Genomic DNA, 57,671 nt, shown 5'->3' on the forward strand with positions numbered 1-57,671 from the left:
CCAGCACGGCGCCGCCACGGCGCGGCACATGCTCGGTGCCGCTGATATCGAACCGCAGGTCGAGCGCCTTGAACATGGTCCGGGCGGCGCCGATCACCGGTGGGTAGACGAGATCTGCCATGGCGGGTTCCTTGGGTCCGGTGGTGCGCGGGGCGGGCGGGCCCGCCGGGAGAACCCTAACCTACGGTGGGGTAACTTCGAGGATGCCGAGTGATCCGCCTCGCATCGCCCCACGCGCCCTTGACGTTCCCTTCCGGCCCGCTGGGATCATGAACAAAGCCCTTGTGCCCGGCGACATCCGCCACCGCCGGACGGGTAGGCAAGGTCACAACGCGCGTTCCTTGAAGCCGTGGGAAAGCGTAGGGTGTACTGGCGAGTAACAAGCTGGGCGGAATCCGGGTGACCCCGCCCGCGCCCGCCCGGAATGAGAACTGTGGGCGCATATGCTGCCTGGAGCGGCAGCCGTGAATGACCGATAGCAGGTAGGAGAGCCGGCGTGAGCTTGAGGATCGTTGTCTGTGTGAAGTACGTGCCCGACGCCACCGGCGACCGGCGCTTCACCGAGGACCTGGTCACCGACCGCGAATCGGTGGACGGCCTGCTGTCGGAGCTGGACGAGTACGCGGTCGAGCAGGCGCTGCAGATCGCCGGGAGCGCGGACGACGCCGAGGTCACCGTGGTCACCATGGGGCCGGCGGACGCCACCGACGCGCTGCGCAAGGCCCTGTCCATGGGCGCCGACAAGGCGGTCCATGTGGAGGACGACGACCTGGTCGGCACCGATGCGCCGGGCACCTCCCTGGTGCTGGCCAGGGCCATCGAGAAGACCGGCTACGACCTGGTGGTCTGCGGCATGGCCTCCACCGACGGCACCATGGGCGTGCTGCCCGCGATGCTGGCCGAGCGGCTGGGCGTCCCCCAGGTGACCCTGCTCTCCGAGGTTTCCGTGGCCGACGGCCTGGTCACCGGCCGCCGCGACGGCGACACCGCCTCCGAGCAGCTCCAGGCCGCGCTGCCGGCGGTGGTCTCGGTCACCGACCAGTCCGGCGAGGCGCGCTACCCGTCCTTCAAGGGGATCATGGCCGCCAAGAAGAAGCCGGTGGAGACCCTGGACCTGGAGGACCTGGAGATCGACGCGGCCGAGGCCGGCCTGGAGGGCGCCTGGACCACGGTCGAGGAGGCCGTCGAGCGGCCGGCCCGTACCAAGGGCGAAGTGGTCGAGGACGAGGGCGAGGGCGAGGGCGCCAAGCAGCTCGCCGGCTTCCTCGCGGACCGCAAGTTCATCTGATCCGCCCGCGGGTGTCCGCCCGGCCCGTCGTCCCGCAGTCCCCTCGTCCTCCCTCAACTCCCGCAGGAGCGCATTCCCATGGCTGAAGTTCTGGTCCACGTCGACCACGTGGACGGCGCCGTCCGCAAGCCCACCCTCGAACTGCTGACCCTCGCCCGCCGGCTGGGCGACCCGGTCGCGGTCTTCCTGGGCGCCGGTGCCGACACGGCCGCCCCGGTGCTGGCCGAGTACGGCGCGGTGCGGGTGCTCACCGCCGACGCGCCGGAGTTCGCCGACTATCTGGTGGTGCCCAAGGTCGACGCCCTGCAGGCCGCCGTCTCCCTGGTCTCCCCGGCCGCCGTGCTGGTGCCCTCCTCCGCCGAGGGCAAGGAGATCGCCGCCCGGCTGGCGGTGCGCCTGGGCTCCGGCATCATCACCGACGCCGTCGACGTCACCGCCGGTGACGAGGGCCCGGTGGCCACCCAGTCCGCCTTCGCGGCCTCCTTCACCACCCGGTCCCGGGTCACCCGCGGGACCCCGGTGATCACCGTCAAGCCCAACTCCGCCGCCCCCGAGGCCGCGCCGGCCGCGGGCACCGTGGAGCCGCTGGCCGTCACCTTCGGCGCGCTCGCCACCGGCACCCGGGTCACCGCCCGCACCGCCCGGGAGTCCACCGGGCGCCCGGAGCTGACCGAGGCCGCGATCGTGGTCTCCGGCGGCCGCGGACTGAACGGCGCGGAGAACTTCCCGCTGATCGAGGCGCTGGCGGACTCCCTGGGCGCGGCGGTGGGCGCCTCCCGGGCTGCGGTGGACGCCGGCTGGTACCCGCACTCGGCACAGGTCGGCCAGACCGGCAAGACGGTCTCCCCGCAGCTCTACATCGCCGTGGGCATCTCCGGGGCGATCCAGCACCGGGCCGGAATGCAGACCTCCAAGACCATCGTGGCGGTCAACAAGGACGAAGAGGCGCCCATCTTCGAACTGGTCGACTTCGGTGTGGTCGGCGACCTGTTCGAGGTCGTGCCCGCCCTCACCGAGGAGATCAAGGCCCGCAAGGCCTGAACCCGTCCGGCGGCGGCCGGCCGCCGCGGGCAGTGCGCGGGGCGCCGGGCGGCCAGGGCCGCCCGGCGCCGCTGTGTGCTGTGCGGTGCTGCCTGTTCTTCCGTTGTTCCTGGTTGGTGTCGCCCGCCGCCGGTTCAGGTGGCGGGCGCGGTCCGTCGCAGCCGGAGCCTGCGGCCCCGGGCGGGCGGTTCCGCGTCGCGGCGCGCCTCGGCGGGCTCCGCGGCGGCGCCGCGCGCCTCGCTGCGGGCGAGGCTGGCCAGCCGGTCCGCCTCGTGGCCCGGGACCGCCGGCGGGGCCCCGATGCCCCGGTCCGTCTCGGTGGGCGCCCCGGCCAGATAACGGGCGAGCACCAGGTGCTGATCGATCATCATGTCCTCCGCGTCGTCGCGTGATCCACTGCATCCACCGCTCCGTCCTGCGGCGCGGTGCGATGGCAGGTGCCATCGGTACTCAGTTTCCGCACTGCGGATGACGTCCCCTTTGCCCGGTCGTCAATCCTCCATGGCGATTTGGCACGGTCCCGTGAACGGTGCATGACGCGGCGGCCGTTGTGTTTCCGGGGTCTCCCCGCTACGGTTTTCAACGAAATGTTGATTCCATTTCATGGAATTTCCGGTGAACGAGCGGGACGGGAGCGGCCGGATGAGGCAGCGCGAGCCGATCGCCACCAGCCTGGCGGATTCCGTGCGGCAGGAGGTCTCGGACCTGCTGGCACCGGCCGACGCCCTGCTCGCCGCCCGCTACCCCGGCGACCCCGGCACCCGCCAGCCGGTGCACACCGTCTATGTGCCGGCCGGCGACTTCGGCCCCGGCACCGTGGCCGACTGGGGCCGGCGGGCCCTTGCCCTGCTCGACGAGCACGCCCCGGGCCCGGCCGCGCTGGCCGCCGTGCTGGGCCTCGACCCCGCCCTGGCCGCCGCCGTGTACCCGAGGCTGCGCGCCAAGCTCTCCGCCGAGCCGGTGGAGGACCTGCGGATCGATTTCGAGGACGGCTACGGCCGCCATCCCGGCGTGCAGGAGGACGCCGACGCCGCCCGCGCCGCCCGGCTGGCCGCCCGCGCCCTGGCCGACGGCACCGCCCCGCCGTACCTCGGCATCCGGTTCAAGTGCCTGGAGGCCGCTGTCCGTGACCGCGCCGTCCGCACCCTGGACATCTTCCTCACCACCCTGCTGGACGCCTCCGGCGGTCTGCCGGAGGGCCTGCGGCTCACCCTGCCCAAGGTCGGCCACCCGGACCAGGTGACCGCCATGGCCCGGATCTGCGACGCCTTCGAGCGCGCCCGCGGCCTGCCGGCCGGCCGGCTCGGCTTCGAGATCCAGATCGAGACCGCGCCCGCCGTGCTGGGGCCGGACGGCACCGCCACCGTGGCCCGGATGATCGGCGCGGGCGGCGGCCGGGTCACCGGGCTGCACTACGGCACCTTCGACTACAGCGCCGGCCTGGGCATCGCCGCCGCCCACCAGGCGCCGGACCATCCGGCCGCGGACCACGCCAAGGCGGTGATGCAGGTCGCCGCGGCCGGCACCGGGGTCCGGCTCTCCGACGGCTCGGTCAATGTGCTGCCGGCCGGCCCGGCCGTGCTGGACGAGCCGGCCACGGTGCGGGCGCTGGCCGGCTTCCTGCTGCGCGGCGCGGACTGCGGCGCACTGGACCGGGCGGAGATCACCCGGCTCAGCGGTCTCAGCGGCCACGACCTGCACAGCCTCACCCGGCGCCGGTGATCCGCCGTGCCCCAAACCGGCCCGCGCCGGACGTTTCCCGCACCGGGTGCAGCGGGCAACTGACATCAGGGTGATGAGGAGGGGTGGAGCGTGATTGTCTGGCTGAACGGTGCCCATGGCGCCGGGAAGAGCACGGCCGGCTGGGAGCTGGCGGGGCTGCTTCCGGACGGGATCCTCTTCGAGCCGGAACGGATCGGCGATCTGCTGCGGGCCACCCTGCCCCGCAAGCTCCTGGAGGAGGTCACGCACTACCAGGAACTGCCGTCCTGGCGCTGGCTGGTGGTGGAGACCGCCGCCGCCCTGTACCGGGAGACCAAGGGCACCATCGTGGTGCCGATGACGGTGCTCCGGCAGGATCACCGGGACGAACTCTTCGGCGGACTGGCCTCCCGGGGGCTGACCGTCCGGCATTTCCTGCTGCACACCGAAGAAACGATCCTGCGAGAACGGATACTGCGACGCCAGGACTTTCCGGCGGACCCGGCGGGCAACGGCCGGGTCCGTTCCTGGTACCTGGCACAGTTGCCGCACTACCGCAAGGCGCTCGACTGGCTGGGCGAGGACGCGCACACCCTGGACATCTCCGCACTGCCGCCGCGGCCGGCCGCGGAGCGGACCGCGCGGGCCATCGGCGCGGGCGCCGGACGCTGCGAGATCGTACGGAGCCCCCGGCCCACCGGCGCCACCGTGGCGGCCGGCATGCTGCTGTTCGACGACAGCGACCGGATACTGCTGGTCGATCCCACCTACAAGCCCGGCTGGGAGTTCCCGGGCGGGGTGGTGGAACCGGGCGAGGCCCCGGCCCGGGCGGCGGTCCGGGAGGTGGCCGAGGAACTGGGGCTGCGGCTGCCGGACGGGCCCCCGCTGCTGGTGGTCGACTGGGAACCGCCCTGCCCGCCCGCCTTCGGCGGCCTGCGGATGCTCTTCGACGGCGGCCTGCTCGCCGACGAGCGGCAGGCCGAAGTGCTGCTGCCCGGAGCCGAGTTGCGCGGCTGGCGCTTTGTCACCGAGGACGAGGCCCGGGAACTGCTCTCCCCGGGCCGTTTCAACCGGCTGCACTGGGCGCTGCGCGCCCGCCGGCTCGGCCGCGCGCTCAACCTGGAGGCGGGCACCCCGGTCGGCCTCTGAATCCGCCGGCCGGCCCGGCGCGGCCGGACGCGGAAAGGGGCGTCCCCTGTTCGGCCCGTTCGCGTGGTGACGCGCAGTGCGGTTGTGGTTACGTCGGACTGTCACATTCCGATGTGAGGAGTTCTCCGATGTCCCCGCTGAAAACCGCCGCCTCCGCCGGGGCGGCGCCGCACCCCATAGTCCGGGGGGTGGGCGTACCGGCGGCGCTCCCCCCGGACCCAGGGCCGCTCCGGTTCCGGCCGGCCGCCCCAGCCGGACCGGCCCGCCGCTGAGCGGGCCCGCCCCGCACCCCTCGGTGCGGGGCCTTTGCGCGCCCGGCCGCTCAGGCCGCCCCGGCGCGCTGCGCCGCGTAGTTGCGCAGGAACAGCGCTTCGGCCACGGCCATGCGCTCCAGCTCGTCCGGGGACACGCTCTCGTCCACCGCGTGGATGCGGGCGGCCGGCTCGCTCAGCCCGATGAGCAGGATCTCCGCCTCCGGGTACAGCGCGGCCAGAGTGCCGGTCAGCGGGATGGAGCCGCCCTGCCCGGTGATCTCCATCTCCGCGCCGTCGTACGCCTCCCGCATGGCCGCCGCCATCGCCGCGTACGCCGGACTGCCGGTGTCCGCCCGGAACGGCCGGCCCTCGCCGGCCGCCTCCACCGACACCCGCGCGCCCCACGGCGCCCGCGACTCAAGATGCGCGGCCAGCAGCTTGGCCGCCTCCCCGGAGTCCGTCCCCGGCGGCACCCGCAGCGAGACCAGGGCACCGGCGCTCGCCTGCACCGAGGGCGTGGCGCCCAGCACCGGCGGGCAGTCCACGCCCAGCACGGTCACCGAGGGCCGCGCCCACAGCCGGTCCGCCACCGTGCCGGAACCGGTCAGTTCCACCCCCGCCAGCACCCCGGCGTCCGCCCGGAACTGCTCCTCCGGATACTGGGTGCCGGTCCACACCCCGTCCGCCGGCAGGCCGTCCACCACCGTGGAGCCGTCCGCGGCGCGCAGCGAGTCGAGGATCCGGATCAGCGCGGCCAGCGCGTCCGGCGCGGCCCCGCCGAAGGCGCCGGAGTGCAGATTGCCCTCCAGGGTGTCCACCCGCACCCGCACCATGGCCATGCCGCGCAGCACCGCGGTCACGGTGGGCCGCCCGGCCTGGAAGTTGCCGCTGTCGCCGATCACCACGGCGTCCGCCCGCAGCAGCTCCGGATGCGCCTCGGCATACCGCTCCAGGCCGCCGGTGCCGCGTTCCTCGGAACCCTCGGCTATCACCTTGATCCCGACCGGCAGGCCCCCGTCGCGGCGCAGCGCGCGCAGCGCCAGCAGATGCATCAGCACACCGCCCTTGCAGTCCGCGGCGCCGCGGCCGTACCAGCGGCCGTCCCGCTCGGTCAGCTCGAACGGCGGCGAGGTCCACAGCTCCTCGCCCAGCGGCGGCTGCACGTCGTAGTGGGCGTACAGCAGCACCGTGGGGGCGCCCTGCGGCCCCGGCAGATGGCCGTAGACGGACTGGGTGCCGTCCGGGGTGTCCAGCAGCGCGACCTCGGGGAAGCCCTCGGCGCGCAGCGCGGCGGCGATCCACTCCGCGGCGGCCCGGCACTCCTCGGGCGGGAACAGCTGAGGATCCGCCACCGAGCGGAACGCCACCAGCTCGGCGAGTTCGCGCCGCGCCGTGGGCATCATGGCGCGCACGGCGGCGGCGAGCGGGGCCTGCTGCGGACTGCTGACCATGGGCGGATCGCTCCTTCTGGGCGCGGGGCCGGTGCGGTGCCGGCACCCGGCGGAGAGGATGTGCCCGCCGGGACGGGACCGACGACGTGCCGGCCCGGCTGACTCGGCTGACTCGGTGCGGCCGATCATCCCACAGCCCTGACCCGCGCCGACCGGGCCGTAGGATGCCAGGGGGCGAAGGCCGTTACGGGACGTTTGGCGGGAGCGACAACACACGTGAGCAGCGACAGCGCAGCCGGGAACCGGGTGGTGTGGGACGTCATCGTGGTGGGCGCGGGGCCCGCCGGGGCATCGGCGGCACGCGCCGCGGCGGAGACCGGGCGCCGGGTCCTGCTGCTGGAGAAGGCCGAGCTGCCCCGGTACAAGACCTGCGGCGGCGGCATCATCGGGCCGTCCCGGGACGCCCTGCCGCCCGGCTTCGAACTGCCGCTGAAGGACCGGGTGTTCGCGGTGACGTTCGCGCTGAACGGCCGCCTGGCGCGCACCCGCCGCTCGCGGCGCATGCTGTTCGGCCTGGTCAACCGGCCGGAGTTCGACCAGCGGCTGGTGGAGTACGCGGTCAAGGCCGGCGCCGAACTGCGCACCGGCGCCGCGGTGCAGCGGGTGGAGCAGCACGGTCCCGCGGTGCCGGACCGGCGCACGGTCGCGGTGGTGCTGGCCGGCGGGGAGACCCTGCTGGCCCGGGCGGTGGTCGGCGCGGACGGCAGCGCCAGCCGGATAGGGGCCCATGTGGGGGTCCGGCTGGACCAGGTGGACCTGGGGCTGGAGGCGGAGATCCCGGTGCCGCCGGAGGTCGCCGAGGACTGGTCGGGCCGGGTGCTGATCGACTGGGGCCCGCTGCCCGGCTCCTACGGCTGGGTGTTCCCCAAGGGCGACACGCTGACGGTCGGGGTGATCTCGGCGCGCGGCGAGGGCGCGGCCACCAAGAAGTACCTGGAGGACTTCACCGCCCGGCTCGGGCTGTCCGGCTTCTCGCCGGCCGTCTCCTCGGGGCATCTGACCCGCTGCCGCACCGACGACTCGCCGCTCTCCCGGGGGCGGGTGCTGGTCTGCGGGGACGCCGCGGGGCTGCTGGAGCCGTGGACCCGGGAGGGCATCTCCTACGCGCTGCGCTCCGGCCGGCTGGCGGGGGAGTGGGCGGTGCGGATCGCCGAGGCCTCCGACGCGGTGGACGCCCGGCGGCAGGCGCTCAACTACACCTTCGCCATCAAGTCGGGGCTGGGCATGGAGATGGGGGTGGGCCGCCGGATGCTGACGGTGTTCTCGCACCGGCCGCGGATGCTGCACGCCGCGATGATCGGTTTCCGCCCGGCCTGGCTGGTCTTCACCCAGATCACCCGGGGCTCGGCGACCCTGGGGGGCATAGTGCGCAGCAGCCCGGTGGCCCGCCGGGTGCTGGCCGCGCTGGACCGCACCTGACCCGCGGCCCGCGCCCGCGGCGGGCGGTGAGCGTCACACCGCGGGGGCGGCGGCCGGGAGCAGCGACGGATCCTGCCGCAGGATGCGCTGGTGCAGGGCGCGCAGCGCCGGTCCCGGATCGCAGCCCAGCTCCTCGGCACAGCGCCGCCGGGCGTCCTGGTAGGCGCGCAGCGCGCCGGCCGGCTGGCCGCTGCGGTAGAGCGCCAGCATCAGCAGCTCCACCATGCGCTCCCGCAGCGGATGCGCCGCCACCTGCCGTACCAGCTCATGCACGCACTCGTGGTAGCGGCCCAGCTCCAGCTCGCCCTCCAGCCGGCGCTCCAGCACCATCAGCCGCTTCTCCGCCCAGCGCCGCCGCTCGGCCGCCAGATACGGACCGGCCAGGCCCTCGGCGAACTCGCCCCGCCACATCGACTCCGCCCGCGCCGCCAGCTCCGCCGCGGCGCGCAGCTCCCCGGCGTGCTGGGCGGCCAGCGCCCGGTGCAGCAGCGCCCGGCGCTCGTGCAGATCGTCCGGGGCCAGGCCGGTGAGCCGGTAGCCGCTGCCGGTCCAGGACAGCACCGGCGCCGCCCCGGCCCCGGAGGCCGCGGTGAGCACGCGCCGCAGTCCGGAGACGTACTTCTGCACCAGATTGCGCACCTGGCCCGGCGGCGCGGTGCCCCAGACCGCGTCCACCAGGGCGTCGTAGGTCATCGGGCGGCCCTCCTGGAGGAGCAGCACGGCCAGCACCGCGCGCTGCCGGGGCGCGCCCAGCCCGATCTCCGGCCCGATCTCCGGCCCGGCCTCCGGCCCGGGGTCCGTTCCGCCGCCCGTCCGCAGCACCCGCAGCGGGCCCAGCACCTCGCACCGCAGTCCGTCAGCCATGCCCCGAGCGTAGGCCACCGGCGGGGCCCGCCCCCAGGTCCGCGGCCGGCCCGGGCGGCGGGCCCGGCCGGCGCGTTCCCGCGCGCGTTCCAGCGGTCGTTCCAGCGCCCGGTCAGCGGTCTGCCGCACGGTGGGGGACGAGACCCGACCCCGGCCCGGAACAGGGCCGACGACCAAGGCGAGGACGATGACCCCGCACCACAAGGGCGCGCCCCGGCCGCCGGCGGCACGCCGGGCCGGAGCCGTGCTGCTGACCGCGCTGATCCTGCTGCTGGGCCTGGCGGTCTACGGCGCCGGCGCCCAGGACGACCTGGAGCTGTCCCGCTGGGACTCGCCCGGCACCGACTCGGTGGCCGTCCAGGACGTGCTGCGCGAGGAGTTCGGCACCGGCAACCCCAATCTGGCGCTGCTGGTCACCGCGGCCGGCGGCGATGTGGACGCGCCACGGGTGCGGGCCGCCGGGCAGGAGCTGGCCGGCGAACTCGCCGCGCACCCCATGGTCACCGATGTCCGCTCCTACTGGGCCACCGGCGATCCGGCGCTGCGCAGCACCGACGGCGGCCGGGCCCTGGTGCTGGCCCGGCTGGAGGGCAGCGCCACCGACACCCGTGCCGAACTCACCCGGCTGTCCCCGGAACTGGCCCGGGAGACCGAGGAGATCACCGTCCTGGTGACCGGGCAGGAGGAGATCTCCCGGCAGGTGAGCGAGCAGGCGCGGCAGGACTTCCTCCGCGCCGAGCTGCTGATCCTGCCGATGGTCACCGTGCTGCTCGGGCTCTTCCTGCGGCGCACGGTCGCCGCCCTGCTGACCGTGGGCACCGGGCTGGCCTCGGTGCTGGCCACCCTGGCCGGGCTGCGGCTGCTGGCGCAGTTCACCCCGGTGTCGGTGTTCGCCGCCAACCTCGCGCTGGTGCTGGGCCTGGGACTCGGCATCGACTACAGCCTGTTCGTGATCGCCCGCTACCGGGAGGAGCGCCGGGCGGGCGCCGCGCCGGAGGCGGCGGTCGCCGCCACGGTCCGCACCGCCGGGCGGACCGTGCTGTTCAGCGGCCTGACCGTGGCGGTGTCGCTGGCCACCCTGCTGGTGTTCCCGTTCTTCTTCCTGCGCTCCTTCGCCTATGCCGGGGTGCTGGTGACGGCCACCGCGGTGGCCGGCGCGGTGCTGCTGCTGCCCGCGGCGCTGCTGCGCTGGGGCCACCGGGTGGAGCGCCCGGCGCCGGCCGGCCGCCCGGCCCGGGACGGGCTGTGGCACCGGGCGGCGCTGGGCGCCATGCGCCGTCCGCTGGTCTCCGGCGGCGCGGTGGCGGCGGTGCTGCTGATCGCCGGCTCCCCGGTGCTGGGGCTGCGGTTCGGACTGCCGGACGAGCGGACCCTGCCGGAGGGCACCTCCTCCCGGGAGGCCACCGAGGAGCGCAACGCGCACTTCGCCGCCGAGGCCACCGACACGCTCTATGTGGTCAGCACCCGCAACGGGCCGTTCCCGGCGGACCGTACCGCGGCCTATGCGGACGAACTCTCCCGGCTGCCGGGGGTGTTCCAGGTGGAGTCGCCGGCCGGCCTGCACCGGGACGGGGAACTGGCCGCCCCGCCGGTGCGGGCGGCGGACGACCCGGCGGGCCGGGTCCGGCTCGCCGTGGTGCCCACCCGGCAGGCCATGGCGGGCGGCGTTCCCGGCGGCGTCCCGGGGCTGGTCGCCTCGGTCCGGGAGGTCCCGGCGCCCTACGGGGTGCTGGTGGGCGGCTACCCGGCCGAGACCACCGACTTCCGGGCCGAACTGCTGGACCGTCTGCCGCTGGTGGCCGGGCTGATCCTGCTGGCCACCTGCGGGCTGCTGTTCCTGATGACGGGCAGCGTGCTGCTGCCGCTGAAGGCCACCGTGCTCAACCTGCTCAGTCTGAGCGTGATGTTCGGCGCGCTGGTCTGGCTCTTCCAGGACGGCAATCTCTCCGGCCCGCTCGGCTTCACCCCGCTGGGCGCCATCGAGCCGAGCATCCCGGTGCTGATGTTCTGCGTCACCTACGGGCTCTCCATGGACTACGAGGTCTTCCTGCTGTCCCGGATCACCGCCGCCCGCCGGGCCGGCCTGGACACGGCGGCGGCAGTGGGGGAGGGGGTGCGCCGGACCGCGCCGGTGGTCACGGCGGCGGCGGGCATCCTGGCACTGACCTTCGCGGTCTACGCGAGCAGCGGGGTGGTCTTCCTGAAGATGCTGGGCATCGGCACGGCGCTGGTGATCCTGGTGGACGCCACCCTGATCCGGATGGTGCTGCTGCCGGTCACCATGCGGCTGGCCGGGCGGGCCAACTGGTGGGCGCCCGGGCCGCTGCGCCGGCTGCACGCCCGCTTCGGGCTAGACGAGGGCGGCCCCGGCACGGGGCGGGCCGCCACCGCCGGGGCCGCCGGCGGGCCGGGGCGGGCCCGGCGGGAACCGGCGGGCACCTCCCGGGGCCCGTCCTGACCCGCCCGGGCCCGCTTGCCCGGGCGGGGCCAGGGGGCGGCCGGCCGGGGACCGCGGCCGGCCGCCCCGGTGCCGGACCGGCCCCCGGCGGCCGGCCGGTGCCGCTCAGGGATCCGCCGGGTGCTCCGCGCCCGGGGCGCCGCTCAGCGAGCCCCGGTTGAGCAGCGCGGTCGCCGCCGCCACGGCGCACAGCAGCGCCACCGTGGTCAGCGCCGCGGCCAGGGTGAGCCACTCGGCCAGAAAGCCGATGGCCACCGGCCCCAGCAGCAGACCGCCGTAGCCGACGGTGGAGGCGGTGGCCACCCCGCTCGGCCCGGCCAGCGCCCCGGCCCGGCCGATGGCGATCGGGAAGATGTTGGCCAGACCGAGGCCGGTGAGCACGAAACCGGCCAGGGCCGCCCAGACCGTGGGGGCGAGCGAGCCCAGCAGCATGCCCGCGGCCCCGGCCGCGCCGCCGGCCACCAGCGCCCGGGTCTCGCCCAGCCGGGCCAGCAGGGCCGGGCCGGTGAGCCGTCCCACGGTCATGGCCAGGGCGAACACCGCGTAGCCGAGGGCGGCCGTGCTCGGCGCGGCGCCCAGCGTCTCCCGCAGGTGCAGCGCGCTCCAGTCGGCCAGCGCGCCCTCGCCGTAGGCGGTGCACAGGGCGATGAAGCCCAGGCCGTGGACGGCGGCCCGGTGCGGCCGGCGGCCGGGGGCGGCGCCGGCCGGGCGCGGGCCGGCGGACCGGGGGGCGGGCTTCGCCGGCCCGGGCGCCGGGCGGGCCAGCAGCATCCGGCCGGCGAACCCGGCGGTCAGCAGCCCGGCCAGGGCCAGCAGTCCCAGATGCCGGGCGGCGCTCAGCTCCCCGGCCACCAGGCCGCCGAGTCCGGCCCCGGCCATGCCGCCGAGGCTGAACGCGGCATGGAAGGCGGGCATCACCGGCCGGCCCAGCGCGGCCACCAGATCCACCGCGGCGCTGTTGGCGGCGACATTGACCGCGCCGAAGCCGACACCGAAGACCAGCAGCACCAGGCCCAGGGTGAGCGCCGAGTGGGCGTGGGCGGGCAGGGCGACGGAGAACGCCAGCAGCGCGCCGGCCGCCACGGTGACCGGATGGCTGCCGAGGCGCCGGCACAGCAGCCCGGTCAGCGACATGGTGACCACCGCGCCGGCCGACACGCCGAGCAGGGCCAGCCCCAGAGCGCCCGGCGAGGCGCCGGTCTGCTCCTTGACGGAGGGGATGCGGACCACCCAGCCGGCGAACACGAAGCCGTCCAGGGCGAAGAACGCGGTCAGCGCGGTACGGATACGGTGCAGGCCATGGTCGCGGCCGTGGCGGCCACGGCGGCCGGGACGGACGGCGGGCTGCCCCGCCTTCATTTTGTTTATGAGCGGCACAAAGTAAGAATAGAGGAGTGAGCCAGACGCGCAGCAGAATTGACCGGGGCCGCAACGCACTGGGCCCCGCACTCGAACTCGTCCACACCGGACGGGCCCCCACCCGTGCGGTGCTCACCACCGAGCTCGGCGTCACCCGCGCCACCGCCGGCGCGGTCGCCGCCGAGCTGCAGACCCTCGGCCTGATCAGGGTGGACTCCCGCCCCGGCGCGGTCGCCGGATCGCAGGGCCGGCCCTCCCACCGGCTCTCGGTCGCCGACGACGGGCCGGTGGCCCTCGCCGCCCAGGTGCACGCCGACGGCTTCCGCGCCGCCCTGGTCGGCCTGGGCGGCCGGCTGGTGGCCACCACCCCCGGCTGCATGACCGTGGACGCCGACCCCGCCCAGGTGCTCGGCGAGGTGGTGGCGGCCGGCGCGGAGCTGCTGCGCCGCACCGGCCGCCGCTGCGTGGGCGCCGGGCTCGCCGTGCCGTCCGCCGTCACCGCACCGGAGGGCACCGCGCTCGCCCCGCTCCATCTGGCCTGGGCCGCCGGCGCCCCGGTACGGGAGATCTTCGACCGCTGCCTGGACGAGCGGGGCGTCAAGGTCACCGGGCAGTGCGGCAACGACCTCAACCTGGCGGCGCTCGCCGAGCACCGGCACGGCGCCGGGCGGGGCGCCCACCATCTGCTGTGCGTGGGCACCGGCCACCGCGGCGTGGGCGGCGCCCTGGTGCTGGACGGCCGCCTGCACACCGGCAGCGCCGGACTGGCCCTGGAGGTCGGCCATCTCACCGTCGACCCGGCCGGCCGGCCCTGCCACTGCGGCAGCCGCGGCTGCCTGGACGTGGAGACCGATCCGCTGGCCCTGCTGGAGAACGCCGGCCGGGAGCCCGGCCCCGAGGGCTCACTGCTGGACCAGGCATCCGCCCTGGTGCGCACCGAGTACGCCACCGATCCGGCGGTCCAGGGCGCGGTCCGGCTGCTGATCGACCGGCTGGGCCTGGGCCTGGCCGGACTGGTGAACATCCTCAACCCGGACCGGATCATCCTGGGCGGACTGCACCGCGCGCTGCTGGCCGCCGACCCGGAGCGGCTGCGCGCCGTGGTCGCGGACCGCAGCCTGTGGGGCCGCAGCGGCAGCGTCCCCATCCTGCCCTGCACCCTGGACCACAACAGCCTGGTCGGCGCCGCCGAACTCGCCTGGCAGCCGGTGCTGGACGACCCGCTGAGCGCGCTGGAGGCGGTCTGAGCAGCGGATTCGGGGCGGGCCCGCCCGTTTGACAGCCCGGTCGGGCCGGAGCGTACTGGAAGCAGGGGAGCGCCGCACCGGCGGAGGGCCACCCGGGCCCGGCCGGCCGCCCCGCCGTTCCGCAGGAATCTGTCGCACAGGAACCGTCATGGCACTGCCGGAAGTCACCGTACCCACCGTGCTGGCCTGGGAGGACGACCCGGGCGAGCCGCCGTCCGACCGGATGCCGATCCACCGTCCCGTCCCCGATCTCGACACCCCGCCGCTGCCCACCGCCATCGCCGGCCGGGCCCCCGCCCCCGACGGCGGCATGCCCGGCAGCGCCGCCTTCCGCTACTGGACCGCGGCCGACGCGCTCAGCCGCGGCTCGGCCGTCTGGGGCCCGCTGATGCCCCCCGGCACCACCTGGCACCGGACCGTCGGCCCGAAGCTCACCGTCCGGCTGGACGAGGGCGAGGACCTCAACGCCTACTACGACCGCCGCTCGCTGTCGTTCTTCCACACCACCGTGGCCGGGGTGGAGGTCTACAGCGGCGAGAGCGCCGAGGTGGTCGCCCACGAACTGGGCCACGCCGTGCTGGACGCGCTGCGCCCGCAGCTGTGGAACGTGGCCAGCGCCGAGGCGGAGGCGCTGCACGAGTCGTTCGGCGACATCAGCGCGCTGCTGGCCGCGCTCCGCCTGGAGTCCGTGCGCAGCGCCGTGCTGGCCGAGACGCGCGGCTTTGTGGAGGCGTCCTCGCGGGCCTCCCGGATCGCCGAGCAGCTCGGCTGGGCACTGCGCCAGCGCAACGCCAACGGGGTGGACGCCAACGCCCTGCGCGAGGCGTCCAACCGGCACTTCTACCGGGACCCCGTGCATCTGCCGCCGTCCGCCCCGGCCACCGAGCTGTCCAGCGAGCCGCACTCCTTCTCCCGCGTGTTCACCGGCGCCTTTCTGAAGATCATCGCCGGGATCTTCCAGCAGCAGCCCGTGCGGGACTCCGAGGCGCTCGCCCGGGCCGCCGGGATCTCGGCCGTGCTGCTGGCCGACGCGGTGCTGGCGGCGCCCGTGGTCACCGGCTACTACGCCCAGCTGGCCGCCCATATGATCGCCGCCGACCAGGAACTGCACGGCGGGGAGCACGGGCAGGCGCTGCGCTCGGCGTTCGTCCGGCACGGGATCATCTCGCTCGCCGGGGCCACCTCGCTGACCGGTGAGGCCCTGCGCGAGCACGGCCGGGGCATCGCGGAGAGCGGCGGGCCGGGACCCGCCGCCGGGGAGGAACTCAGCGACCTCACCATCCCGGGCGATGTCTACGGCCTGGTGGACGGGGTCGCCGTCACCATGCCCACCGAGCAGACCCGGTTCGCGGTGGCCGGCTCCGATCCGGCCGGCGGCGCGCTGGAGCCCGCCGGTCCCCGGCAGGCCGCCATGGCCTACATCGAGGATCTGTTCCGCCGCAGCCGGATCGGGGTGAACGAAGAACTGCGTGCCGAGACCTCGGTCGTCGCCGACGACCGGCGCACCCGCACCCATGAGATCGTCCGCACCGACCGCGGCGACGGCCTGCAACTGCTGCGCCGCCGCTTCGCCGCCCGGCCGGCCCGCGCGACGGTGCCATGAGCGGCCCCGGAGCGGACGACCCCCGGGAGCGGCGGCCGGACCCCGAGGCCGGGCTGGAGGCCGAGCGGGAGCGCCGGGCCCGGGAGAAGTTCATCGCCGATCTGCTGGCCCGCGGCCAGGCGGTGTTCGAGGGCGAGGAACCGACCACGCGGACCACCCACATCATCGTCCGGGAGGAGGACGGCACCCTCACGGTGCGTCGTCTGCGCTTTCACTGAGGCCGGGTCCGGCGTCCGCATAGCAGCGGACCGTGTGGACGGTGAACGGGAAACGGACCGGGGTCTCCCCGAAGGCGATCCGGCCCGCCTCCTCCCCGGCCGCGCGCACCGCGGCGGCCACCTCCTCGGTCTCCCGCTCCGGGCAGTGCACGATCACCTCGTCGTGCTGGAAGAACACCAGTTCGGCCGCGAGGCCCCGGCGGTGCAGCGCGGCGCGCAGCGCGGCCAGCATCAGCAGCGCCCACTCGGCGGCGCTGCCCTGGACCACGAAATTCCGGGTGAACCGGCCGCGCGCCCGCGCCGCCGCGCCCTCCCGGCCCGCGCCGTCCGCCCCCGCGCCCTCCGCCCCGGCGCCGTCCGCCCAGGGCGGGCAGGTGCGGCCGAGATGGGTGCGGACCAGCCGGCCGCGCTCCCCGGCCCGGGCCGCCTCGTCCACATACGCCACCGCGGCCGGGAACCGCCGCCGCAGCGCCGCGAGACGGCGCAGCCCGTCCCCCGAGGTCTGGCCGTAGACGGCGCCCAGCACCGCCAGCTTGGCCTGCGCCCGGTCGCCCGCGAAGCCGCGGTCCGCCGCCGCCGCGTACAGATCGCCCGGATCGGCGGCCACCGTCATCAGCGCCGGATCCCGCGAGACGGCGGCCAGCACCCGCGGTTCGAGCTGGTCCGCGTCGGCCACCACCAGCCGCCGGCCCGGATCGGCCACCACCGCCCGGCGGATCACCCGCGGGATCTGCAGCGCGCCGCCGCCGTGCGTGGTCCACCGGCCCGAGGCCGCCCCGCCGGGCAGATACACCGGCCGGAATCGGCCCTCCCGCACCCAGGTGCGCAGCCAGGACCGGCCGTGCGCGGTGTGGATGCGGTAGAGCTTCTTGTACTCCAGCAGGGGCGCCACCGCCGGATGGTCGATCTGCCGCAGCTCCCAGGAGCGGGTGCTGGCCGGCGCGAAGCCGGCCCGCCGGAACGCCGCCGTCACCTCGGCCGGCAGATCCGGCCGCACCGGGGCGCCGAACGCCCGGGAGACCTCCTCGGCCAGCTCCGCCAGCCGCCGGGGCTCCAGATCCTCCCGGCCGCCGGCGTACCGCTCGCCGAGCAGCTCGTCCAGCAGCCGCCGGTGCAGATCGGCCCGCCAGGGCAGCCCGGCCCGGCTCATCTCGGCCGCCACCAGGGTGCCCGCCGACTCGGCCGCCAGCAGCAGCCGCATCCGCTCCGGATGCCGGACGGCGGCGGTGCGGGCGACCTGGCCGGCGTACACCTCCAGCAGCGCCCGGAGCGGGTCCGTGCCCGGCGGCAGCGGCACCCCGGGCTCCGGATCGAACAGCGAGCCCTGCTGCTCCGGCTCCACCGCCCGCGGCGGCGGATCCTCCGGCACCGGCAGCCGGCGCAGCCGGGCCAGGGCGGCGGGCAGCGAGCGGGGCGCGCCGTGCGCGCCCTCGTAACCGAGCAGGATCGCCTCGGCGGCCTCCACGTCGTAGCAGCGCGCCACCCACCGACCGGCGTCCAGCAGCCGCGGACGGAGCGCGGCCGAGGACCGCCACACCCAGCGCTCGGCCTCCGGCCGGGCCCGCACCGCCGCACCGGGCCCGGCGTGCGACTCCGCCGGGCCGGCCGGGCGCCCGGCCGCGTCCAGCGGACAGATCCGGACCTCCCCGCCCGGATACTCCGCCATCGCCCACCTGCCCATGCGCCGGATTCTTGCACCCGCCACCGACACCGGGCCCGGTGGTCAGGCGGGCTGACCGGCCCGGGAGGTGCTGGTGGTGCCCGCCCCGCCCCGCATCCGCCCCGCCCGGTGCTGCCGCCGGGGTGCCGCGGCGGCGGGCACCGGGGCCCGGTGCGGGCCCTCCCGCGGCTCCGCCGGCCGGCCGTCCGCCGGCAGGGTGAACCAGACGCTCTTGCCGCTGTGGTCGGCGCGCAGCCGCATCCCCCAGTCGGCGCTGACCGCCTGCACCAGCGCCAGCCCGCGCCCGCTGGTGGCCATCCCGCCGGGGCTGCGCACCTGGGGCAGGTGCGGATCGTGGTCGTGCACCGAGACCGTCAGCCGGTCGCGCAGCAGCACCAGCTCCACCGTGCAGTGCTTGTCCGCGCCGGCATGGCGGTGGATGTTGGCCAGCAGCTCGGTCAGCCCGAGCGCCGCCCGGTCGGTGAGGTGCGGCACCCCCCAGTAGCGGAGCTGGGCGGTGACGATGCGGCGCACCTGTCCGATGCGCGACGGCAGGGCCTGGAACTCCACGGCACAGTGCCGGCTCGGGTTCTCCGGAGAACTGGTCACGGCAAGCGACTCCCTGCGGCGGCTCGACGGTGAGTGGTGACGGGAGCGTGGGACATCCGACAGGCGGACCGGATGCCAGTGTGTTGCCGGTCACACTGCGCCGCAAGCCGGACACGTGGGGCGGCCTATCATCACCGGGTGAGCAGTGAGATCGAGCCATCCGTCCGCGCCGGCACCATGCTGCCCACCCTGGATGTGGACCGCAGCGACCCGGAGTACCGTGCCTGGCTGCGCGAGGCGGTACGGCTGGTGCAGGCCGACGCCAACCGCAGCGCCGACACCCATCTGCTGCGCTTCCCGCTGCCCCCGGACTGGGAGATCGACCTCTATCTGAAGGACGAGTCCACCCATCCCACCGGCAGCCTGAAGCACCGGCTGGCCCGCTCGCTCTTCCTGTACGGCCTGTGCAACGGCTGGATCCGCCCCGGCCGCCCGGTGATCGAGGCCTCCAGCGGCTCCACCGCCGTCTCCGAGGCGTACTTCGCCGCCCTGATCGGGCTGCCCTTCATCGCCGTGATGCCGCGCTCCACCAGCCGGGAGAAGACCCGGCTGATCGAGTTCCACGGCGGACGCTGCCATCTCGTCGACGATCCGCGCAGCGTCTACCGGGAGGCGGCCCGGCTGGCCGAGGAGACCGGCGGCCACTACCTGGACCAGTTCACCTACGCCGAGCGGGCCACCGACTGGCGCGGCAACAACAACATCGCCATGTCGATCTATCAGCAGCTCCGGCTGGAACGCCACCCCGAGCCCGCCTGGATCGTGGCCACCGCCGGCACCGGCGGCACCTCGGCCACCATCGGCCGCTATGTGCGCTACCTCCAGCACGACACCCGGGTCTGCGTGGCCGACCCGGAGAACTCCTGCTTCTTCGACGGCTGGGTGCGCGGCGACCCGAACGCCACCTGCGAGGGCGGCTCCCGGATCGAGGGCATCGGGCGCCCGCGCATGGAGCCCAGCTTCGTGCCCGGCGCCATCGACCGGATGATGAAGGTGCCCGACGCCGCCGGCGTGGCCGCCGCCCGCGCCCTGGAGCGGGCGATCGGCCGCCGGGCCGGCGCCTCCACCGGCACCGGACTGTGGGCGGCGCTGCGCATCGTCGGCGAGATGCGCGCCCGGGGCGGCCGCGGCTCGGTGGTCACCCTGATCTGCGACTCCGGCGACCGCTATCCGGAGACGTACTACTCCGACGACTGGCTGGCCGCCGAAGGACTGGACACCGCCCCCTACACCGCGGCGCTCGACACCTTCCTGGCCACCGGCCGCTGGCCCGGATAGGCCGCCGGCCGGTGCGGGCGGCTACTCCTCCTCGGCGTCGGCGATGATCAGCTCCGGCACCCGCTCGGCCAGCACCCGCCGCGCCTCCGGCTCCAGCCCCGAGTCGGTCACCAGCACATCCACCTGCTCCAGGGCGGCGAACGAACTCAGCCCGGTGACTCCCCACTTGGTGTGGTCGGCCACCAGCACCACGCGCCGCGCCGAACGGATGAAGTGCCGGTTGGTCTCGGCCTCGGCGAGATTGGGCGTGGACAGCCCGGCCCCCTCGGACAGCCCGTGCACGCCCAGGAAGAGCACATCGAAGTGGAGCGCGGCGATCGCCGCGTCGGCCACCGGGCCGACCAGCGCGTCGGACGGGGTGCGCACCCCGCCGGTCAGCACCACCGTGGCCGGCCGGGCCGGACCGCCCTCCGCCGGACGCGGCGCGGTGTGGAAGACGTCCGCCACCCGCACCGAGTTGGTCACCACGGTCAGCTCCGCCACCTCCACCAGCTGCTGCGCCACCGCATAGGTGGTGGTGCCGCCGGAGAGCGCCACCGCCCCGCCGGGCGCGGCGAAGCCGGCCGCCGCCCGGGCGATGGCGTACTTGGCGGAGGTCTCCAGCGCGGACTTGGCCTCGAATCCCGGCTCATGGGTGCGGCCCTCGGGCACCGGCACCGCCCCGCCGTGCACCTTCTCCAGCATTCCCTGCCGCGCCAGCGCGTCCAGATCACGGCGCACCGTCATGTCGGAGACCCGCAGCATCCGCGTCAGCTCGCTCACCCGTACGCCGCCCCGCCGGCGCACCTCGTCCAGGATGAGCGCCCGCCGCTGCCCTGCCAGCAGATTCTGGTTGTCGCTCACCGTCTGGTCCGTCCTTCCGCCGTCGGGCTCAAAATCGTCGGTTCTGTGGAGAAGTGATGGAGCGTCATGGGTGTGAGGGGCCGCGGTCCGGGGCAGAGGCCATCCTGCCATGCACCTGCTGTCCCGCCACGGGCCGTGACCGCGCGGTACCGCAGACGGGACGGGGCGCACGAAAGACCATACGGCCCCCGGCGCGAATCGGCGCCGGGAGGGCCGCGACGGCCGGAGGGGAGGCCGGAGGATGGCGGGAACGACGGCGGAGGGAAACGGCGGGGAAGCACCGCCCGGCGCCCCGGCGGAACCCGGGCCGCGGTCCGCCCCGGGACCCGTACCCGCGGCGGCCCCGGCGGGGGAGCGCACCCCGGCGCCCGCGCTGGAGCTGCTGGTCCACGGCGTCGGCGGCGCCCGGCCGGAGGAGATGCTGGGCGACCCCCGCACCGAGCGGATCACCGGGGACGGCACCGCCAGCGTGCACCGCCGCACCGAGGACGCGCGGGACCGGCTCTGGGACGACCGGCAGCCCCTGCGCGAGGCGTACACCTGGTCCAACCTCACCTCCGGCAACGGTGCCCGCGCCCTGTGGCTGCTGCTGCTCCCGTTCATGATCGTCAACATGGCGCACTGGATGCGCCCCCCGGCCGGCGGCCACCGGACCACCCACCGCGTCTACGACATCGCAGGCCGGCTGCTGGCGCTGAGCCTCACCGTGCTGCTGGTCTGCGGGGCCTGCGCCGTCGCCCTGGATCTGTTCGCCTGGCAGTGCGCCGCCACCGAGTCCTGCGCCGGCCGGCGCGACTGGACCGGCTTCCTGGCCGGCGGAAACGGCTGGTGGACCGAGCCCGGCCGGCGGCTGCTGCTCGCCGCCGCGCTGCCGCTGCTGCTGATCTGGCTGCTGTGGTGGCTCTCCCACCGCACCTGGAGCGCCTACGAGTCCGCCTACCCGCCGCCGCTGGCCGAACTGCTGCGCGGGGGCGGCGACCGGGGCCGCAGGCCCGGCCCCGGCACCCGCCCCGGCGGCTCCGCCGCGGCCGGGCACCCCAACCTGCTCGCCCTGCCCGGTTTCTGGTTCGGCCGCGGCATCGTCTCCCGGCTGCGCGCCGCCCACACCTGCGCCGGTCTGCTGACCGTCGGCGGCGCCCTGCTCACCGCGAGCTGGCGGTACGACCACGGCCCGCACGGCAGCGCCCCGCTGGCCGCGGCGAGCTGGCTGCTGGCCGCCCTGCTGGTGACCGGCTGCGCCGCGGTGCTCCTGGTCATCGCGGCCCAGGGCCGCACCGAGCTGGAGTACGGCACCGCCGACGACCGCTGCCACCCGCTGATCCTCACCTGGCTGCCCGCCGCCACCGGGGTGCTGCTCGCCCTGGTCCTGCTGCACACCGCCTGGCACCGGCCCGGCTGGCACAGCACCGGCATGCACCCGGGCAACGGCGTCTTCACCGCCCTGACCGTGACCCAGGGCGTGCTGCTGGCCGTGCTCGCCGCCGCCGCGCTGCGGCTGCACCGCCGCTCCGATCCCGCCCGGCGGGGCGTGCTGGGCGGCCTGGCCGGCCCCTGCTGCGCGGTGCTGGCCTGTGCCCTGGCCGCGGTGCTCACCGGCGGCGCGGTGCAGCGGCTGGCCGACTGGCTGGACCCCGGTTCCCGGCTCGGCACCCCCGGCACCATTCCCGGGCCGACGGTGCTGCTGAGCTGGCAGGCCGCCGCCATCCCCACCCTGCTCGCCGTGGTGCTGCTGCTGGCGCTGCCCGCCGGCCTGTCGGTGTGGCGGCAGACCCGCCGGCTGGCGCCCGGGGTCCGCGACGCCTACCCCGAGGAGCAGGGCGGCGGAGCCGCGGACGACCTGCCGCACGAGCGGCACAGCCTGCGGGTCGCCGGAGCCGTGGCCCGGGCCCGGCTGACCGACTCCGCCCCCCGCCTGGTGGGCGCTGTCGGCGCCGCCGGGGTGCTGCTCGGCTTCGTGGCGGTGGCCGGGGCCGGACTCACCGGCGAGGCCCCCCGCGCCGCCGCCGAGGACACCCCGGGGCCGCTGGCCGGCTTCGCCGCGGTCAGCCAGGCGGCGGGCTCCTGGGTGATGGGGATAGGAGTCGTCCTGCTGCTGGCCGTGGGGCGCCGCGCCTACCGCGATCACGGCGCCCGCCGCACCATCGGCATCCTGTGGGACGTGGGCACCTTCTGGCCCCGCTCCGCCCATCCCTTCGCGCCGCCCTGCTACGCGGAGCGCGCCGTCCCGGACCTCACCTGGCGGATGACCCACTGGACCGGCACCACCGGAGGGACCGTGGTGATCTCCGGCCACTCCCAGGGCAGCGTGCTGGCCGCCGCCGCGGTCTGGCAGCTGGACCCGGCCACCCGGCGGCGGGTCGCCCTGCTCACCCACGGCTCACCGCTGTGCCGGCTCTACGGCCGGTGGTTCCCCAAGTACTTCGGGCCGCACGCCCTGGCCGGGCTGGCCGGGGCCGTGCCGCGCTGGCGCAACCTGTGGCGGCACACCGACCCGATCGGGGGACCGGTCGGCGTCACCGGCCCGGACGGGGCCCCGGTGGACCGGGCCGCGCTGCGCGATCCGCAGTGCTTCGGCCGCACCCCGCGGCGCCCGCTGCCGGAACCGGTGCTCGGCCACGGCGACTACGCGGCGGACCCCGCCTACGCCGAGGAACGGGCCGCCCTGCACCGGGCCCTGGCCGGGCGGCCGGCCTTCCCGGTCCCGGAGCAGCCGGCGCCCCCGCACACCCGGGGCAAGGCCCCCGGCACCGCCCCCGCCGGAGGCTAGGCCGCCCTGCCCGGCAAAGCCCTCCCCCTCCGCCCGGACGCCGTCCGGGAGGTGCCCCGGGCCCGCGACGCCCGGCACGGCACCTCGCCGCCTTGCCGGATCGGCCGAGCGGCCCGCTGCCCACCGCCCGCTGCGATGCCGGCCCTCCGCCGCGCAGCGGGCACCTCCCGAGCCCGCAGGGCCCGTCGGGCGCACCGCACCGGACGCCGCCGGCCCGGCGCCCTAGTCTGCGCCGGACAGCGGCGGCAGGTCCTCGGGGTAGAGCAGCGTCAGTTCCTCGGTGCTGGGGTCGGGCAGCCGGGCCACCCGCCCGGCGTGCCGCTCCACCATCGCCTCGAAGGTCTGCCGCGCCGTGCGCCCGTTGCCGAAGGAGGGCCCCCTGGGCAGCGCCGTGAAGTGTTTCAGCAGCGCCTCCTCGGCCCCCTCGCCCAGCGTGTACTCATGGTCCGCGGCCTGCTGCCGGACAATGCTCAGCAGCTCGTCGGGCAGATAGTCGCCGAAGGTGATGGTGCGGGAGAAGCGCGAGGCCACCCCGGGGTTCACCGCCAGGAAGCGGGCCATCTCGTCGGTGTAGCCGGCCACGATCACCACCACCGCGTCCCGGTGGTCCTCCATCAGCTTCACCAGCGTGTCGATGGCCTCACGGCCGAAGTCCCGCCCGCCGTCCTCCGGGGCCAGCGCATAGGCCTCGTCGATGAACAGCACCCCGCCGCGCGCCCGTTCGAACGCCTCCTGGGTGCGGATCGCGGTGGAGCCGATGTGCTCGCCCACCAGATCCACCCGGGAGACCTCCACCAGATGGCCGCGCTCCAGCACCTTCAGCGCGGCCAGGATCTCCCCGTAGAGCCGGGCCACCGTGGTCTTGCCGGTGCCCGGGGAGCCGGTGAAGACCAGATGACGGCGGACCGACGCGGCCTTCAGCCCGGCCGCCTGTCTGCGGCGGCCCACCTCGATCATGTTGATCAGGCTGCGCACCTCGCGCTTGACCGACTCCAGGCCGACCAGCGAGTCCAGCTCCGCCAGCACCTCCTCGGCCGGCCGGCCCGGGTCCGCACCGCCCCCCGGCCCGCCGTCGGCGGCGGGGTCCGCGGCCGGCCGGAGCGGCGCCGGGTCCGGCAGCACGGGATCGGGCAGCAGCAGGGCGGGCCCGCCGCCGGCGGCCGTCCCGGAGCCCGGCCGGGCCGTGCCCGTCACCGTCCCGGAGACCGCCGGGCTCACCGGGGCCACCGGCACCCCGGGCGGCACCGGCTCGTCACTGCGGCAGTCGCTCAGCACCGTGCCGGAGGCCGTGACAAAGGCGCCCCGGGACGCCCGCTCGGCGCGGCAGCGGTCCAGCGAGACCCGGCAGCCCTCGGTGACATGGAATCCGTAGCCGCGGGAGCCGGAGACCCGGCAGTCCCGGAACACCCCCCGGCCGCCCGCCGACACATACACCCCCGCCTCGGCGGGCGCGGTCACCGTGCAGTCCGTCACCACCGGATCGGCGCCCTTGCTCACCAGCACGCCCGTGGTCACCTCGTCGATCGAGGTGCCGGTGACCGTGCCGCCGCTCTCCGGATCGCGGAACCACACCCCGGTGCCCGCCTCCCGCACCCGGCAGGCGTCCATCCGCACCAGCGCACCGCCGCTGACCGACACCGCCGAGCCGCGTACCCGGGAGACCTCGCTGTCCACCAGATCGGCCCGGGAACCGGCGTCCAGCACGCACAGCGCGTCCGGCACCTGCCGCAGTGTGCACGCCTCCAGCACCGCGGCGGCGCCGTCGCTCACCCAGACCGCGGGATAGCTGCCGGTGGAGTCGCCGATCTCGCAGTGGTGGGCGTCCACCCGGGTCCCGGGATCCCACACCGACAGTCCGTTGCGGCCGAAGGACCGCACCGTGGAACGCACCAGGGTCAGCACCGAACGGGACCGCAGCGCCAGCGCGTTCTCCGGGATCTGGTGCACCCGGCTGTCGGAGAGGGTGAGCACCGCATCGCTCTCCAGGGCTATGCCGTCCCCGGTGGTGCCGCTGATGTCGCACTCGCCCAGATGCGCGGTGGCCCGCTCGGCCAGCCGCACCCCGGCGCCGCGGATGCCGCGGAAGGTGCACCGGGCCGCGTCCACCGCGCTGCCCTCACCGGTCACCGACAGCCCGGCGCCGCCCGCGCGCTCCACCCGGCAGCCCTCCAGCCGCAGATGGGCGGCGCCCTGCACGGCCACGCCCTGCTGGCCGGCGGTGATCTCGCAGTCCTCGAACAGGCCGCCGGCCCGGTCGGCCACGGCGATGCCGGTACCGGCCGGATTGTCCACCGAGCAGCCCCGGACCGTCGGCCGGCCGCCGCCGCGCACCGCTATTCCGGCCGCCGAGGAGGTCTTCACCCAGAGCTCGCCGAGCTCCGGCGTGCCGGATTCCACCAGCACCGCCGGCACGGTGGCGTCCTGCCCCTCCACCCGCAGCCGGGAGACGGTGGCCGAGCCGCGCACGGTCAGCGGCACGCCGTCCTCCGGGGCGATCCGGGCCGGCCCGGCCTCCGGCGAGCTGGGGCCGCGCACCACCACCGACTGCTCGATCACCAGGTTCTCCCGGTAGATGCCGGGGGCCAGTACCAGCACATCGCCGTCGGCCGCCACGGCCAGGGCCTCGGCGACCGAGGAGTAGACCGCGGTGCGGCGCCGCCAGCGCGATGTGCCGGTGTGCGTCAGATGGACGGAGCCCTCTGCCATGCCCTCAGCCATGAACCGTTGTGCCCAACCTCGTGTGTCGATCAAACGCGCGGCGACGCGTACTGGCGGCTCCACGGTAGCGCTTGCGCGGAGCGGGAGATGACCACAACTCCCCTGCGGGGCACCCGGGCCGGCCCGGGTGCCGGCGTCCCGGGCGGTGCGGCCGGAGCGCGGCGGGGGCACGGCGGGGCACGGTGCGGCGCCGCGGCGCCCCGCGTTCTCACCCAGCGCGGTTGACGCATCACCCAGGGTGCCGGTTATCGTTCCGGTGTGCGGAATCCGGCGGGTAATACCCAGAATTCCGTTGAAACTATCTTCCGGCGGCCTTCTCTTTTGAGTGATTGCCTGCCAACTCCGGGGCGCGTTAACTTCTTTGGCGCACGACAGTGCGCGGCTCAAGTTCTCGTCCTGGAGATTGGCGGAATCGCACATGACCACCTCGGTGGAACCGGCACCGGAGAACCAGACGACCGGCGTTCAGCAGAGCCTGAGCACGGCGGCGGCGCGCAATCTCGCCACCACCACCAAAACCCCTCCCCAGATGCAGGGGATCTCCTCCCGCTGGCTGCTCAAGGTGCTGCCCTGGGTACAGGTCGGCGGCGGCACTTTCCGGGTCAACCGGAGGCTGACCCACACCCTGGGCAACGGGCGGGTGGAATTCCTCTCCACCGGTGCCGAGGTGCAGGTCATCCCCGCGGAACTCACCGAACTCCCGCTGCTGCACGGATGCGAGGACGCCGAGGCACTCCAGGCCCTGGCCGGCGCCTGCGAACAGCGCGACCTCACCCCGGGGGACGTCATCGTCGAGGCCGGCAGCCCCGCCGAGTACGCCGTACTGGTGGCGCACGGCAAGATCCGGCGGCTGGTTCCCGGCGCCTACGACCAGGAGGCCGAGCTGGGGGTGCTGGCCGACGGCGACTTCACCGGCGACCAGGCGCTGGGCAGCCCGGAGGCCGGGGTCTGGGAGCACACCCTGAAGGCCGCCACCAGCGGCACCGTGCTGCTGCTGCCCCGGCGGGCGGTGCAGGAGGCCGCGGACCGCTTCCCCGGCCTGCGCGCCCACCTCCATTCCCGCAGCACGGCCGTGCCGCGGCAGCGCAACGCCCATGGCGAGGCCGACATCGGGCTGTCCTCCGGCCATCAGGGCGAGGCCGAACTGCCCGCCGCCTTCGCCGACTACGATCCGGCGCCGCGGGAGTACGAGCTCAGCGTGGCGCAGACCGTGCTCAAGGTGCACTCCCGGGTCGCCGACCTCTACAACGAGCCGATGAACCAGGTCGAGGAGCAGCTCCGGCTCACCGTGGAGGCGCTGCGCGAGCGGCAGGAGCACGAGCTGATGAACAACCGGGAGTTCGGCCTGCTGCACAACGCCGACCTCGGCCAGCGGCTGCACACCCGCACCGGCCCGCCCACCCCGGACGACATGGACGAACTGCTGGCCGCGGTGTGGAAGGAGCCCAGCGTCATCCTGGCCCACCCCAAGTCGATCGCCGCCTTCGGCCGGGAATGCAGCCGGCGCGGGCTGTACCCGTCCCCGGTCGAACTCATGGGCCGCTCGGTCACCGCGTGGCGCGGCGTCCCGGTCCTGCCGTGCAACAAGATCCCGGTGAGCGCCGCGGGCACCTCCTCGATTCTGGCCATGCGCACCGGGGAAAAGGCGCAGGGCGTGGTCGGCCTGCACCGCACCGGAATTCCGGATGAATACCAGCCGAGTCTTTCGGTGCGTTTCATGGGAATCAACGAGAAGGCGGTCATCTCTTATCTGGTGAGCGCCTACTACTCGGCGGCGGTGCTGGTGCCCGATGCCCTGGGAATCCTGGAGGACGTCGAAGTCGGCCAGTGAGGCCCGCCTCCGCAGCCCGCCGCGGCCCGCTGTACCGGGCCGCGGCGGCCCCTGAGTGTGCCCCCGTCCGCCCCGCCGACCACCGGAGGCGTTCTCCCGCATGACCACGCCCACCGACGTGCCCGTGCCCGACCCCGGATCCGCGTCCGGCGCCGCCGAGGAGCGCGCCGGCAGCCTGGCCCCGGCCGCGGCCCGCCAACTCGCCACCACCACCAAGACGCCGCCGCAGAACCGCGCCGTCACCTCCCGCTGGCTGCTGCGCGTGCTGCCCTGGGTGCCGGTCACCGCCGGCACCTACCGGGTCAACCGCCGGCTCGTCCACGAGACGGGCAACGGCCGGATCGACTTCCACGCCACCGGCACCCGGGTGCGGATGATCCCCGAGGAGCTGACCGAACTCCCCGCCCTGGCGGGTCTGGACGACCAAGCGGCGCTGCGCGCCCTGGCCGGGGCGTGCGTCCAGCGCGAGTACACCGCGGGGGAGACCGTGGCCGAGGCCGGCACCCCCGCCGAGGGCGTGGTGATGATCGCGCACGGCAAGATCCGCAAGCACGCGCCGGGCGCCTACGACACCGACACCTCGCTGGCCGTGCTGGCGGGCGGGGACTTCGCGGGCGACGAGGCCCTGCCGGCGGCGGCCGGCCCCGGCCCCGCCGTGTGGCGCTACGGGCTGACCGCGCTCACCCGCTGCACCGTGCTGGTGCTGCCGCTGGCCGAGGTGCGCCGGCTGGCCGGCGGCTCCGCCGCCCTGCGCGAACGGCTCGCGGGCGGCTCGGGGGAGGGCGCCGCCGCGCCGCCGCGCAACAGCCGCGGCGAGGCCGACATCGCCATCGCCTCCGGGCACCGCGGCGAGTCCTCGCTGCCCGCCGCCTTCGCCGACTACGACCCCGGTCCACGGGAGTACGAGCTCGGCGTGGCGCAGACCGTGCTCAAGGTGCACACCCGGGTCGCCGACCTCTACGCGGAGCCCATGGACCAGGTGCAGGAGCAGCTCCGGCTCACCGTGGAGGCGCTGCGCGAGCGGCAGGAGCACGAGCTGGTCAACAACCGGGAGTTCGGGCTGCTGCACAATGCGGCGCCGGCGCAGCGCTTCCACACCCGCGGCGGCCCGCCCGCCCCCGACGACCTCGACCTGCTGATCTCCCGGCGGCGCAACACGCACTGCCTGCTGGCCCATCCGCGCGCCCTGGCGGCCATCGGCCGGGAGTGCAACCGCCGCGGAGTGACGCCGGGGGAGACGGAGTTCCAGGGCCGGCGGGTGCGCGCCTGGCGGGGCATCCCGCTGCTGCCCTGCGACAAGATCCCGGTCAGCCGGCAGGGGGTGACCTCCGTGCTGGCGATGCGCACCGGGGTGGAGAAGCAGGGCGTGGTCGGGCTTCATCAGCCCGGCATCCCGGAGGAGATCGAGCCCAGCCTGAACGTCCGTTTCATGGGCATCAACGAGCAGGCCGTGATCGGCTATCTGGTGTCGGTCTATTTCTCCGCCGCCGTGCTGGTCCCCGATGCCCTCGGGATCCTGGAGGACGTCGAAGTCTGATCCGGGCGGCGCCCCGCGGGCAGCCCCCGGAAGCGGCCGGCCCGACCACCCCGTCAGGGCACCGTCCCCGCGCCCGCCGGGGTCCGCGGCCGGCCGCCGCGGCATGTTCCGCTGTGCTGCTGTCTGCTGCTGTCCGCTGCTGTCTGCTGTGTCCGCGCTCCTCGTCGCCCGGGCCGGCCGGTGGACCGCCGTCAGTACCCGGGGCCCGGGTACTGGTAGGGGTGCTGCTGGCCGTACGGGTCCTGGTAGCCGCCGGGCGCCTGGCGCGGGGCGGGCGGCCGGGGCGCCGCCGGACGGCCCGCCTGCGACGGGTACATCTGCGGCTGCGGCTGCTGGGGCGGCTGCGGTGCGGGCTGGGCGTACGGCCGCGCCGGCGAGGCCTGCTGCGGGATGTAGGGCGCCGCCGGCTGCGCGGCCGGCCCGGGGGCCGCCGGGATCGGCTGGCGCATCGGCGCCTGGTAGCCGGTCTGCGGCGGCGGCACGTGATGGGCCACCGGCTGCGGCGAGGACGGCCCGGAGGGCAGGGCCGGCAGCGCCGCCGGCAGCGCGGGGGCGGAGGTGAACTGGGGGAGCGCGTCGTAGGCCGACGGCACCCGGATGGGGGCGATCTGCGGGGTACCCCGCTCGGCCACCAGCCTGTCGTAGATCGGGGTGTCCGGGAAGGGCGGCGGCGAGGAGTAGTAGCCGCCTGAGTAGGACGAGCGCGGGGAGGTCATGCGACATAAGGTAAGCCCACGATGTGCTCGTTGGGGAGACCGATTAGAGGGTCATTTCGCTCGATCATGCTGACTCTGGGTCCCCAAGAAGAGTGAATTCAGCATATAAGCCGAATTCCCCTTTTTGTTCCTCGGTGCGGGCCGGTTCCGCTCCGGAGGCCGTCTCCGCAGGTCACCAACGGCGCGACGGGCGAGACCACGGGGCCGGGCGGGGCGCACGGTGCACAACGCCATGCGCCCGCCATTCACGCGGAACACCCCGGACACCCGGTCTCCGAGGCAGGCACACCGCGCCCGCCGCCACCCCGCCCGCCGGGCCGCCCCCGGCCCGTACCCTGGGTCCGTGAAGATCGCGCTCATCGACTCCGGGCTGGGACTGCTGGCCGCCGCGGCTGCCGTGCGCCGGGCCCGGCCGGATGCCGGCCTGGTGCTGTCCAACGACCCCTCGGGCATGCCCTGGGGGCCGCGCACCCCACGGGACATCACCGAGCGCGCCCTGCGCTGCGCGCGCGCCGCCCTGGCCGAGCGGCCGGACGCGCTGATCGTGGCCTGCAACACCGCCTCCGTGCACGCGCTCGCCGCGCTGCGCGCCGAGCTGGAGCCGGCCGTACCCGTGATCGGCACCGTGCCCGCGGTCAAGCCCGCGGCGGCGGCCGGCGGGCCGGTCGCCGTCTGGGCCACCCCGGCCACCACCGGCAGCCCCTATCAGCGGGCCCTGATCCGCGACTTCGCCGGCGGCACGCAGACCGCCCAGGTGCCCTGCCACGGCCTGGCCGACGCCGTGGAACGGGCCGACACCCGGTCCGTGGTGACCGCCGTGGAGGCGGCCGCCGCACTGACCCCGGCCGCCACCCGGGACGTGGTGCTCGGCTGCACCCACTACGAGCTGGTCGCCGAGGAGATCCGGCAGCGGCTGGCGCGGCGTACCGGGGCACCGGTGCGGCTGCACGGCTCGGCCCGCGCCGTCGCCGCCCAGGCCCTGCGCCGCCTGGGCGCCGCCCCGGCGCCGGACGCCCCCGCCACCGGCACCGTCCGGCTGCTGGCCGACGGCGCCCCGGTCCCGCTCCCCGCCGCCGCGCTCGGCTACCCCGAGGGCCGGCTGCTGGCCGCCCCGGCGCCGCTGCCGGCCCCGGCGCGCCCGCTGCCCTGACCGGGCGGATACCGGGCGGATACCGGGCGGATCAGCGTTTGCGCAGCCGGTAGGCGTCTTCGGCGGCGGCCGTCACGGCGGCGAGATCGCCCCCGGCGGCGGCCGTGACCGCGGCGCCCACCGCACCCTCCAGAAAAGGCGCGTCCAGCAGCCGGGTGTCCGGCGGCAGCCCGCCCCCGGCGTCCTCGGCCAGCAGCGCCCGTACGGTCAGCACCGCACTGCCCAGGTCGGCCAGCACCGCCACCCCGGCCCCCCGGTCGGCCCGCCGGGCCGCCTCGGTGATCCGTTCCGCGCTGGTGCCCAGGCCGCCGTCCGGCAGGCCGCCGGCCGGTTCCAGCGGCACGCCCGCCGCCCCGCCGGCCAGCGCCGCCGCCAGCCTGACCACCGCCTCGGCCGCCTCCGCGCTGTGCGACACCAGCACAATGCCCACCGGCCGCGCAGGGCCGCCGCGCCCGGTGTGCTCAGTCATCCGGGCTCCCCGCCGCCTCCGCCGCGGTCTCGGCCAGCGCCGTGACCAGCAGGGCCGCGGACGCCGCGCCCGGGTCCTGGTGCCCGATGCTGCGGTCGCCCAGCAGACTGGCCCGCCCGCGCCGGGCCCGCAGCGGCACCGTGGCCAGGGCGCCCGCCACGGCCGCCCGCCGCGCCGCGTCGAAGGACTCCGGCAGCGCCTCGGCGGCCGGCACCAGCGCGTCCAGCATGGTCTTGTCCCCCGGCGCCGAACCGCCCAGCGCGCCCACCGCCGCCACCCCCGCGGCCAGTGCCGCGGCGAACTCGGCGGAGGACACCCGGGGCGCCTCCGTGCCGAGTTCACCGCCGGTGCGCCGCAGCAGGGTGCCGTACAGCGGACCCGACGCCCCGCCCACGGTGGACACCAGGGTCCGGCCGGCCAGCGCCAGCACGGCGCCCGGTGTGGCGGGCGGGTCCTCGGCCAGCGTCCCGGTCACCGCCCGGAAGCCGCGCCGCATGTTGGCGCCGTGATCCGCGTCGCCGATCGCCGCGTCCAGCTCGGTCAGCCGGTCCGCCTCCCGGTCGACCGCCGCCGCGGCGGCGGTCAGCCAGCGCACCACGAAATCCGCGTCCAGCCCGGCCGCCCCCCGCGGGGCACCGGCCGGAGCGCCGCCGTCCTGAGCCCTGTCCCGTTCCATCGTCTCCGTCCCTCCGGACAGCCGTCAGCGGCCCCGGCGCAGGGCCGCGGTCCGCACCGGTGCGTCCCACAGCCGCAGCAGTTCCTCGTCCGCCTGACACAGCGTCACCGAACAGCCGGCCATGTCGAGCGAGGTCACATAGTTGCCCACCAGGGTGCGGGCCACCGCGACCCGCCGCTCGGCCAGTACCCGGTGCACCTCGGCGGCGAACCCGTACAGCTCCAGCAGCGGGGTCGCCCCCATGCCGTTGACCAGCAGCAGCACCGGGCTGTCCGGCCGCAGGTCCTCGACCACCGCGGCCACCGCCGCGTCCGCGATCTCCCCGGAGGTCATCATCGGCCGCCGCTCCCGCCCCGGCTCGCCGTGGATCCCGATGCCCAGCTCCAGCTCCCCGGGCGGCAGATCGAAGGTCGGGGCGCCCCTGGCCGGGGTGGAGCAGGCGCTCAGCGCCACCCCGAAACTGCGCGTGGACTCGGCCACCCGGCGGGCCACCGACGCCACCCGCACCAGCGGCGCGCCCTCCTCGGCTGCCGCCCCGGCGATCTTCTCCACGAAAAGCGTGCCGCCGGTGCCGCGCCGCCCGGCGCTCTCGCCGTCCTCGCTCACCGCCACGTCGTCCCGCAGCACGACCGTGGAGACCTGCACCCCCTCGTCCTCGGCCAGTTCCGCGGCCATGGTGAAGTTGAGCACGTCGCCGGTGTAGTTCTTGACCACGAACAGGACGCCCTCGCCGCTGTCCACCGCCGCCGCGGCCCGCACCATCTGGTCCGGCACCGGGCTGGTGAAAACCTCGCCCGGGCAGGCGGCGTCGAGCATGCCCGGCCCCACGAAGCCGGCGTGCAGCGGCTCGTGTCCGGAGCCGCCGCCGGAGAGCAGGGCCACCTTGCCGGCCACCGGCGCGTCCCGGCGGACCACGATCCGCCGCTCCACGTCCACCGTCAGCAGGTCCGGATGGGCGGCGGCCAGACCCCGCAGCGCGTCCGCCACCACCCGTTCCGGCACATTGATCAGCATCTTCATGCGGCCTCCCGTCAGGGCAGGCCGGACATCACCGATCCCACCCGTAGCCGTCCTCGTCGTCCCAGCCGACCTCGCGGTCGTCGTCCATACGCGGATTGCGCAGCTCCGGGCGCGGCTCGGCGCCCGCTTCCTCGGCGAACTCCTCAGGGTCCATGGCACTCATGATGCATGCCGCTCCCGGCGGCGCGGACGAAGGGCACGTCGCCGCGCGCGGTCGCGCCCGGCCGCCGTCCGGAAGCCGTACCCGCCGCGCGCCCCCGGCAACCCGTACTCACCCGTACGCGCGGGGCGGCCGGCCGGGGATCCGCCGGGGATACTGGGTAGGCAGAGAAAGATCGCCGGAATTCCGACGGGCACAACGGGGGTGAGAGACGCGCGATGGCGGAGAACACCACGCTGATCCACGGCCGTTACGAGCTGATCGAGCAGATCGGGCGCGGCGGCATGGGCCAGGTGTGGCGTGCCAGGGACGAGGCGCTCGGCCGGCAGGTGGCCGTCAAATGCCTTCAGCCGCTCGGCGGCGCCCAGCGCGACGAGGACGCGCTGCGCGGTCTGCGCGAACGGTTCCGGCGCGAGGCCCGGGTGGCCGCCTCGCTCCAGCATCGCGGCATCACGGTGGTGCACGACTTCGGCGAGTACGACGGAACGCTCTATCTGGTGATGGAACTGCTGGACGGCCAGAACCTCAGCGAACTGCTGACCGCCCGGCAGGCCGCACCGCTGCCCGAGCCGGAGATCGCCGACATCGCCCACCAGGTCGCCGCCGCACTGGCCTACACCCATGCCCAGGGCGTGGTGCACCGGGATCTCAAGCCCGCCAATGTGATGCGGCTGGCCGACGGCACGGTCAAGATCCTGGACTTCGGCATCGCCCGGCTGGCCCACGACATCGGGCTCAACGCCAAGCTGACCAGCACCGGCATGGCGATGGGCACGCCGCACTACATGTCCCCGGAGCAGATCTCCGGCGGCGCCGTGGACCACCGCAGCGACCTGTACTCGCTGGGCTGTGTCCTCTACGAACTGGCCACCGGAGCACCGCCGTTCGACCTCGGCGACCCCTGGGCGATCCTGGTGGGCCACCGGGAGACCCCGCCCGAGCCGCTGCGCTCCCTGCGCGCGGAGCTGTCCCCGTCCCTCGAACGGCTGATCCTGGAGCTGCTGGCCAAGGACCCGGCCGACCGTCCGCGGGACGCCGCCGACCGGGCCCGGCGGCTGGTGCTGGACAGCGCCCGGGCCGAGACCGCCGCCCCGGCCGCGGGGCGCAGCGGGCAGCCGGCGGAGCACGTCCGGCCGGAGCCGCTGCCGCCCTGGACCCGCGGCATGCGGCCCGGCGGCCGGGCCAGCGGCACCTGGTCGCTGCGCGAGCCGTCGCCGGACCGGTCCGCGGGGCTGACCGGGCAGTGGACGGCACCGGCCCTGCCGCCCGCCGCCGCCTCCTCCTCCGGTGCCGCGCCCGGTGCGCCGGGGAGCATCGGACGGCCGGCCGGGGGCGGGCCGCCGCCGGTTCCGGCGCCGCCCCCGCCGACGTCGCCGCCCGCGCTGCCCGCGCCGCGCGGCGGCCCCTCCCCGGAGTATCTGGCGGCGCTGGCCGGACGCCACCGGGCGGGCATCGGCCAGGGGCTGCTGGGCCACTGGGAGGAGGCCCTCCGGGTGCACGGCGCGGTGGCCGCCGAACGCGACCGGGCCCTCGGCAGCGAGCACCCCGACACCCTGGCCAGTCACTACGAGGCCGCCTACGCGCTGGGGCGGCTGGGCCGCTGGGACCAGGCGCTGCCCGCCCACCAGCGGGTCGCCGAGGCGCGCGCCCGCACCCTCGGCCCCCGCCACCCGGACACCCTGGTCTCCCGCTACGAGACCGCCGTGGGCCTGAGCCGGCTGGGCCGGCCGGCCGAGGCCATGGAGGTCTACCGCGAGCTGGTCGCCGCCCGTACCCACACCCAGGGCCGCAGCCACCCGGAGACGCTGCGCGCCCGGCACGGACTGGGCGTCAGCCTGGGCCGGCTGGGCCGTTGGGAGGAGGCGCTGGCCGAGGCCCGCGCGGTCTGCGCGCTGCGCTCCGGCACCCTGGGCCCGGACGACCCGGACACCCTGGTCAGCCGGCGCGAGATCGCGGTGGCGCTGGGCTGGCTGGGCCGCTGGGACCAGGCGCTGGAGGAGTACCGCCGGGTGCGGCTCAGCCGTGAGCGGGTACTGGGCCCGGAGCATCCGCAGACCCTGGCCAGCCGCAAGGACGAGGCGCACTGCCTGGAGCAGCTCGGCCGCGCCGCCGAAGCCGCCGAACTTGCCCGCGGGACCGCCGTGCTGCCGGAGGGCGCGGCGGGCGGCGGCTGAAAGCCGGGGACGACCGCGGAACCCGCGGGCGGCATTGTCCGGCGGCGGACCCTGCGGCATCCCGGTGCCCCGGTGTTCCGGGGGTTCCGGGGGTTCCGGCCTCGCACGGAGCAGCTCCGGCCGCCGCGTACCATGGCCGCATGTCGTTTCTCCGCCGCCGCAGCCCGTCTCCCGCCGGACCGGACTTCGACGTCCTGGCCATGGACCCCGGGGACTGGCCGGGCATCCTGGGCGCGGGGGTGCTGCCCGGCCCGGACGGCAGCTGCCAGGGCGTGGTGCTGCGGTACGACCTTTTCGGGGGCCGCGGACCGGCCATGGTGATCGGCAACCTGCCCCAGGGCTCGCCGGCCCGGGAGGTGGCCGAGGACGAGGTGCCGTTCGAGGTGACCCAGCTGCTGGCGGCGCTGGGCATGGACGAGGAGGTGCGGGCCACCGGCAGCGAGCAGCTCCCGGTGATGCACGACGGCAACCTGCTGATCGTCCGCCGTGTCGTCTGCTCCGAAGGGCGGATCGCCTGTGTGCAGTTCGACCGCAGCGACGGTGTTCTGGTGACCATCGCCAGCTGGGACCGGCCGATCACCGAGGATCTCTACCGGCTGCTGAAGCCGCTGCCCGCCGAGATGTTCCAGCAGTGAACCACCGTCCCGGCGGCCGGTGGCACGGTTCTCCTCCGTGGCGGCCCCGGCCCGGCACGGGCCGGGGCCGCCACGGTCAGCGGGTTCCCACCGCGGCCCGTACCGCCCGGCGCGCCATGGCGCAGTCCTCGTGCAGCCGGCGCAGCAGCAGCCGCTGCTGCTCCCCGTAGGCCATGGCCCCGGGCCGTGGTTCGCCGTCCGCGCCCTGTGCCTCGGGCGCCCGCATGGCCCGCTGCACCGCCTGCTCGCAGAGCCGCATCTCCCGGGTCAGCACCAGCATCAGATTCACCAGGAAGCCGTCCCGGCTCTCCGGACCGGCGAGCTGCGCGGCCTGGCTGATCTGCCGCCGGGCGGCCGGCGCGTCCCCGAGCACCGCCCACAGCGTGGCCAGGTCGTAGCCGGGCAGATACCATCCGGCGGCGTCCCAGCTCACCAGCACCGGGCCGCCCGGGGCCAGCAGCACATTGGCCGGCACCGCGCCGCCGTGGCAGAACTGGCGCGGCAGTTCCCGCCGGCCCCTGGCGCACAGCCCGTGCAGCAGCGTCTGAAGGTCGCTCACATCCCGGTCGGTGAGCAGGCCCTGCCCGTGGTAGCGGGCGATCCGGGCCGGATAACCGATCGCCGGGGCGAAGGTCTCGGCCGGCGGCTGCCAGCGGTTGAGCCGGTGCACCGCGCCCAGCACGGCGCGCAGGTCGGGCGCGGCCGGCGGGGTCTCCGGGTGCCGCCGGGCCGCCGCGGGCCTGCCGGGCACATATTCCATGACCAGGGTGCCGGTGCCCGGATCGGCAGCGATCAGCCGGGGCGCACGGACCGGCGGACGGTGCCTGACGAAGGTCCGGTACATGGCTATTTCCTGGCGCATCCGCTCGGCCATCGCCGGATTGGGTGTCAGCAGGCACTTGGCGACCGCGGCGCGGCGGCCGATCGTACCGGCCAGCAGGACCGAGCGCAGGCCGTCCCGGAGCACCTGCGCCGGGGAGAACTCCGGGCAGAGCTCCCGGACCGCGGAGAGCGCGGCACGCAGCCGTGCCCCCCGGGTCCCGGACAGGTCGAGCCGGCCCCCGGCGGGTACCGGGCCGGGCCGGCGGGCGGCACGGCGCGCGCGCTCGCCATCGCCGGCCGGGTGGCCGCCGGGGACGGCGCCGGGTGGCGCGAGCAGCGGGCGGGTCCGGGGATACGGGGGGGAGGGAGCTGGATACATGTGCGGGCTTCGGTCCCTTCGTGCGCCGGACGATTCGCGGCAGCGCACCCGGTCCGGGGCCGGCGGAACGCCCTGGGGAAGCGTTCGCCGTGCCCCGGGCCGGGGTGGCGCGGTTCTACCCCAGCGCGGCCCGCGGGTGGCACACCATCTGGCGGACCCTGGCGAACCCTGGCGAATGGCCCGGCGGGCACCGTCCGGGGGCTAGGGTCAACTCAGCCGAGATTCTGGGGGCTTGACAGTGAACAGGAAACCCAACAGCCGGCTGGCGGATCTCTTCGCCCTCGCCGGGTGGTCAAAGGGCGAGCTGGCCCGTCTGGTCAACAGGCAGGCGGCGGCCCTCGGCCATCCCCAGCTCGCCACCGACACCTCCCGGGTACGGCGCTGGATCGAGCTGGGCGAGACCCCCCGCGATCCGGTGCCGGAGGTGCTGGCGACCCTGTTCACGGAGCGACTCGGCCGTGTCGTGACCATCGAGGATCTGGGGTTGCGCCGGCCAGGAGAGGCGGGAAGGCGCAAGGCGGCCACGGTGGCCGCCGGTCTTCCCTGGGATTCCCGGCGGACAGCCGCGGTCCTCACCGAATTCACGGGAATGGACCTCATGCTCAACCGACGCGGCATGGTGGGTGCGGGCGCCGCGCTCGCCGCAGGATCAGCACTCAGCGACGCCCTCTGGGACTGGCTGCGGACGTCTCCCGGCCCGGCACCGGGGGCCAACACGGACATCTCCGGCCTGGACCGCTACGAGGCCGCGCCGGTGGGATCGGAGGAGATCGACGCCCTGGAGCGCGCGGTGGAGATCTTCCGCGCCTGGGACGCCCAGCGCGGCGGCGGACTCCAGCGCAAGGCGGTGGTCGGACAGCTCAACGAGGTCGGCGGGATGCTCGCCTACCACCATCCGCCGCAGGTGCAGCGCAGGCTGTGGGGGGTGGCGGCCAATCTGGCGGTCCTGGCCGGCTGGATGTCGCACGACGTCGGCATGGAGCCGACCGCGCAGAAGTACTTCATCATCGCGGTGCACGCGGCCCGGGAGGGCGGCGACCGGCCGCGGGCGGGCGAGGCGCTGTCCCGGGCCGCCCGGCAGATGGTGCATCTGGGCCGGCCGAACGAGGCCGTCGACCTGATGCAGCTCGCCAAGTCGGGGCTGGGCGAGGAGGCCCTGCCGCGCACCCGGGCCATGCTGTGGACGGTGGAGGCCTGGGCGCAGGCCGCCATGGGCCGGGGCCAGGCGATGCGGCGCACCCTGGGCGAGGCGGAGGAGCTGTTCGTCTCGGACCGGGGGGACGTGCCGCCGCCGAGCTGGATGCAGATGTTCGACGAGGCGGATCTGCACGGCATGCAGGCGCTGGCCTACCGCACCCTGGCCGAGCACGAGCCCGCGGCGGCCCGTACCGCCCAGCAGCACGCCCAGCAGGCGCTGGAGCTGCGCGGGCAGGGCCGCACCCGCTCGCTGATCTTCGATCACCTCTCGCTGGCCTCCGCCTGCTTCCTGGGCGACGACCCGGAACAGGCCGACAAGTACGCGCGACTGGCGCTGAACAGCATCGGCGACACCTCCTCGCACCGCACCTGGGACCGGCTGCGCGAGATGTACCGGCTCACCGGCGCCTACACGGGACACCGGCAGATCGACACCCTGCGCGAGGAGATCGAGCAGGCGCTGCCCGCCGCGCCCCGGGACGCCGGCGGGGGCGGCACCGTCAAGACCGTCGATCCCGGCCTGGTCCGGCCCGTCTGATCGCGGCCCCGTCCGGGCGCCGCGGCCCGGGCCGGGCCGGTCAGGCGGTCACGCGGGCCACCAGCACGCAGGCGTCGTCCTGGCGCTCGCCCGGGGCGGCGGCGCAGGTTTCGCCGATCAGCCGCAGGGCCTCGGCCGCGCTGGGCGCGGCGGACAGGTCCCGGGCCAGTGCCAGCAGACGCGGCTCGCCGTCCCGGTCCGCCGGTCCGCCGCCGGGGAAGAGCCCGTCGGTGTGCAGCACCAGCACGTCGCCGGGGCGCAGCGCCTCCTCGTGCTCCCGGTAGGCGGCGCCGCTGACCGAGCCCAGCAGCGGGCCGGCCGGCCGCGGCAGCGCACGTCCGCCGCCGTCCCGGCACAGCACCGGTGCCGGGCTCCCGGCCTGGGCCCACGCCAGGGTCCCGGTCCCGGGCCGGTAGCGGCAGCACACGGCCGCGGCCAGCACCGGGTGGCTGCCGCCGTCCAGCAGCTCGCCGAGATGGGCCAGCGCCGTGCCCGGCGCGGCCCCGGTCAGCGCGATGCCGCGCAGCGCGCCCAGCGCCATGGCGGCGCCGGTGACCGCCGCGGGGCCGTGGCCGGAGAGATCGCCGGCGGTCAGCATCAGGCCCCCGCCGGGCAGGTCCAGCGCGTCGAACCACTTGCCGCCCGGCACCGCACCGGGACCGGCGGGCAGATAGCGGGCCGCCAGCTCCAGGCCGCCCGGCCCGCCGGGGCGGGCGGCGGTCTCCGGCAGTGCCAGCCAGGGGGCCGCCGACATCCGCTGGAGCTCGATCGCCAGCCGGTGGTCCGCCCGGTCCTCCTCCCGCGGCCCGGGCGGACCGCCGTTCACCTCTCCGGCCGCAACCGGGCCGTCCGGATCCGGGCCGCCGGCCGGCTGCGCGGGGGCCTCGCGCAACTGGCTGACGTCCCGCACCAGCGCCCACATGGCGATGGTGCCGCCGGCCTCGTCCAGCACCGGCTCCCCGGCGAACTGGAGAATCCGGCGGGTGCCGTCCGGCCGGAGGACGCGGAACTCGCAGCCGGCCGGCTGGCCGTCGACCAGACACCGGGTGACCGCCCCGGTCAGCGCCGGCTGGTCGTCCTCCACCAGGCAGGACGGCAGCTCGTCCAGGGTCAGCGGTCCCTCCTGGGCGGTGCGTCCGAACATGCCGAGCAGTTCGTCGGTCCAGGCCACCTCGTCGGTGAGCAGGCTCCACTCGGCGGTGCCCATCCGCCCGCCCAGCCGGGCGCGCCCGGCCGGCGCGGGCCGCCCCGGGGCCGGGACGCCGAGGCCGGCGAGCTGCTCCAGCCGGTCCCGGGCGTCGTCCAGCTGCCGCAGCGCCAGCTCCCACAGCGCCCGCCGCATCCGCTCCCCGCCCGCCGCGCCGGAGGAATTCGCGTCGCGCACGGCCTCGGCGGTCTGGCGCAGCCCACGGGTCCGCGCGATAAGGTCCTCAAGCGTCGCCCGGCGGGCGGCGTCGCCCGGCGGCTCCTTGGCCGGGCGCGGAACGGAGTGCTGCGGGTGCTGGGAGGAGGGCATCACGATTCCCGATGCGAAGCTGGCCGGGGCCGTGCGGAGCCCGGCGCGGACGAGAACCGACTCTGGCACAGCGCGCCCGGGACCGTAAGGGTTTTGGCCGCTCAGTGGCCCTGTCGTGATCAACGGCCGCCGCCGGCGGGCGTGGCCGGCGAGGCCGCCGGAGCCGCCGTGCCGACCGCCCGCCCGGTGCGCCGACGGAAATCCCGTTGCCAGCGCAACCCCTTCCCCGGATGCTGACTCATATGTTCGCCAGTCCAGTCGAAACAGACATAGCGCCCAGCGGGTCCCTGCTCGGGCTGCTCCAGCGCGGGCGGGGGGACGGCGCGCTGCACGCGCTCGCCGCCCCGCGCCCGGAGGCGGTGGCCGCCGTGGAGCACTGTGTGCTCAACGACCCCCGGCGGGACTGGCAGGTGGAACACCGCTCGCTCTACTACGCCCGGCTGTACGCGGAGCTGGGCGCGGACCTGACCGCGATCGCCGGCCATCTCGGGCACCCGGAGGACGCCGCCGCGGGTGATCCGCTCACCGGCGAGGGCGTCCCGGAGGAACGCACCGGCCTGGCCCTGTCCGTCCTCGGCCATCTGGTGTCCTACGGCGACACCCGCGCGCTGGACCTGCTGCGCCGCTACGCGCTGCGCGGCGCCAACTGGCGCTGGGCCCTGGACGAACTGGCGGTCCGGGACGACGACCGCGGACTGCGCGCGCTCGGCCCCGGAATCCTGGAGCGGTTCCCGGCCACCGAGGAGGGCGAGGCGGCGCTCGGCGCCGCCGCCCGCGACGCCTTCGAGCCCCGCCCCTGGCGGATCTGGGCCGAGGACCGCAACCGTCCCGCGCAGGCCGCCCGGGTACGGCGCGCCCTGGAGAGCGGCGCCTTCGACCGCTGGCGCCGGCAGCTGCGCCCGCCGCGCCCGCAGCCGGGCTGGAGCGTGGCCTCGGTGCTCGGGTGGGTGGCCGAGGGGCAGCTGCTCGACCCGCCGCAGTGGCGCGAGGCCCCGGCCGCGCGATGTCTGGCCGCGGTCGCCGGACCGGGGGACCGCCCGGCGCTGCTCACCGCGGCCGGCCGGGCCGAGCCCGCGGTGCGCGCCGCGGCCCTGCGCCATCTGGCGGAACGGGAGGATCCCGCGGCACTGGATCTGATCGAGGCGGCCGGCGCGGACCCGCGCCGGGAACTGGCCGAGGCGGCCGGACGCGCGCTGTCGCGGATGTCCGGGCCGCAGGCCCTGGAACGGGCCCGCGGCTGGGCCTGCCGGGAGGACGAACTCGGCGCCGCCGCCGCGGCGCTGCTGGCCGTGCGCGGCGGCGCGGCCGACGGCGGGCTGGTGCTTCAGGCGCTGCGCCGCACGGTGCGCGCCCAGGGGCCGGACGGCGATCCGGGCGCCCTGTGGCCGCTGGTGGACGGTGCCGGCCGGCTCGGCCTGGCGGCTGCCGCGCCGGTGCTGCGCCACGTCTACCGGGAGACCGTCTCCTCCCAGCTGCGGGGGCGGACGGCGGTGGCGCTGGCCGCCACCGACCCCTCCTTCGCGGCGGGTTTCGCGGTGGAATGCCTGTGGGACTGCGAGGAGGACACCCGCGCCGTGGGTGCCCGCCATGCCACCACCGGGGACGCCCGGGTGGTGGAGCGGCTGCGCAGCCTGGCCGCGGACCCGGCCGAGGAGGCCGGGGTGCAGACGGCGGTGCGGGGCCGCCTGCACGAACCCCCGCGTCCCCCCGCTTCCTGAACCGTCCGCGGCCGGTGCGCCGCCCCGCCCGTTGCGCTGCCCGACGCGCAGTCCGGCGGAGCCGTGCCCGTGGTGCCCGGGCGGTCCCGGCATCGGCGGTCCCGCGGCGGCGGGAGTCCCGTGGGTGACCGGAGAATGGCCGAAAAGCGCTCAACCGACTTCCGTATCGATCGCATATACCCGGCGTGTGCGCCCGGCTACGCCGGAGGCGACTTGCTCATGACACGTTTCCCGGGCGGCCACGCGGATGTGGCGCCCCGAACGCCCTGGGCGGCGACAACCCGGGTATGCGAGTCGCCATCGTCACCGAGTCCTATCCGCCGGACGTCAACGGGGTCGCGCACTGCGCCCTGCAGACGGCCCTCCACCTGTCCAGACGCGGTCACGATCCGCTGGTGATCGCCCCGGCCCCGGCCGGGACCCCCGCGCACGATCCCGCCACCCGGCCGCCGGCCGGGCCGGCGGACGATCTGCCCGCACCGGTGGTCCGGATTCCCGCCCTGCCGCTGCCCGGCTACCGGCAGGTGCGGGTGGCGCTGCCCAGCCGGCGGCTGGCCGCCGCGATCACCGCCCACCACCCGGACGTGGTGCACCTGGCCAGCCCGTTCGTGCTCGGGGTGCGGGGCATGGCGGTGGCCGCCCGGCTGGGGGTGCCCGCCGTGGCCGTCTACCAGACCGACCTGGCCGGCTATGCGCGCACCTATCTGGGCGCCGGGGCGGGCGCCGCATGGCGCCGCATCCGGGCCGTGCACGCCGCCGCCGATCTGACCCTGGCGCCGTCCACCGCCTCCCTGCGCGAGCTGACCGAGCACGGCATTCCCCGGGTCCGGCTGTGGCGCCGCGGGGTGGACACCGCCCGCTTCCGTCCGGAGCTGCGCGACGAGGCGCTGCGCGCCGGGCTCGCCCCCGAGGGGGAACTGCTGGTCGGCTACGTGGGGCGGCTCGCGCCGGAGAAGCATGTCGAGCTGCTTGCCGAGACCGCCGCCCTGCCCGGGGTCCGGGTGGTGGTCGTCGGCGACGGCCCCAGCGAGGGCGCGCTCCGCGCGGCCCTGCCCGGGGCCCGGTTCCTGGGCCGCCGCACCGGAGCGGACCTGGCGCGGATCTACGCCTCGCTGGACGTCTTCGCGCACACCGGGCCGTTCGAGACCTTCTGCCAGACCGTGCAGGAGGCCCAGGCCGCCGGGGTGGCGGTGATCGCCCCGGCGGCGGGCGGCCCGCTGGACCTGATCGACCACGGCCGCACCGGCCTGCTGGTGCCCGCGCTGGACGGCGGCGCCCTGCGGGACGCGGTGGCCGGGCTGCGCGGCGACGCGGCGCGCCGGGCGGCACTGGCCGGGGCCGGCCGCGCCGCGGTCCGCGACCGTACCTGGGAGGCGGTCGGCGACCAGTTGCTGGACCACTACGCCGAGGTGGTCCGCACCCGCGCCGCCGGAACGGCGGTCGCCCGGTGAACGACCCCATGACCACCGCCGCAGCCGCCACGCCCCCGTCCCCCGGGCCCGCCCCCGCCTCCGGCCCCGCCCCCGCCCCGGCTTCCGGAGGGCTGCGCATCGTCCGGATCGCCAACTTCGTCGCCCCCGCCTCCGGCGGCCTGCGCACCGCGCTCCGCGAGCTCGGCGCCGGCTATCTGGCCGCCGGCCACGAACCGGTGCTGATCGTGCCCGGCCCCTCCCACGACGACCGGCGCACCGCCCAGGGCCGGGTGATCACCCTGCCCGGGCCGGTGGTTCCCGGCAGCGGCGGCTACCGGGTGCTCACCGGCCGCCGCCGGCTGGCCGCGCTGCTGGAGTCGCTCGCCCCCGACCGGCTGGAGGTCTCCGACCGCACCACCCTGCGCTGGACCGGGGAATGGGCCCGCCACCACCGCATCCCGGCGGTGATGGTCTCGCACGAGAGCGTGGACGGGGTGCTGGACGCCTGGGGACTGCCGGCCGGACTCACCCGGCCCGCCGCCGACCGGCTCAACCGCCGCACCGCCTACGCCTACACCCGGGTGGTGTGCACCACCGAGTGGGCGGCCCGGGAGTTCGCCCGGGTCGGCGCCCGCAACGTCGTGCGCGCCCCGCTCGGTGTGGACCTGGAGCGCTGCCATCCCAAGCTGTACGACGCGGTGCTGCGCCGTGAGCTGGCCGGCGAGGCCCCGGTGATGCTGGCCCTGTGCTCCCGGCTGCACCCGGAGAAGCGCCCGGACCTCGCGCTGGACGCGCTGGCCGCGCTCCGCGACCGCGGGGCGGACGCGGTGCTGGTGGTGGCCGGGGACGGGCCGCTGAGCGGCCGGCTGCGCCGCCGGGCCGCGGAGCGCCGCCTGCCGGTCCGCTTCACCGGGTACATCGGCGACCCGGCGAAGCTGGCCGCGCTCCAGGCCTGCGCGGACGTGGTGCTGGCCCCGGGCCCGGCCGAGACCTTCGGGCTGGCCGCCCTGGAGGCGCTGGCCTGCGGCACCCCCGTGGTCGCCAGCAGCCGCTCGGCCGTGCCGGAACTGCTGGGCGACGCCGGCGCGGTGGCCGACTCCACCGGCGTCTCCTACGCGGACGGCGTGCAGCTGCTGCTGGAGCGGCCGGCCGCGGCGCGGCGCGCCGCCGCCCGCGAGCGCGCCGAGCGCTACCCATGGCGGGCGGCGGTGGACGCCTTCCTCACCGCCCACGACGCCCTCCCCGCCGGTACCCGCGGGGCCGTGCCGGCCGGTGCCGCCGCCCGGGCGGCCACCGGGCCCCGCTCCGGCCCGGCCGCCGAGGGCGCGGCGCCCGCCCCGCTGCCCACCGGACCGCCGGTCCCGGCCGAGGGCCCGGCGGCGCGCCGGCCCGCCGGACCGGAACGGCCTCCCGCCCGCCCCGCCCGCCGCGCCGAGCGGCAGGACCGCCCCACGTCCGCTTCCGGCGGTCACCGGTGACCGCGCCCGGCCCCGGCCCGGCCGGACTCCGCTTCACCGCCCTGGGCGACTCGCTCACCGAGGGCGTCGGCGACCCGCTGCCCGGCGGGGGCTGGCGGGGCTGGGCGGCACTGCTCGCCGAGTCGCTGGGCTCGCCCGGGCGGCCGGTCCGGCTGGCCAATCTGGCCCGCAGCGGCGCCCGTACCGGCGACACCGCCGAGGAGCAGCTCACCGAGGCCCGGCGCCACCGGCCGCACCTGGCCTCGGTGATCGTCGGCGGCAACGACATCCTGCGTTCCGCCTTCGACCTGCACCGCTCCACCCGGGACCTGGACCTGCTGATCGGCACCCTGGCCGCGGACGGCGCCGTGGTGCTCACCGCCTGCCTGCCCGACCCCGGGCGGATGCTGCGGCTGCCGGCCGCCGTGGCCCGGCCGCTGTCCCGCCGGATGCGTTCGGTCAACGAGGTGGTGCACCAGCTCAGCCGCAGACACGACGCGCTGCACGCGCATTTCGCCGACCACCCGGTGGCCGGCGACCGGGCCGCCTGGAGCGTGGACCGGCTGCACCCCAGCGAACGCGGCCACCGGCTGCTGGCCCGCGAGTTCCACGCGCTGCTCACCGCGCGGGGGCTGACCGCCGGCCCGCCGCCGGACGACCGCACCGACCAGCCGCCGCCCACCCCGGCCGCCGATCTGCGCTGGATGGCCACCCGGGGAGCCCGCTGGGCGCTGGACCGGTCCCGCGATCTGCTGCCCGGCCTGGTGCGGCTGGCCGCGGTGGAGACCGCGCACCGGGTCCGCGGCACCACGGACCGGCTCGACGCCGCCGCCCGGGCCTCGGTGCGTGCCGCGCTGCTCGCCACGGCCGCCGCCCCCGCCGCCGCTCCCGGGCCCGGGCCCCGGGCGCCCTCCGGTGCCGTGCCGTCCGCCGTGCCGTCCGCCGCGCCGGCCGGGGCCGGCCCCGGCCGGGCCCGCCCGGCGCGGCGGACCGCGCCGCTGCCGCCCCCGCTGCGCCCGCCGCCCCTGCCGGGGCGCACTGTCCCCGCCGTGGCCGATTTGGCACGATGTCCGCCATGACCGGGCGCTGGGAATTCTGGATCGACCGTGGCGGAACCTTCACCGATGTCGTCGGGCGACGCCCCGACGGCACCCTGGTGACCGGCAAGCTGCTCTCGCACAATCCCGGCCGCTACCGGGACGCGGCGGTCGCCGGAATCCGGCAGATGCTGGGCACCGCCCCCGGCGAACCCGTCCCCGCCGAGCTGATCGCCCAGGTCAAGATGGGCACCACGGTCGCCACCAACGCCCTGCTGGAACGCCGGGGCGAGCCCACCGTGCTGCTCACCACCGCCGGATTCCGGGACGCGCTGCGCATCGCCTACCAGAACCGCCCGCGCCTCTTCGACCGCCGCATCGTGCGCCCCGAGGCGCTCTACGACCGGGTGATCGAGGTCCCCGAACGGGTCTCCGCACACGGCGAGACCGTCCTGGAGCTGGACCGCGCCGCCACCGCCGGGGCGCTGCGCGCCGCCCGCCGGGACGGCTTCCGCTCCGTCGCCGTGGTATTCCTGCACGGCTACCGCCACCCGGCCCACGAGCGGCTGGCCGCCGGGCTGGCCGCGGCCGAGGGCTTCACCCAGATCAGCGTGTCGCACGAGGTGAGCCCGCTGATCAAGCTGGTGCCGCGGGGCGACACCACGGTCGTCGACGCCTATCTCTCGCCGGTGCTGCGCCGCTATGTGGACCAGGTGGCCCAGGAGCTCAAGGGTGTCCGGCTGATGTTCATGCAGTCCAACGGAGGGCTGCGGGAGGCCGGCGGTTTCCGCGGCAAGGACGCGGTGCTCTCCGGCCCGGCCGGCGGAGTGGTGGGCATGGCCGGAAGCTGTGCCCGGGCCGGTTACCACCGGGTGATCGGCTTCGACATGGGCGGCACCTCGACCGATGTCTCGCACCACGCGGGCGAGCTGGAGCGGGTCTTCGACACCGAGGTCGCCGGGGTGCGGATGCGCGCCCCCATGATGGACATCCACACGGTGGCCGCCGGCGGCGGCTCGGTGCTGCGCTTCGACGGCGCCCGCTACCGGGTCGGTCCCGAGTCGGCCGGCGCCGTTCCCGGTCCGGCGTGCTACCGGCGCGGGGGGCCGCTCACCGTCACCGACGCCAATGTGATGCTCGGCCGGATCCAGCCCGGCCACTTCCCGCCGGTCTTCGGCCCCGACGGCGACCAGCCGCTGGACGCCGGCCCGGTCCGCGAGAAGTTCACCGCCCTGGCCGCGGAGATCACCGAGGCCACCGGCGACATGCGCAGCCCGGAGGAGGTCGCGGCCGGCTTCCTGGAGATCGCGGTGCTCAACATGGCCAACGCGGTGCGGAAGATCTCCGTGCAGCGCGGCCACGACGTCACCCGCTACGCCCTGGCCAGCTTCGGCGGCGCGGGCGGCCAGCACGCCTGTGCGGTCGCCGACGCGCTGGGCGTCGGCACCGTGGTGGTGCCGCCGCTGGCCGGGGTGCTGTCCGCCTACGGCATCGGCATCGCCGAGGCCACCGCGCTGCGCGAGCAGTCGGTGGAGACGGAGCTGACCGAGGAGGCGATGCCCGCGGTGCGGGCGCTGTGCGAGCGGCTGGCCGGCCCGGCCCGCGAGGAGCTGCACCGGGACGGGGTGCCCCCGGAGGCGGTGCGCACCACCGCCCGGGTGCATCTGCGCTACGCGGGGACCGACTCGGTGCTGCCGGTGGCCCTGGCGGGGCGCCGGGAGATGGCCGAGGAATTCGCCGGGCTGCACCGCGCCCGCTACGGCTTCGTGATGGACAAGCCGCTGGTGGTGGCGACCGCCGTGGTGGAGGCCACCGGCTCCGCCGCCCCGCCGGACGGCCCCGCCGGCCCCCGGGACCCCCGGCCCGCCGCCACCGCCGGTGCGGGTGCCGGCGGTGCGGGTACCGGCGGCCGGGACGAGGAGGCCCCGGCCCGGCCCGGGCACCCCGCCAGGCCGGCCCCGGAACCGGACGGCACGGTTTCCCTGTACGCCGCGGGGGACTGGCGGCGGGCGGCCCTGTACCGGCGTGCCGGGCTGCGTCCCGGCGACACCGTCCCCGGGCCGGCGCTGATCACCGAGCCGGACGCCACCACCGTGGTGGAGCCCGGCTGGCAGGCGGGCGCGGGCGAGCACGGCCATCTGATCCTCACCCGGGCCGAGCCCCGCCCGCGGGCCGAGGCCATCGGCACCCGGGCCGACCCGGTCAAACTGGAGGTCTTCAACAACCTCTTCATGGCGATCGCCGAACAGATGGGGCTGCGGCTGGAGAACACCGCCCACTCCGTCAACATCAAGGAGCGGCTGGACTTCTCCTGCGCACTGTTCGATTCCGAGGGGAATCTGATCGCCAACGCGCCGCACATTCCGGTGCATCTGGGCTCCATGGGGGAGTCCATCAAGGAGGTGCTGCGCCGCAACGCCGGCACCATGCGCCCCGGTGACGTCTACGCCATCAACGACCCCTACCACGGCGGCACCCATCTGCCGGACGTCACCGTGGTGACCCCGGTGTTCGACGACTCCGCCGCATCCAGTCCCGAACTGCTGTTCCTGGTCGCCTCCCGGGGCCACCACGCCGAGATCGGCGGCATCACCCCCGGCTCCATGCCGGCCTTCAGCCGCACAGTGCACGAGGAGGGCGTGCTCTTCGACAACTGGCTGCTGGTGCGCGACGGCAGGCTGCGCGAGACCGAGACCCGCGACCTGCTGGCCGGCGCCCGGTACCCGTCCCGCAACCCGGACGCCAATCTCGCCGATCTGCGCGCCCAGATCGCCGCCAACGAGAAGGGCATCGGCGAACTCCGGGCCATGATCGCGGAGTTCGGCCTCGATGTGGTGCGGGCCTATATGCGGCACGTCCAGGACAACGCCGAGGAATCGGTGCGCCGGGTCATCACCACGCTGCGCGACGGCAGTTACCGCTACGAGACGGACGCCGGCGCGGTGATCCGGGTGTCGGTGACGGTGGACCGCGCGGCGCGCTCCGCGGTGCTGGACTTCACCGGAACCTCCGCCCAGCTGCCGGGCAACGCCAACGCGCCCAGCTCGGTGGTGATGGCCGCGGTGCTGTATGTGTTCCGCACCCTGATCGCCGACGACATCCCGCTCAACAGCGGCTGCCTGAAGCCGTTGCGGATCCGGATCCCGGACCGCTCCATGCTGTCCCCGGAGTACCCCGCGGCCACCGTGGCCGGCAATGTGGAGACCTCCCAGGCGGTCACCGGCGCCCTCTACGCCGCACTCGGGGTGCAGGCCGAGGGCTCCGGCACCATGAACAACGTCACCTTCGGCAACGACCGGTTCCAGTACTACGAGACCGTGGCCAGCGGCTCCGGCGCGGGGGACGGCTTCCCCGGCGCGGATGCCGTGCAGACCCATATGACCAATTCCCGGCTGACCGATCCTGAGGTGCTGGAGTGGCGTTTCCCGGTCCGGGTGGAGGACTTCTCGGTGCGCACGGGCAGCGGCGGAGCCGGCCGCTGGCGCGGCGGCGACGGGGTGCGCCGCCGTATCCGGTTCCTGGAGCCGATGACCGTCTCCGTGCTGAGCAACCACCGCCGGGTGCCGCCCTACGGCATGGCGGGCGGCGCCCCCGGCGCACCCGGGCGCAACGCCGTGGAGCGGGCGGACGGCACGACCGAGGAGCTCAAGGGCTGCGACACCGCCCGGCTGGGCACGGGTGACGTGCTGCTGGTGCAGACCCCGGGCGGCGGCGGCTACGGCACCGCCCCGCCCGCGGCCGGCCAGGGCTGACCGGCGTGCGGCACGCACAGGTCGAGCAGCCTGGTGCGGGCGGTCTGCACCCGGTGGGCCAGGATCTCCGCGACCGAGCGCAGCATCGCGTACCCGAACTCGCACTCCGCGTCGCACCGCCGGCGCACCGCCGCGCCGTCGAACTCCCAGGCCCGCACGGGGGTGAACGCCTCCGCGCCGAAGTCCCAGGCGTAGGGCGGGAACAGCCAGGACCAGCCGAGCAGATCGCCGGGATCGATGGTGGAGACCGGGGTGGGCCACTCCCCGCGCACCCGCAGGTCGAGGGTGACCGAACCCGACCGGACGATCCAGAACCGGTCCGCGGCGCCCCGCTCCTCGAAGATCCGGGCGCCCTGCGGGAAGGACACCTCCCTGGCCAGGGACATCAGCCGGGCCCGGTGCCGGGGCGGCAGGGACGTCAGCAAGCGCTGGGGGGCTGTCATGGCGGGACGCCTCCTCTCGGCCGCGCCCGCGGCACCGCTGCCGCGGACGGCCGGACACCGACCACTCCATTGGAGCACAAATCCGGCAATCCGCTGAATGGGTGATTTCAGTGTCGTCCCCGCCGGGTCCGGAGTGCCCGGCCCGGAGCGCGCGCCCGGGGCCCGCCGGCCGCCGGTCCGCCGCTGACCGCGCGCCCGGCCGGTCAGCGGCGTTTGAATGGTGTAACAGAATCCGCACCCGGCATCCCCGCGCGGGACGAGGAGAAGGGATGACCGTCCAGGAGCCCGTACCGCCGGCCGGCGCCCCCATGCCGGCCGGCGCCGCGGCCACCTCCGGCAGCGTGCTCGACCTGCTGCGGGTGGCCACCTTCGTGCTCGACACCCGGGCCCGCATCGTGCTGTGGAGCCCGGAGGCGGAACGTCTCTTCGGCTATCCGCCGGAGGAGGCGCTGGGCCGCAACGCCGGCCGGCTGCTGGTGCAGCCCGAGCACTGGGATCTGGTGACCGAGTGGTTCCGGCTGGTCATGGGCGGAGCGGCGTGGACCGGGGTGTTCCCGGTCCGGCACCGGGACGGTGCCGTCGTCCCGACGGACTTCCGCTACATCCGCCTGCGCGACGTGGACGGCGAGCTCTATGTACTGGGCCTGGCCGCGGACGCCGAGACGGTCCGCCGGCTGGACACCGACCTGGCCATGTCCCACTCCCTGCTCACCCAGTCACCGGTCGGCCTCGCCCTGTTCGACAAGAACCTGCGCTGGCTGCGGGTCAACCCGGCGCTGGCCCGGATCAACGGCCTCCCGGCCGAGGCCATGCTCGGCCGCCGCATGCCGGACGTGCTGACCGGCATCGACACGGGCCCGGTGCAGCGCGCCGTGGACCGGGTGCTGGCCACCGGCCAACCGCTGCTGGACCAGCGCTCCGTCGGGCGCACCGCGGCCGACCCCGGACACGATCACATCTGGTCGGTGTCCTACTACCGGGTGGACGACGTGGCCGGCCGCCCGATCGGGGTCGCCGCCTCCGCGGTGGACGTCTCCGAACGGCACCGGGCCTCGGTCGAGGTCGCCGAGGCCCGGGAGCGGCTGGCGGTGATCGCCGACGCCTCCGCCCGGATCGGGACCACCCTGGACCTGCGCCAGACCGCCCGCGAACTCGCCGAGGTGGCGGTGCCCCGGCTGGCCGACCTGGCCGCCGTCGACGTGCTGGACGCGGTCCTCGGCGGCGAGCCCCCGCCCCCGGCCGGCGCCGGGGACGCCGCCCGGTTCCGCGCCCTGGCCGTGGTCAGCGCCGCAGAGAACGACCTGACCGGCGTCTGGGACGAGGTCGGCGAACTGGCCTCCTACGGCCCGGACCGGGTGGTCACCCGGGCGGTCGCCGACCGCACCCCGGTGCTGCTGCCCAGGCTGGGCCAGGCCCTGCTGCGCACCGTGGCCAAGGACGACGCCGCGGTCCGGGCGCTGCGCGAGGCCGGCGCCCACTCCTACCTCGCCGTCCCGCTGATCGCCCGCGGCCGGGTGCTGGGCGCGGTCAGCCTCTACCGCACCCGGCACCACCCGCGCCCCTTCGACGACCAGGACCGGGCCCTCGCCGCCGAGCTGGCCTCCCGGGCCGCCATCGGCATCGACAACGCCCGGCTCTACACCCGGGAACGCAACGCCGCCCTCACCCTGCAGCGCAGCCTGCTGCCGCAGCTCCCCGCCGGCTACCGCGCCATCGAACTGGCCGCCCGCTACCTGCCCGCCACCAGCGAGACGGAGGTGGGCGGCGACTGGTTCGACGTGCTGCCGCTGGACCGCGGGCGGATCGCCCTGGTGGTCGGCGATGTGATGGGCAAGGGGGTGCACGCCGCCGCCATCATGGGGCAGCTGCGCTCCACCATCCGCGCCCTGACCCGGCTCGGCCTGCCCCCCGGCGAACTCCTGGGCCATCTGGACGCCACCGCGGAACACCTCGGCGAGTCCATCGCCACCTGCCTGTACACGGTCTGCGATCCGGACGAGGGCCGGCTGGAGACCGCCTGCGCCGGGCATCCGCCGCCGGTGCTGGTCACCCCCGGCGGCACCGCCGAACTGCTGGAGATCTCCCGCGGCGCCCCGCTCGGCGTGGGCACCGGCGCCTTCCCCGGGCAGCGCCGGGACCTGCCGGACGGCGCCATGCTGGCCATGTTCACCGACGGCCTGGTGGAGAACCGGCGGGATCCGATCGACACCGGCCTGCACACCCTGCTCCGGCTGCTGCGCGGCGCCGGCCGCCGCCCGCTGGAGCAGGTCTGCGACGCCGTGCTGGAGGGGCTGGGCCGGGCCCCGCTGGACGACATCGCCCTGCTGCTGGCCCGGGTGCACCGCCGGGCGTCCGGCCGCCCCGCCCGGCACCGCCGAACCCCCCGCGGCTGACCGCACCGGGGCCCGGTCGCCACCGCCGGGCCGTACCGGACGTTGTCGGTGGCACCGCCTAATCTTTCCGTCGTGACCACGCATGTGACGGCGGCCGGCGGCGCCGCGCCGGGGCCCCGGGCGCCGGGCGGGCCGCGCACCGCCCCGGGACCGGCGGCCGACGAGGGCCTGGCCCGCCGGCTGCGCGCCCTGGCCTGCACCGCACCGCTGCACGACCTGGACGCCCGCAAGGCCAATCTGGCCGGCGAGTACGGCGTCTACGCCATGGCCGAGATCGCCCTGGCCGCCATCGACCTGGTCACCCTGGCCATGGATTTCGACACCGGCGCGGACCACGAGCAGGTGGTCGCCCGGCTGCTGCCCCGGGTCGCCGCCCAGACCCCGCACCGCCCGGCCGCCGAGCACGAACGCGTGGCCCGCTGGGTGCTGGAGAGCCTGATCAACGTCGGCAGCGTGGACCGCGGCTTCCGGGCCGTCTACGGCACCTTCGCCCCCGACGGCAGCTATGTCCGCCGGGACTACGACTTCAAGCTGATCGAGGAGGTGCCGGCACCCGGCGGCGGCATCTGTCTGCGCACCACCGACGAGGCGGTCAACGTCCTGGTCGGCGCCCTGGACACGGACGTCACCAGTGCCCAGATCGCCGCCGAGGTCAAGCTGGAGGTGCTGATCAGCCGGGGCCGGCTGGCCGACGCCCAGCTCGCCGCCGAGCAGGCCCGCTACCGCACCGTGCAGTACTCCGAGACGCTGCGCCGCGCCCTGGAGGCCACCCGGCGCAACGTCCGCGCGGTGGACTGGCTGCGCACCGTGCCCGACCTGATCGGTGAGGCCCTGGACCACATCGCCGACCGCTACCGGCACGAGAACGCCATCCTGACCAACATCCGCCGCGCCCGGGACGAGGCAGAGGACCCGGAGCACAAACTGCGCGCCGCCGAGCTGGTGGACATCGTCCAGGACTGCATCCGCCGCCACACCCGGCTCCAGTCCCGGCTGCTGGAGGCCGGTCCGCTGTTCCGCGCCGAGCAGGACCGCCAGGCCTTCGCCCCGCCCTCCGGCCGGGCCGGCCTGGATCTGTACGGCCAGCTCCTGGCCCCGGTGCTGGCGCTGCCCGTGGCGCGGGCCGGCCGGGTCACCGACGCCTTCTTCGCCCGCGCCACCGGGCACCGCAGCCCCGGCGCGGTCCGGCTGGCCGATCTGACCGAGCTGCTGCTCACCCCGCCCGCGCCCCGTGAGCACCTGGGCGCCGAGCTGCCCGAGCCGGACCTGGTCGCCACCCCGGACGACAGCCGCTTCACCGAGGAGCAGTTCGGTGCCGCCACCGAACTGCTCACCCTGCCCCCCGACGCGCCGCGCCGGCTGTCCGGGCTGCTGGCCGAGGCCCGCCGGCGGGATCCCGGACTTCCCTACCTGGTGGCCCTGATGGCCGTGCACGCGGCCAGCCCGCCGGTCGGCACCGCCTATCGCCAGGGCGAGTCCCGGCTGCTCTTCGCGGTGGACGACGGCACCGAGCTGGCCGACCCGGAGTTCGGCGGCGCCGATCTGATCGTCGCCACCGCCCTGCTGGACACCGCCGCCATGGCCACCGCCCGCGCCGACCACCCCGAGGAGCCACAGCCATGACCGACCACGCCGGCGCCGGGCACCCGCCGCACCGGACGGGCCCGGGCGCGGAAGGCGGCAGTGGCGGCGCGGTCACCCCGGCCGACGCCGCCGACGCCGCACGGCTGGTCGCGTTCGGCCTCCAGCCCAAGCTGGGGCCGGCCCGCGAACCCGACTACGCGGCGCTGCTCCGCCGCTATCTGGAGGACCCGCCCTTCGCCCGGCTCGCCGACGCCGTGGCCACCGGGCTCGGCCTGGTGGTGCTGGAGGTCTCCACCCGGGCGGGCATGGCGGTCACGGCCGGCGAGGACTCGGTCTTCGCCGTCCGCATGGGGGACTACGCCCGCCGTGCCGCCGCCGACTCCGCCGACCGCTTCCTGCACGGCCTGGCCCATCTGGCCGTCGCCGCCATGGCCTTCCCCCGCCCCGAGGACCTGGCCGACGACGGCTACCTCGGCCGGATCACCGTCAACGGGGTGGAGTCCTTCGTCCGCCAGGCCTGCCGCCGGCTGGAGGAGCGCGCCGCCCGGCAGGGCGAGAACACCGACCCCAGCAGCGACGCGCCGGGCCTGGAGGCGGCCTGGCGGGTCTACGCCCGGCGCAGCGCCACCGGTGCCACCAAGGACGCCCGTCGGCTGGCCGCCTCCACCACCGGCATCGTCGGCAAGGCGGTGTCCTTCCTCACCGACTCCGGTTTCCTCCAGCGCACCGGGGACGAGGGCGGCGGCTCCTACCGCACCACCGCCCGCTACCAGCTCCAGGTCCGGGACCTGGCCGGCACCGCCGCCATGACGGAGCTGCTGGAGCTGGGAGTGGTTCCGGTGGCCGACGGCACCGCCACCCTGCTGCCGCCGGAGGAGCCCGACCCGGTGGCCGAGTCCGGCCTGCCGTACCCCGTCTGACGCCCGGCCCGCCCCGCCCGCCCGCCCCGCCCCCCGTCACCAGCCCCGTCACCAGCCCCGAGCGAGAGTCCTGCCATGTACGAGCTGTCCCGGGTCCGCCTCTACTCCATCGGACCGGCCGGTGCCCGCTACGCGGACACCGTGCTGGACCTGCGCGGAGTCGGCGAGCCCGTGCCCCAGCCGGCCCCGGTGCAGGCGGACTTCTTCGAGGCGGAGCCCGTCGGCCCGCCGCTGCGCCCGGCCCCCGCCGGGGTGCTCTTCCTGGAGAACGGCGGCGGCAAGTCCGTACTGCTCAAGCTGATCTTCTCGGTCATGCTGCCCGGCCACCGCAACACCCTCGGCGGGGCCAGCAGCGGCGTGCTGCGCAAGTTCCTGCTCGCCGACGACACCGGCCATGTCGCCCTGGAATGGCAGCACACCCGCACCGGCGAACTCGTGGTGGTCGGCAAGGTGAGCGAATGGCGGGGCCGGCAGATCTCCTCCGATCCGCGCCGGTTCGCCGAGGCCTGGTACTCCTTCCGCCCGGGTCCCGGCATGACCCTGGACACCCTGCCCGTCTCGGAGAGCACCGTGCTGCCGCCCCGCCCGGCGCCCGGTTCCCACGGCGCGCCGCCGGAGGGCGTCTCCGGCGCCCGTGGCCGGCGCCGCACCATGAAGGGCTTCCGGGACGCCCTCACCGAGACCGGCAGGGCGTACCCCCATCTGGACGTGGCCTGGGAGGAGATCCACGAGCGCTGGAAGGAGCACCTGGAACAGCTCGGCCTGGACCCCGAGCTCTTCCGCTACCAGCGGGAGATGAACGCCGACGAGGGCGAGGCGGCCGGCCTGTTCTCGGTCCGCAACGACGCCGACTTCACCGATCTGCTGCTGCGCGCCGTCACCGACACCCGGGACACCGACGGCCTGGCCGACCTGGTGCACGGCTTCGCCCACAAGCTGGGCCGCCGGGCCGAGCTCACCGCCGAGCGCGACTTCACGGCCGGCTCGCTGGAACTGCTCGGCCGGGTGACCGAGGCCGCCGAGGCCCGCGACCGCACCCGCGCCGTGCACGCCGGCGCCGAGCGCCGCACCCGCGCCCTGGCCCGCCGGCTGTCCGCCCGCGCCGGCCGGGAGCGGGACCGCGCCGCCGCCCTGGCGGTGCGGGCGGCCGAAGCCGCCCGCACCGCGGCCGCCGCCGAGGACGCCCGGGACCGCGCCGGCCGGATCGCCGCCGAACTCGCCTACCGCAACGCCTCGCTGGCGCTGGCCGCCGCGGAGAAGGCCGCCGCCGCCCAGCGCCGCGAGCTCACCGAGGCCCGCACCCTCTTCGCCGCCTGGCAGGCCGCCGAGACGGTGCTCCAGCACCGCGCCGCCGCCGACCGGGCCGCCCGGGTGGCCGCCGCCATCCAGGAGGCCGAGCGGGACGCCGCCCCCGCCCTGGCCGCCCGCCGCCGCGCCGCCGCCGCCCTGGTCCGGGCCCTGCACGCGGCGGCCGGGGAGAGCGAGCGGGCAGCCGCCGGGCACGAGGAGCGCTCCGCCGCCTTCCAGGAGGCCGCCGAGAGCGCCCGCCGGGACGCCACCACCGCCGCCACCGAGGCGCAGCGCGCCCGCAGCGAGGCCGGCCATCTGCGCCAGCGGCTGGACGAGGTGGAGCAGGAGACCGCGGAGGCCGTCCGGGCCGGCTGGCTGGAGGACGCCGACGGCACCGACCCGGCCCGCGCCGCGCTGGCCGCCGGAGCCGCCGCCCAGCAGGCCCTGGCCGGCCTCGGCACCGCACGGGAGGCGGCCGGCCGCGCCGCCGCCCATGCCCGGGAGACCGCCGAGCGGCACGGCCGCGCCGAACTCGCCGCGGCCCGGGCGGCGGACGCGGCCCGGGCCGCCGAGCAGTCACTGGCCGCGGAGCGCCGGGCCGCGCTGGCCCTGGCCGCCGATCCCCGGCTGACCGGACTGCTGGGCCTGGCGCCGGGCGACCCGCTCGGCCCGGAGCAGCTCGACGCCTCCGCGGAGCGCCTGCGGGAACTGCTGGAGGAGACGGTCGCCGCCGCCGAGCGCCAGCTCTTCGACCTGCGCACCGCCGCCGCCGAGGACAGCCGCATCCTGGCCGCGCTGGGCGACGGCGGCCTGCTGCCGCCCGGCCGGGATGTGCTGGCCACCGTGGAGCTCCTCGGCGAGCACGGCATCCCCGCCCTGCCCGGCTGGCGCTATCTGGCCCAGGCGGTCAGCCCGGTG

The 57,671-nt window shown here is 76.1% G+C and carries 43 protein-coding genes (2 of these 43 only partly in view); 26 read left to right on the top strand and 17 right to left on the bottom strand.

All coding sequences use genetic code 11. The features are described from left to right. Positions 1 to 121, bottom strand: the beginning of a protein-coding gene (locus BM242_RS17160) for a lysophospholipid acyltransferase family protein (RefSeq protein ID WP_093839736.1). Its footprint begins 599 nt before the window's first position; 121 of the gene's 720 nt are visible here — the first part of the coding sequence; its start codon is at positions 119 to 121; its stop codon lies off the left edge, out of view. Positions 122 to 496: 375 nt separating this feature from the next. Here BM242_RS17160 and BM242_RS17165 point away from each other — a divergent pair, with 375 nt between their 5' ends. Then, positions 497 to 1,288: an electron transfer flavoprotein subunit beta/FixA family protein gene (locus tag BM242_RS17165; RefSeq protein WP_093839737.1), complete on the top strand. Its 792-nt coding sequence runs from the start codon at positions 497 to 499 to the stop codon at positions 1,286 to 1,288. Between the two features lie 78 nt (positions 1,289 to 1,366). After that, complete coding sequence (locus BM242_RS17170; RefSeq protein ID WP_093839738.1) at positions 1,367 to 2,329, top strand: electron transfer flavoprotein subunit alpha/FixB family protein; 963 nt, start codon at positions 1,367 to 1,369, stop codon at positions 2,327 to 2,329. Positions 2,330 to 2,463: 134 nt separating this feature from the next. Here BM242_RS17170 and BM242_RS17175 read toward each other — a convergent pair whose 3' ends face one another. Next, positions 2,464 to 2,697: a hypothetical protein gene (locus tag BM242_RS17175; RefSeq protein ID WP_093839739.1), complete on the bottom strand. Its 234-nt coding sequence runs from the start codon at positions 2,695 to 2,697 to the stop codon at positions 2,464 to 2,466. Positions 2,698 to 2,971: 274 nt separating this feature from the next. Between BM242_RS17175 and BM242_RS17180 the strand changes: the two genes are divergently transcribed. Then, positions 2,972 to 4,051 carry a DUF6986 family protein gene (locus tag BM242_RS17180; RefSeq protein ID WP_093839839.1) on the top strand — a complete coding sequence of 360 codons (1,080 nt, stop codon included), beginning with the start codon at positions 2,972 to 2,974 and terminating at the stop codon, positions 4,049 to 4,051. Positions 4,052 to 4,141: 90 nt separating this feature from the next. Then, positions 4,142 to 5,179 (top strand): NUDIX hydrolase, encoded by a 1,038-nt coding sequence (locus tag BM242_RS17185; protein ID WP_093839740.1) that lies wholly within the window; start codon positions 4,142 to 4,144, stop codon positions 5,177 to 5,179. Positions 5,180 to 5,501: 322 nt separating this feature from the next. Here BM242_RS17185 and BM242_RS17190 read toward each other — a convergent pair whose 3' ends face one another. Continuing rightward, on the bottom strand, positions 5,502 to 6,884 hold the full coding sequence (locus BM242_RS17190; RefSeq protein ID WP_093839741.1) for a dipeptidase: 1,383 nt from the start codon (positions 6,882 to 6,884) through the stop codon (positions 5,502 to 5,504). Between the two features lie 216 nt (positions 6,885 to 7,100). Here BM242_RS17190 and BM242_RS17195 point away from each other — a divergent pair, with 216 nt between their 5' ends. Further along, positions 7,101 to 8,303 carry a geranylgeranyl reductase family protein gene (locus tag BM242_RS17195; RefSeq protein ID WP_093839742.1) on the top strand — a complete coding sequence of 401 codons (1,203 nt, stop codon included), beginning with the start codon at positions 7,101 to 7,103 and terminating at the stop codon, positions 8,301 to 8,303. A gap of 33 nt (positions 8,304 to 8,336) precedes the next feature. Here BM242_RS17195 and BM242_RS17200 read toward each other — a convergent pair whose 3' ends face one another. Further along, positions 8,337 to 9,167 (bottom strand): AfsR/SARP family transcriptional regulator, encoded by an 831-nt coding sequence (locus BM242_RS17200; protein WP_139238350.1) that lies wholly within the window; start codon positions 9,165 to 9,167, stop codon positions 8,337 to 8,339. Positions 9,168 to 9,354: 187 nt separating this feature from the next. Here BM242_RS17200 and BM242_RS17205 point away from each other — a divergent pair, with 187 nt between their 5' ends. After that, positions 9,355 to 11,625, top strand: coding sequence for an MMPL family transporter (locus BM242_RS17205; protein WP_093839744.1), 2,271 nt, complete (start codon positions 9,355 to 9,357; stop codon positions 11,623 to 11,625). Between the two features lie 105 nt (positions 11,626 to 11,730). Here BM242_RS17205 and BM242_RS17210 read toward each other — a convergent pair whose 3' ends face one another. Continuing rightward, the gene (locus BM242_RS17210; RefSeq protein WP_107365140.1) at positions 11,731 to 12,984 is read right to left on the bottom strand and encodes an MFS transporter; all 1,254 of its coding nucleotides are present in this window, start codon (positions 12,982 to 12,984) and stop codon (positions 11,731 to 11,733) included. 35 nt (positions 12,985 to 13,019) lie between these two features. On the opposite strand from BM242_RS17210, the gene BM242_RS17215 reads away from it, so the two are divergent. From BM242_RS17215 to BM242_RS17225, 3 genes are all read left to right on the top strand, one after another. Then, positions 13,020 to 14,231, top strand: coding sequence for an ROK family protein (locus BM242_RS17215; protein ID WP_093839745.1), 1,212 nt, complete (start codon positions 13,020 to 13,022; stop codon positions 14,229 to 14,231). Positions 14,232 to 14,379: 148 nt separating this feature from the next. Then, complete coding sequence (locus BM242_RS17220; RefSeq protein WP_093839746.1) at positions 14,380 to 15,834, top strand: gluzincin family metallopeptidase; 1,455 nt, start codon at positions 14,380 to 14,382, stop codon at positions 15,832 to 15,834. Beyond that, entirely contained in the window at positions 15,831 to 16,052 is a 222-nt protein-coding gene (locus BM242_RS17225) for a hypothetical protein (protein ID WP_093839747.1), read from the top strand. The genes BM242_RS17220 and BM242_RS17225 overlap by 4 nt, the downstream gene beginning before the upstream one ends. On the opposite strand, the gene BM242_RS17230 is transcribed toward BM242_RS17225, so the two are convergent. Then, complete coding sequence (locus BM242_RS17230) at positions 16,024 to 17,733, bottom strand: bifunctional 3'-5' exonuclease/DNA polymerase (RefSeq protein WP_093839748.1); 1,710 nt, start codon at positions 17,731 to 17,733, stop codon at positions 16,024 to 16,026. The genes BM242_RS17225 and BM242_RS17230 overlap by 29 nt on opposite strands. 42 nt (positions 17,734 to 17,775) lie before the next feature. Next, positions 17,776 to 18,321, bottom strand: coding sequence for an ATP-binding protein (locus tag BM242_RS17235; protein WP_093839749.1), 546 nt, complete (start codon positions 18,319 to 18,321; stop codon positions 17,776 to 17,778). Positions 18,322 to 18,498: 177 nt separating this feature from the next. Here BM242_RS17235 and cds1 point away from each other — a divergent pair, with 177 nt between their 5' ends. Further along, positions 18,499 to 19,599, top strand: a complete 1,101-nt coding sequence (gene cds1, locus BM242_RS17240) for an L-cysteine desulfhydrase Cds1 (RefSeq protein ID WP_093839841.1) — start codon at positions 18,499 to 18,501, stop codon at positions 19,597 to 19,599. Positions 19,600 to 19,620: 21 nt separating this feature from the next. On the opposite strand, the gene BM242_RS17245 is transcribed toward cds1, so the two are convergent. Then, positions 19,621 to 20,442, bottom strand: coding sequence for a DeoR/GlpR family DNA-binding transcription regulator (locus BM242_RS17245; RefSeq protein ID WP_093839750.1), 822 nt, complete (start codon positions 20,440 to 20,442; stop codon positions 19,621 to 19,623). A gap of 241 nt (positions 20,443 to 20,683) precedes the next feature. Between BM242_RS17245 and BM242_RS17250 the strand changes: the two genes are divergently transcribed. Next, positions 20,684 to 23,209 carry a hypothetical protein gene (locus tag BM242_RS17250; RefSeq protein WP_175541459.1) on the top strand — a complete coding sequence of 842 codons (2,526 nt, stop codon included), beginning with the start codon at positions 20,684 to 20,686 and terminating at the stop codon, positions 23,207 to 23,209. A gap of 222 nt (positions 23,210 to 23,431) precedes the next feature. Here BM242_RS17250 and BM242_RS17255 read toward each other — a convergent pair whose 3' ends face one another. After that, positions 23,432 to 25,915, bottom strand: a complete 2,484-nt coding sequence (locus tag BM242_RS17255) for a right-handed parallel beta-helix repeat-containing protein (protein WP_093839751.1) — start codon at positions 25,913 to 25,915, stop codon at positions 23,432 to 23,434. A gap of 430 nt (positions 25,916 to 26,345) precedes the next feature. Here BM242_RS17255 and BM242_RS17260 point away from each other — a divergent pair, with 430 nt between their 5' ends. Both BM242_RS17260 and BM242_RS17265 read left to right on the top strand, forming a co-directional pair. After that, the gene (locus tag BM242_RS17260; protein WP_093839752.1) at positions 26,346 to 27,758 is read left to right on the top strand and encodes a family 2B encapsulin nanocompartment shell protein; all 1,413 of its coding nucleotides are present in this window, start codon (positions 26,346 to 26,348) and stop codon (positions 27,756 to 27,758) included. 100 nt (positions 27,759 to 27,858) lie between these two features. Continuing rightward, positions 27,859 to 29,295 (top strand): family 2B encapsulin nanocompartment shell protein, encoded by a 1,437-nt coding sequence (locus tag BM242_RS17265; protein ID WP_093839753.1) that lies wholly within the window; start codon positions 27,859 to 27,861, stop codon positions 29,293 to 29,295. Positions 29,296 to 29,486: 191 nt separating this feature from the next. On the opposite strand, the gene BM242_RS17270 is transcribed toward BM242_RS17265, so the two are convergent. After that, positions 29,487 to 30,011 (bottom strand): DUF6643 family protein, encoded by a 525-nt coding sequence (locus tag BM242_RS17270; RefSeq protein WP_093839754.1) that lies wholly within the window; start codon positions 30,009 to 30,011, stop codon positions 29,487 to 29,489. A 343-nt stretch (positions 30,012 to 30,354) separates the two neighbouring features. On the opposite strand from BM242_RS17270, the gene BM242_RS17275 reads away from it, so the two are divergent. Continuing rightward, positions 30,355 to 31,161 (top strand): glutamate racemase, encoded by an 807-nt coding sequence (locus BM242_RS17275; protein ID WP_245834212.1) that lies wholly within the window; start codon positions 30,355 to 30,357, stop codon positions 31,159 to 31,161. 31 nt (positions 31,162 to 31,192) lie between these two features. On the opposite strand, the gene BM242_RS17280 is transcribed toward BM242_RS17275, so the two are convergent. From BM242_RS17280 to BM242_RS30860, 4 genes are read right to left on the bottom strand one after another with little or no spacing between them, the layout of a single operon-like run. Then, entirely contained in the window at positions 31,193 to 31,630 is a 438-nt protein-coding gene (locus BM242_RS17280; RefSeq protein WP_093839756.1) for a PTS-dependent dihydroxyacetone kinase phosphotransferase subunit DhaM, read from the bottom strand. Next, positions 31,623 to 32,306 carry a dihydroxyacetone kinase subunit DhaL gene (gene dhaL, locus BM242_RS17285; protein WP_093839757.1) on the bottom strand — a complete coding sequence of 228 codons (684 nt, stop codon included), beginning with the start codon at positions 32,304 to 32,306 and terminating at the stop codon, positions 31,623 to 31,625. Before dhaL ends, BM242_RS17280 begins: the two co-directional genes overlap by 8 nt. 24 nt (positions 32,307 to 32,330) lie before the next feature. Beyond that, complete coding sequence (gene dhaK / locus BM242_RS17290) at positions 32,331 to 33,326, bottom strand: dihydroxyacetone kinase subunit DhaK (protein WP_093839758.1); 996 nt, start codon at positions 33,324 to 33,326, stop codon at positions 32,331 to 32,333. A gap of 28 nt (positions 33,327 to 33,354) precedes the next feature. Then, positions 33,355 to 33,480 (bottom strand): hypothetical protein, encoded by a 126-nt coding sequence (locus BM242_RS30860; RefSeq protein WP_281254692.1) that lies wholly within the window; start codon positions 33,478 to 33,480, stop codon positions 33,355 to 33,357. A gap of 224 nt (positions 33,481 to 33,704) precedes the next feature. On the opposite strand from BM242_RS30860, the gene BM242_RS17295 reads away from it, so the two are divergent. Both BM242_RS17295 and BM242_RS17300 read left to right on the top strand, forming a co-directional pair. Continuing rightward, positions 33,705 to 35,660, top strand: a complete 1,956-nt coding sequence (locus BM242_RS17295; protein ID WP_093839759.1) for a serine/threonine-protein kinase — start codon at positions 33,705 to 33,707, stop codon at positions 35,658 to 35,660. Between the two features lie 140 nt (positions 35,661 to 35,800). Next, the gene (locus BM242_RS17300) at positions 35,801 to 36,295 is read left to right on the top strand and encodes a hypothetical protein (RefSeq protein WP_093839760.1); all 495 of its coding nucleotides are present in this window, start codon (positions 35,801 to 35,803) and stop codon (positions 36,293 to 36,295) included. 76 nt (positions 36,296 to 36,371) lie between these two features. Here the strand turns inward: BM242_RS17300 and BM242_RS17305 are convergent, their stop codons facing one another. Beyond that, positions 36,372 to 37,496 (bottom strand): aminoglycoside phosphotransferase family protein, encoded by a 1,125-nt coding sequence (locus BM242_RS17305; RefSeq protein WP_093839761.1) that lies wholly within the window; start codon positions 37,494 to 37,496, stop codon positions 36,372 to 36,374. Between the two features lie 238 nt (positions 37,497 to 37,734). Between BM242_RS17305 and BM242_RS17310 the strand changes: the two genes are divergently transcribed. Next, positions 37,735 to 39,231, top strand: coding sequence for a DNA-binding protein NsdB (locus BM242_RS17310; RefSeq protein ID WP_093839762.1), 1,497 nt, complete (start codon positions 37,735 to 37,737; stop codon positions 39,229 to 39,231). A gap of 40 nt (positions 39,232 to 39,271) precedes the next feature. On the opposite strand, the gene BM242_RS17315 is transcribed toward BM242_RS17310, so the two are convergent. Further along, positions 39,272 to 40,747, bottom strand: a complete 1,476-nt coding sequence (locus BM242_RS17315; protein ID WP_093839763.1) for a PP2C family protein-serine/threonine phosphatase — start codon at positions 40,745 to 40,747, stop codon at positions 39,272 to 39,274. 242 nt (positions 40,748 to 40,989) lie between these two features. Between BM242_RS17315 and BM242_RS17320 the strand changes: the two genes are divergently transcribed. The 5 genes from BM242_RS17320 to BM242_RS17340 all read left to right on the top strand — a co-directional run bounded on the left by BM242_RS17320 (position 40,990) and on the right by BM242_RS17340 (position 50,123). Next, complete coding sequence (locus BM242_RS17320; RefSeq protein ID WP_093839764.1) at positions 40,990 to 42,465, top strand: HEAT repeat domain-containing protein; 1,476 nt, start codon at positions 40,990 to 40,992, stop codon at positions 42,463 to 42,465. A 287-nt stretch (positions 42,466 to 42,752) separates the two neighbouring features. Continuing rightward, on the top strand, positions 42,753 to 43,916 hold the full coding sequence (locus BM242_RS17325; protein ID WP_093839765.1) for a glycosyltransferase family 4 protein: 1,164 nt from the start codon (positions 42,753 to 42,755) through the stop codon (positions 43,914 to 43,916). Positions 43,917 to 43,924: 8 nt separating this feature from the next. Then, positions 43,925 to 45,355: a glycosyltransferase gene (locus BM242_RS17330; RefSeq protein ID WP_093839843.1), complete on the top strand. Its 1,431-nt coding sequence runs from the start codon at positions 43,925 to 43,927 to the stop codon at positions 45,353 to 45,355. Next, entirely contained in the window at positions 45,352 to 46,413 is a 1,062-nt protein-coding gene (locus BM242_RS17335) for an SGNH/GDSL hydrolase family protein (RefSeq protein ID WP_093839766.1), read from the top strand. The genes BM242_RS17330 and BM242_RS17335 overlap by 4 nt, the downstream gene beginning before the upstream one ends. Then, positions 46,410 to 50,123: a hydantoinase B/oxoprolinase family protein gene (locus BM242_RS17340; RefSeq protein WP_093839767.1), complete on the top strand. Its 3,714-nt coding sequence runs from the start codon at positions 46,410 to 46,412 to the stop codon at positions 50,121 to 50,123. The genes BM242_RS17335 and BM242_RS17340 overlap by 4 nt, the downstream gene beginning before the upstream one ends. On the opposite strand, the gene BM242_RS17345 is transcribed toward BM242_RS17340, so the two are convergent. Continuing rightward, positions 50,087 to 50,566, bottom strand: coding sequence for a cyclic nucleotide-binding domain-containing protein (locus tag BM242_RS17345; RefSeq protein ID WP_093839768.1), 480 nt, complete (start codon positions 50,564 to 50,566; stop codon positions 50,087 to 50,089). The two genes, BM242_RS17340 and BM242_RS17345, sit on opposite strands and share 37 nt — an antisense overlap. 269 nt (positions 50,567 to 50,835) lie before the next feature. On the opposite strand from BM242_RS17345, the gene BM242_RS17350 reads away from it, so the two are divergent. The 4 genes from BM242_RS17350 to BM242_RS17365 all read left to right on the top strand — a co-directional run. Next, a complete protein-coding gene (locus BM242_RS17350; protein ID WP_245834214.1) occupies positions 50,836 to 52,959 on the top strand; it encodes a SpoIIE family protein phosphatase in 2,124 nt (707 codons plus the stop codon). Between the two features lie 72 nt (positions 52,960 to 53,031). After that, on the top strand, positions 53,032 to 54,582 hold the full coding sequence (locus BM242_RS17355) for a hypothetical protein (RefSeq protein WP_093839769.1): 1,551 nt from the start codon (positions 53,032 to 53,034) through the stop codon (positions 54,580 to 54,582). Beyond that, on the top strand, positions 54,579 to 55,463 hold the full coding sequence (locus BM242_RS17360; RefSeq protein ID WP_245834216.1) for a hypothetical protein: 885 nt from the start codon (positions 54,579 to 54,581) through the stop codon (positions 55,461 to 55,463). The genes BM242_RS17355 and BM242_RS17360 overlap by 4 nt, the downstream gene beginning before the upstream one ends. A 75-nt stretch (positions 55,464 to 55,538) precedes the next feature. Continuing rightward, positions 55,539 to 57,671: the beginning of a hypothetical protein gene (locus tag BM242_RS17365; RefSeq protein WP_093839770.1), read on the top strand. The gene runs 2,493 nt beyond the window's last position; 2,133 of the gene's 4,626 nt are visible here — the first part of the coding sequence; it begins with the start codon at positions 55,539 to 55,541; its stop codon lies beyond the right edge, outside the window.

It is taken from the genome of Streptomyces aidingensis (assembly GCF_900112355.1).
GTDB lineage: Bacteria > Actinomycetota > Actinomycetes > Streptomycetales > Streptomycetaceae > Streptomyces > Streptomyces aidingensis.

What these genes read in the sequence shown, in the direction of transcription:
- BM242_RS17170 (WP_093839738.1), top strand. Translation starts at nt 1,367, where the DNA reads ATGGCTGAAGTTCTGGTCCACGTCGACCACGTGGACGGCGCCGTCCGC.
- BM242_RS17175 (WP_093839739.1), bottom strand. Translation starts at nt 2,697, where the DNA reads ATGATCGATCAGCACCTGGTGCTCGCCCGTTATCTGGCCGGGGCGCCC.
- BM242_RS17180 (WP_093839839.1), top strand. Translation starts at nt 2,972, where the DNA reads ATGAGGCAGCGCGAGCCGATCGCCACCAGCCTGGCGGATTCCGTGCGG.
- BM242_RS17190 (WP_093839741.1), bottom strand. Translation starts at nt 6,884, where the DNA reads ATGGTCAGCAGTCCGCAGCAGGCCCCGCTCGCCGCCGCCGTGCGCGCC.
- BM242_RS17200 (WP_139238350.1), bottom strand. Translation starts at nt 9,167, where the DNA reads ATGGCTGACGGACTGCGGTGCGAGGTGCTGGGCCCGCTGCGGGTGCTG.
- BM242_RS17205 (WP_093839744.1), top strand. Translation starts at nt 9,355, where the DNA reads ATGACCCCGCACCACAAGGGCGCGCCCCGGCCGCCGGCGGCACGCCGG.
- BM242_RS17210 (WP_107365140.1), bottom strand. Translation starts at nt 12,984, where the DNA reads ATGAAGGCGGGGCAGCCCGCCGTCCGTCCCGGCCGCCGTGGCCGCCAC.
- BM242_RS17220 (WP_093839746.1), top strand. Translation starts at nt 14,380, where the DNA reads ATGGCACTGCCGGAAGTCACCGTACCCACCGTGCTGGCCTGGGAGGAC.
- BM242_RS17225 (WP_093839747.1), top strand. Translation starts at nt 15,831, where the DNA reads ATGAGCGGCCCCGGAGCGGACGACCCCCGGGAGCGGCGGCCGGACCCC.
- BM242_RS17230 (WP_093839748.1), bottom strand. Translation starts at nt 17,733, where the DNA reads ATGGGCAGGTGGGCGATGGCGGAGTATCCGGGCGGGGAGGTCCGGATC.
- cds1 (WP_093839841.1), top strand. Translation starts at nt 18,499, where the DNA reads ATGCTGCCCACCCTGGATGTGGACCGCAGCGACCCGGAGTACCGTGCC.
- BM242_RS17250 (WP_175541459.1), top strand. Translation starts at nt 20,684, where the DNA reads ATGGCGGGAACGACGGCGGAGGGAAACGGCGGGGAAGCACCGCCCGGC.
- BM242_RS17255 (WP_093839751.1), bottom strand. Translation starts at nt 25,915, where the DNA reads ATGGCAGAGGGCTCCGTCCATCTGACGCACACCGGCACATCGCGCTGG.
- BM242_RS17260 (WP_093839752.1), top strand. Translation starts at nt 26,346, where the DNA reads ATGACCACCTCGGTGGAACCGGCACCGGAGAACCAGACGACCGGCGTT.
- BM242_RS17265 (WP_093839753.1), top strand. Translation starts at nt 27,859, where the DNA reads ATGACCACGCCCACCGACGTGCCCGTGCCCGACCCCGGATCCGCGTCC.
- BM242_RS17270 (WP_093839754.1), bottom strand. Translation starts at nt 30,011, where the DNA reads ATGACCTCCCCGCGCTCGTCCTACTCAGGCGGCTACTACTCCTCGCCG.
- BM242_RS17280 (WP_093839756.1), bottom strand. Translation starts at nt 31,630, where the DNA reads ATGACTGAGCACACCGGGCGCGGCGGCCCTGCGCGGCCGGTGGGCATT.
- dhaL (WP_093839757.1), bottom strand. Translation starts at nt 32,306, where the DNA reads ATGGAACGGGACAGGGCTCAGGACGGCGGCGCTCCGGCCGGTGCCCCG.
- dhaK (WP_093839758.1), bottom strand. Translation starts at nt 33,326, where the DNA reads ATGAAGATGCTGATCAATGTGCCGGAACGGGTGGTGGCGGACGCGCTG.
- BM242_RS30860 (WP_281254692.1), bottom strand. Translation starts at nt 33,480, where the DNA reads ATGGACCCTGAGGAGTTCGCCGAGGAAGCGGGCGCCGAGCCGCGCCCG.
- BM242_RS17295 (WP_093839759.1), top strand. Translation starts at nt 33,705, where the DNA reads ATGGCGGAGAACACCACGCTGATCCACGGCCGTTACGAGCTGATCGAG.
- BM242_RS17300 (WP_093839760.1), top strand. Translation starts at nt 35,801, where the DNA reads ATGTCGTTTCTCCGCCGCCGCAGCCCGTCTCCCGCCGGACCGGACTTC.
- BM242_RS17305 (WP_093839761.1), bottom strand. Translation starts at nt 37,496, where the DNA reads ATGTATCCAGCTCCCTCCCCCCCGTATCCCCGGACCCGCCCGCTGCTC.
- BM242_RS17315 (WP_093839763.1), bottom strand. Translation starts at nt 40,747, where the DNA reads ATGCCCTCCTCCCAGCACCCGCAGCACTCCGTTCCGCGCCCGGCCAAG.
- BM242_RS17320 (WP_093839764.1), top strand. Translation starts at nt 40,990, where the DNA reads ATGTTCGCCAGTCCAGTCGAAACAGACATAGCGCCCAGCGGGTCCCTG.
- BM242_RS17325 (WP_093839765.1), top strand. Translation starts at nt 42,753, where the DNA reads ATGCGAGTCGCCATCGTCACCGAGTCCTATCCGCCGGACGTCAACGGG.
- BM242_RS17330 (WP_093839843.1), top strand. Translation starts at nt 43,925, where the DNA reads ATGACCACCGCCGCAGCCGCCACGCCCCCGTCCCCCGGGCCCGCCCCC.
- BM242_RS17340 (WP_093839767.1), top strand. Translation starts at nt 46,410, where the DNA reads ATGACCGGGCGCTGGGAATTCTGGATCGACCGTGGCGGAACCTTCACC.
- BM242_RS17345 (WP_093839768.1), bottom strand. Translation starts at nt 50,566, where the DNA reads ATGACAGCCCCCCAGCGCTTGCTGACGTCCCTGCCGCCCCGGCACCGG.
- BM242_RS17350 (WP_245834214.1), top strand. Translation starts at nt 50,836, where the DNA reads ATGACCGTCCAGGAGCCCGTACCGCCGGCCGGCGCCCCCATGCCGGCC.
- BM242_RS17360 (WP_245834216.1), top strand. Translation starts at nt 54,579, where the DNA reads ATGACCGACCACGCCGGCGCCGGGCACCCGCCGCACCGGACGGGCCCG.